The organism is Methanocaldococcus sp. FS406-22 (genome assembly GCF_000025525.1).
Classification (GTDB): Archaea; AGJL01; Methanococci; order Methanococcales; family Methanocaldococcaceae; genus Methanocaldococcus.
On record NC_013887.1, the window covers coordinates 1,324,330 to 1,381,696 of the forward strand.

The 57,367-nt window shown below is 30.4% G+C and carries 66 protein-coding genes (1 of these 66 cut by a window edge); 19 read left to right on the plus strand and 47 right to left on the minus strand.

What is annotated here, in order from left to right:
* The first annotated feature begins 197 nt into the window (after positions 1–197).
* The 11 genes from MFS40622_RS06710 to MFS40622_RS06760 all read left to right on the plus strand — a co-directional run bounded on the left by MFS40622_RS06710 (position 198) and on the right by MFS40622_RS06760 (position 11,558).
* Positions 198–1,877 carry an S-layer protein gene (locus MFS40622_RS06710; RefSeq protein ID WP_012980926.1) on the plus strand — a complete coding sequence of 560 codons (1,680 nt, stop codon included), beginning with the start codon at positions 198–200 and terminating at the stop codon, positions 1,875–1,877.
* A gap of 67 nt (positions 1,878–1,944) precedes the next feature.
* Entirely contained in the window at positions 1,945–3,075 is a 1,131-nt protein-coding gene (locus MFS40622_RS06715; RefSeq protein WP_012980927.1) for an ATP-binding protein, read from the plus strand.
* Between the two features lie 16 nt (positions 3,076–3,091).
* Entirely contained in the window at positions 3,092–4,105 is a 1,014-nt protein-coding gene (locus MFS40622_RS06720; protein ID WP_012980928.1) for an ATP-binding protein, read from the plus strand.
* A 69-nt stretch (positions 4,106–4,174) separates the two neighbouring features.
* Positions 4,175–4,783: an OB-fold nucleic acid binding domain-containing protein gene (locus MFS40622_RS06725; protein ID WP_012980929.1), complete on the plus strand. Its 609-nt coding sequence runs from the start codon at positions 4,175–4,177 to the stop codon at positions 4,781–4,783.
* Between the two features lie 57 nt (positions 4,784–4,840).
* Positions 4,841–5,461 (plus strand): archaetidylserine decarboxylase, encoded by a 621-nt coding sequence (locus MFS40622_RS06730; RefSeq protein ID WP_012980930.1) that lies wholly within the window; start codon positions 4,841–4,843, stop codon positions 5,459–5,461.
* Positions 5,418–6,311, plus strand: coding sequence for a hypothetical protein (locus tag MFS40622_RS06735; protein ID WP_012980931.1), 894 nt, complete (start codon positions 5,418–5,420; stop codon positions 6,309–6,311). Before MFS40622_RS06730 ends, MFS40622_RS06735 begins: the two co-directional genes overlap by 44 nt.
* Positions 6,312–6,456: 145 nt before the next feature.
* Complete coding sequence (gene mfnD / locus MFS40622_RS06740; RefSeq protein ID WP_012980932.1) at positions 6,457–7,332, plus strand: tyramine--L-glutamate ligase; 876 nt, start codon at positions 6,457–6,459, stop codon at positions 7,330–7,332.
* 8 nt (positions 7,333–7,340) lie between these two features.
* Positions 7,341–8,351, plus strand: coding sequence for a deoxyhypusine synthase (locus MFS40622_RS06745; protein ID WP_012980933.1), 1,011 nt, complete (start codon positions 7,341–7,343; stop codon positions 8,349–8,351).
* A 4-nt stretch (positions 8,352–8,355) separates the two neighbouring features.
* On the plus strand, positions 8,356–9,105 hold the full coding sequence (gene cobJ, locus MFS40622_RS06750) for a precorrin-3B C(17)-methyltransferase (RefSeq protein ID WP_012980934.1): 750 nt from the start codon (positions 8,356–8,358) through the stop codon (positions 9,103–9,105).
* Between the two features lie 8 nt (positions 9,106–9,113).
* Positions 9,114–10,235: an AAA family ATPase gene (locus MFS40622_RS06755; protein WP_012980935.1), complete on the plus strand. Its 1,122-nt coding sequence runs from the start codon at positions 9,114–9,116 to the stop codon at positions 10,233–10,235.
* 3 nt (positions 10,236–10,238) lie between these two features.
* Positions 10,239–11,558, plus strand: coding sequence for a VWA domain-containing protein (locus tag MFS40622_RS06760; RefSeq protein WP_012980936.1), 1,320 nt, complete (start codon positions 10,239–10,241; stop codon positions 11,556–11,558).
* On the opposite strand, the gene MFS40622_RS06765 is transcribed toward MFS40622_RS06760, so the two are convergent.
* From MFS40622_RS06765 to MFS40622_RS06775, 3 genes are all read right to left on the minus strand, one after another.
* Positions 11,555–12,160 (minus strand): TIGR00296 family protein, encoded by a 606-nt coding sequence (locus tag MFS40622_RS06765; protein ID WP_012980937.1) that lies wholly within the window; start codon positions 12,158–12,160, stop codon positions 11,555–11,557. The two genes, MFS40622_RS06760 and MFS40622_RS06765, sit on opposite strands and share 4 nt — an antisense overlap.
* 113 nt (positions 12,161–12,273) lie before the next feature.
* Positions 12,274–13,275 carry an AmmeMemoRadiSam system radical SAM enzyme gene (amrS, locus tag MFS40622_RS06770; RefSeq protein WP_012980938.1) on the minus strand — a complete coding sequence of 334 codons (1,002 nt, stop codon included), beginning with the start codon at positions 13,273–13,275 and terminating at the stop codon, positions 12,274–12,276.
* Positions 13,272–13,769 carry a chorismate pyruvate-lyase family protein gene (locus tag MFS40622_RS06775; protein ID WP_012980939.1) on the minus strand — a complete coding sequence of 166 codons (498 nt, stop codon included), beginning with the start codon at positions 13,767–13,769 and terminating at the stop codon, positions 13,272–13,274. Before MFS40622_RS06775 ends, amrS begins: the two co-directional genes overlap by 4 nt.
* Before the next feature lie 27 nt (positions 13,770–13,796).
* On the opposite strand from MFS40622_RS06775, the gene MFS40622_RS06780 reads away from it, so the two are divergent.
* Positions 13,797–14,816 (plus strand): Xaa-Pro peptidase family protein, encoded by a 1,020-nt coding sequence (locus tag MFS40622_RS06780; protein ID WP_012980940.1) that lies wholly within the window; start codon positions 13,797–13,799, stop codon positions 14,814–14,816.
* On the opposite strand, the gene MFS40622_RS06785 is transcribed toward MFS40622_RS06780, so the two are convergent.
* From MFS40622_RS06785 to MFS40622_RS06920, 28 genes are all read right to left on the minus strand, one after another.
* Complete coding sequence (locus MFS40622_RS06785) at positions 14,813–15,427, minus strand: DUF366 family protein (protein ID WP_012980941.1); 615 nt, start codon at positions 15,425–15,427, stop codon at positions 14,813–14,815. The two genes, MFS40622_RS06780 and MFS40622_RS06785, sit on opposite strands and share 4 nt — an antisense overlap.
* Positions 15,428–15,473: 46 nt before the next feature.
* Positions 15,474–15,707 (minus strand): DUF6516 family protein, encoded by a 234-nt coding sequence (locus tag MFS40622_RS09810; protein WP_369750793.1) that lies wholly within the window; start codon positions 15,705–15,707, stop codon positions 15,474–15,476.
* Entirely contained in the window at positions 15,634–15,822 is a 189-nt protein-coding gene (locus MFS40622_RS09605; protein ID WP_198003835.1) for a hypothetical protein, read from the minus strand. The genes MFS40622_RS09810 and MFS40622_RS09605 overlap by 74 nt, the downstream gene beginning before the upstream one ends.
* The gene (locus MFS40622_RS06795) at positions 15,797–16,066 is read right to left on the minus strand and encodes a hypothetical protein (protein ID WP_012980942.1); all 270 of its coding nucleotides are present in this window, start codon (positions 16,064–16,066) and stop codon (positions 15,797–15,799) included. Before MFS40622_RS06795 ends, MFS40622_RS09605 begins: the two co-directional genes overlap by 26 nt.
* 364 nt (positions 16,067–16,430) lie before the next feature.
* Positions 16,431–17,291 (minus strand): radical SAM protein, encoded by an 861-nt coding sequence (locus tag MFS40622_RS06800; protein WP_083771418.1) that lies wholly within the window; start codon positions 17,289–17,291, stop codon positions 16,431–16,433.
* Positions 17,292–17,319: 28 nt separating this feature from the next.
* Positions 17,320–17,886 (minus strand): methanogenesis marker 17 protein, encoded by a 567-nt coding sequence (locus MFS40622_RS06805; RefSeq protein WP_012980944.1) that lies wholly within the window; start codon positions 17,884–17,886, stop codon positions 17,320–17,322.
* 244 nt (positions 17,887–18,130) lie between these two features.
* Positions 18,131–19,234 carry an ATP-binding protein gene (locus MFS40622_RS06810; protein WP_012980945.1) on the minus strand — a complete coding sequence of 368 codons (1,104 nt, stop codon included), beginning with the start codon at positions 19,232–19,234 and terminating at the stop codon, positions 18,131–18,133.
* Positions 19,235–19,260: 26 nt separating this feature from the next.
* A complete protein-coding gene (locus MFS40622_RS06815; RefSeq protein WP_012980946.1) occupies positions 19,261–20,499 on the minus strand; it encodes a methanogenesis marker 15 protein in 1,239 nt (412 codons plus the stop codon).
* Positions 20,500–20,763: 264 nt separating this feature from the next.
* On the minus strand, positions 20,764–21,648 hold the full coding sequence (locus MFS40622_RS06820) for an AIR synthase related protein (RefSeq protein WP_012980947.1): 885 nt from the start codon (positions 21,646–21,648) through the stop codon (positions 20,764–20,766).
* Complete coding sequence (locus MFS40622_RS06825) at positions 21,635–22,645, minus strand: lipopolysaccharide assembly protein LapB (protein WP_012980948.1); 1,011 nt, start codon at positions 22,643–22,645, stop codon at positions 21,635–21,637. The genes MFS40622_RS06820 and MFS40622_RS06825 overlap by 14 nt, the downstream gene beginning before the upstream one ends.
* 18 nt (positions 22,646–22,663) lie before the next feature.
* Positions 22,664–23,767 carry an ABC transporter permease gene (locus MFS40622_RS06830; RefSeq protein WP_012980949.1) on the minus strand — a complete coding sequence of 368 codons (1,104 nt, stop codon included), beginning with the start codon at positions 23,765–23,767 and terminating at the stop codon, positions 22,664–22,666.
* Positions 23,768–23,779: 12 nt separating this feature from the next.
* Positions 23,780–24,184, minus strand: a complete 405-nt coding sequence (locus MFS40622_RS06835; protein ID WP_012980950.1) for a hypothetical protein — start codon at positions 24,182–24,184, stop codon at positions 23,780–23,782.
* Positions 24,181–24,867 (minus strand): ABC transporter ATP-binding protein, encoded by a 687-nt coding sequence (locus MFS40622_RS06840; RefSeq protein ID WP_012980951.1) that lies wholly within the window; start codon positions 24,865–24,867, stop codon positions 24,181–24,183. The genes MFS40622_RS06835 and MFS40622_RS06840 overlap by 4 nt, the downstream gene beginning before the upstream one ends.
* Positions 24,868–24,880: 13 nt before the next feature.
* On the minus strand, positions 24,881–25,393 hold the full coding sequence (locus tag MFS40622_RS06845; RefSeq protein WP_012980952.1) for a hypothetical protein: 513 nt from the start codon (positions 25,391–25,393) through the stop codon (positions 24,881–24,883).
* A complete protein-coding gene (locus tag MFS40622_RS06850; RefSeq protein WP_012980953.1) occupies positions 25,390–26,913 on the minus strand; it encodes a COG1361 S-layer family protein in 1,524 nt (507 codons plus the stop codon). Before MFS40622_RS06850 ends, MFS40622_RS06845 begins: the two co-directional genes overlap by 4 nt.
* Positions 26,914–26,926: 13 nt before the next feature.
* The gene (locus tag MFS40622_RS06855) at positions 26,927–27,580 is read right to left on the minus strand and encodes a Yip1 family protein (RefSeq protein ID WP_012980954.1); all 654 of its coding nucleotides are present in this window, start codon (positions 27,578–27,580) and stop codon (positions 26,927–26,929) included.
* 57 nt (positions 27,581–27,637) lie between these two features.
* Entirely contained in the window at positions 27,638–28,195 is a 558-nt protein-coding gene (locus MFS40622_RS06860; RefSeq protein WP_012980955.1) for a stage II sporulation protein M, read from the minus strand.
* A gap of 13 nt (positions 28,196–28,208) precedes the next feature.
* Complete coding sequence (locus MFS40622_RS06865) at positions 28,209–28,574, minus strand: hypothetical protein (protein ID WP_012980956.1); 366 nt, start codon at positions 28,572–28,574, stop codon at positions 28,209–28,211.
* Between the two features lie 54 nt (positions 28,575–28,628).
* Positions 28,629–28,946, minus strand: coding sequence for a hypothetical protein (locus MFS40622_RS06870; RefSeq protein WP_012980957.1), 318 nt, complete (start codon positions 28,944–28,946; stop codon positions 28,629–28,631).
* A 261-nt stretch (positions 28,947–29,207) separates the two neighbouring features.
* Positions 29,208–30,221, minus strand: coding sequence for an ATP-binding protein (locus MFS40622_RS06875; RefSeq protein ID WP_012980958.1), 1,014 nt, complete (start codon positions 30,219–30,221; stop codon positions 29,208–29,210).
* Positions 30,222–30,281: 60 nt separating this feature from the next.
* Positions 30,282–30,839 (minus strand): stage II sporulation protein M, encoded by a 558-nt coding sequence (locus tag MFS40622_RS06880; protein WP_012980959.1) that lies wholly within the window; start codon positions 30,837–30,839, stop codon positions 30,282–30,284.
* Positions 30,821–31,306 carry a hypothetical protein gene (locus tag MFS40622_RS06885; RefSeq protein WP_012980960.1) on the minus strand — a complete coding sequence of 162 codons (486 nt, stop codon included), beginning with the start codon at positions 31,304–31,306 and terminating at the stop codon, positions 30,821–30,823. Before MFS40622_RS06885 ends, MFS40622_RS06880 begins: the two co-directional genes overlap by 19 nt.
* 55 nt (positions 31,307–31,361) lie before the next feature.
* Positions 31,362–31,643: a hypothetical protein gene (locus MFS40622_RS06890; RefSeq protein WP_012980961.1), complete on the minus strand. Its 282-nt coding sequence runs from the start codon at positions 31,641–31,643 to the stop codon at positions 31,362–31,364.
* Between the two features lie 273 nt (positions 31,644–31,916).
* Positions 31,917–32,090, minus strand: coding sequence for a hypothetical protein (locus MFS40622_RS09610; RefSeq protein WP_012980962.1), 174 nt, complete (start codon positions 32,088–32,090; stop codon positions 31,917–31,919).
* Positions 32,091–32,627: 537 nt separating this feature from the next.
* Positions 32,628–33,089 carry a hypothetical protein gene (locus tag MFS40622_RS06905; protein ID WP_012980963.1) on the minus strand — a complete coding sequence of 154 codons (462 nt, stop codon included), beginning with the start codon at positions 33,087–33,089 and terminating at the stop codon, positions 32,628–32,630.
* Between the two features lie 226 nt (positions 33,090–33,315).
* On the minus strand, positions 33,316–34,065 hold the full coding sequence (locus MFS40622_RS06910; RefSeq protein WP_012980964.1) for a Bax inhibitor-1/YccA family protein: 750 nt from the start codon (positions 34,063–34,065) through the stop codon (positions 33,316–33,318).
* A 46-nt stretch (positions 34,066–34,111) separates the two neighbouring features.
* Positions 34,112–34,603, minus strand: a complete 492-nt coding sequence (locus MFS40622_RS06915; RefSeq protein WP_012980965.1) for a hypothetical protein — start codon at positions 34,601–34,603, stop codon at positions 34,112–34,114.
* Positions 34,604–35,005: 402 nt separating this feature from the next.
* Entirely contained in the window at positions 35,006–35,323 is a 318-nt protein-coding gene (locus MFS40622_RS06920; RefSeq protein WP_012980966.1) for a hypothetical protein, read from the minus strand.
* 161 nt (positions 35,324–35,484) lie between these two features.
* Here MFS40622_RS06920 and argH point away from each other — a divergent pair, with 161 nt between their 5' ends.
* Positions 35,485–36,939, plus strand: a complete 1,455-nt coding sequence (gene argH, locus MFS40622_RS06925) for an argininosuccinate lyase (RefSeq protein ID WP_012980967.1) — start codon at positions 35,485–35,487, stop codon at positions 36,937–36,939.
* A 35-nt stretch (positions 36,940–36,974) separates the two neighbouring features.
* On the opposite strand, the gene MFS40622_RS06930 is transcribed toward argH, so the two are convergent.
* The 9 genes from MFS40622_RS06930 to MFS40622_RS06970 all read right to left on the minus strand — a co-directional run bounded on the left by MFS40622_RS06930 (position 36,975) and on the right by MFS40622_RS06970 (position 44,078).
* Positions 36,975–37,655, minus strand: coding sequence for a metal-dependent hydrolase (locus tag MFS40622_RS06930; protein WP_012980968.1), 681 nt, complete (start codon positions 37,653–37,655; stop codon positions 36,975–36,977).
* A gap of 64 nt (positions 37,656–37,719) precedes the next feature.
* The gene (locus MFS40622_RS06935; protein WP_012980969.1) at positions 37,720–38,070 is read right to left on the minus strand and encodes a DUF2283 domain-containing protein; all 351 of its coding nucleotides are present in this window, start codon (positions 38,068–38,070) and stop codon (positions 37,720–37,722) included.
* Entirely contained in the window at positions 38,060–38,380 is a 321-nt protein-coding gene (locus tag MFS40622_RS06940) for a hypothetical protein (RefSeq protein ID WP_012980970.1), read from the minus strand. The genes MFS40622_RS06935 and MFS40622_RS06940 overlap by 11 nt, the downstream gene beginning before the upstream one ends.
* Positions 38,381–38,410: 30 nt before the next feature.
* Positions 38,411–39,928, minus strand: a complete 1,518-nt coding sequence (gene hmdC / locus MFS40622_RS06945; RefSeq protein ID WP_012980971.1) for a 5,10-methenyltetrahydromethanopterin hydrogenase cofactor biosynthesis protein HmdC — start codon at positions 39,926–39,928, stop codon at positions 38,411–38,413.
* The gene (locus MFS40622_RS06950; protein WP_012980972.1) at positions 39,900–40,463 is read right to left on the minus strand and encodes a hypothetical protein; all 564 of its coding nucleotides are present in this window, start codon (positions 40,461–40,463) and stop codon (positions 39,900–39,902) included. Before MFS40622_RS06950 ends, hmdC begins: the two co-directional genes overlap by 29 nt.
* On the minus strand, positions 40,435–40,995 hold the full coding sequence (locus MFS40622_RS06955) for a hypothetical protein (RefSeq protein ID WP_012980973.1): 561 nt from the start codon (positions 40,993–40,995) through the stop codon (positions 40,435–40,437). The genes MFS40622_RS06950 and MFS40622_RS06955 overlap by 29 nt, the downstream gene beginning before the upstream one ends.
* A 2-nt stretch (positions 40,996–40,997) precedes the next feature.
* The gene (hmdB, locus tag MFS40622_RS06960; RefSeq protein ID WP_012980974.1) at positions 40,998–42,068 is read right to left on the minus strand and encodes a 5,10-methenyltetrahydromethanopterin hydrogenase cofactor biosynthesis protein HmdB; all 1,071 of its coding nucleotides are present in this window, start codon (positions 42,066–42,068) and stop codon (positions 40,998–41,000) included.
* Positions 42,069–42,187: 119 nt separating this feature from the next.
* Complete coding sequence (gene hmd, locus MFS40622_RS06965; protein WP_012980975.1) at positions 42,188–43,219, minus strand: 5,10-methenyltetrahydromethanopterin hydrogenase; 1,032 nt, start codon at positions 43,217–43,219, stop codon at positions 42,188–42,190.
* A gap of 283 nt (positions 43,220–43,502) precedes the next feature.
* Positions 43,503–44,078 (minus strand): cyclase family protein, encoded by a 576-nt coding sequence (locus tag MFS40622_RS06970; RefSeq protein WP_012980976.1) that lies wholly within the window; start codon positions 44,076–44,078, stop codon positions 43,503–43,505.
* Between the two features lie 141 nt (positions 44,079–44,219).
* On the opposite strand from MFS40622_RS06970, the gene MFS40622_RS06975 reads away from it, so the two are divergent.
* The 5 genes from MFS40622_RS06975 (at position 44,220) to MFS40622_RS06995 (ending at position 49,660) form a co-directional block, all read left to right on the plus strand.
* Complete coding sequence (locus MFS40622_RS06975; protein WP_012980977.1) at positions 44,220–44,465, plus strand: Gar1/Naf1 family protein; 246 nt, start codon at positions 44,220–44,222, stop codon at positions 44,463–44,465.
* 17 nt (positions 44,466–44,482) lie between these two features.
* Positions 44,483–45,487 carry a transcription initiation factor IIB gene (locus MFS40622_RS06980; RefSeq protein ID WP_012980978.1) on the plus strand — a complete coding sequence of 335 codons (1,005 nt, stop codon included), beginning with the start codon at positions 44,483–44,485 and terminating at the stop codon, positions 45,485–45,487.
* Between the two features lie 105 nt (positions 45,488–45,592).
* Positions 45,593–47,689: an ATPase, T2SS/T4P/T4SS family gene (locus MFS40622_RS06985; RefSeq protein WP_012980979.1), complete on the plus strand. Its 2,097-nt coding sequence runs from the start codon at positions 45,593–45,595 to the stop codon at positions 47,687–47,689.
* A 36-nt stretch (positions 47,690–47,725) separates the two neighbouring features.
* A complete protein-coding gene (locus MFS40622_RS06990; protein WP_012980980.1) occupies positions 47,726–48,742 on the plus strand; it encodes a type II secretion system F family protein in 1,017 nt (338 codons plus the stop codon).
* An 18-nt stretch (positions 48,743–48,760) separates the two neighbouring features.
* Positions 48,761–49,660 (plus strand): type II secretion system F family protein, encoded by a 900-nt coding sequence (locus MFS40622_RS06995; protein ID WP_012980981.1) that lies wholly within the window; start codon positions 48,761–48,763, stop codon positions 49,658–49,660.
* A 5-nt stretch (positions 49,661–49,665) separates the two neighbouring features.
* Here the strand turns inward: MFS40622_RS06995 and MFS40622_RS07000 are convergent, their stop codons facing one another.
* From MFS40622_RS07000 to MFS40622_RS07020, 5 genes are all read right to left on the minus strand, one after another.
* A complete protein-coding gene (locus tag MFS40622_RS07000) occupies positions 49,666–50,175 on the minus strand; it encodes a TIGR00295 family protein (RefSeq protein ID WP_012980982.1) in 510 nt (169 codons plus the stop codon).
* 28 nt (positions 50,176–50,203) lie between these two features.
* Complete coding sequence (gene tfe, locus MFS40622_RS07005) at positions 50,204–50,761, minus strand: transcription factor E (RefSeq protein WP_012980983.1); 558 nt, start codon at positions 50,759–50,761, stop codon at positions 50,204–50,206.
* Positions 50,727–51,827: an ATP-grasp domain-containing protein gene (locus tag MFS40622_RS07010; RefSeq protein ID WP_012980984.1), complete on the minus strand. Its 1,101-nt coding sequence runs from the start codon at positions 51,825–51,827 to the stop codon at positions 50,727–50,729. The genes tfe and MFS40622_RS07010 overlap by 35 nt, the downstream gene beginning before the upstream one ends.
* Positions 51,828–51,928: 101 nt before the next feature.
* The gene (gene mptA / locus MFS40622_RS07015; protein WP_048197504.1) at positions 51,929–52,867 is read right to left on the minus strand and encodes a GTP cyclohydrolase MptA; all 939 of its coding nucleotides are present in this window, start codon (positions 52,865–52,867) and stop codon (positions 51,929–51,931) included.
* Positions 52,851–54,080, minus strand: coding sequence for an ArsR family transcriptional regulator (locus MFS40622_RS07020; protein WP_012980986.1), 1,230 nt, complete (start codon positions 54,078–54,080; stop codon positions 52,851–52,853). Before MFS40622_RS07020 ends, mptA begins: the two co-directional genes overlap by 17 nt.
* Before the next feature lie 689 nt (positions 54,081–54,769).
* Between MFS40622_RS07020 and MFS40622_RS07025 the strand changes: the two genes are divergently transcribed.
* Positions 54,770–55,297, plus strand: coding sequence for a hypothetical protein (locus tag MFS40622_RS07025; RefSeq protein ID WP_012980987.1), 528 nt, complete (start codon positions 54,770–54,772; stop codon positions 55,295–55,297).
* Positions 55,298–55,818: 521 nt separating this feature from the next.
* On the opposite strand, the gene MFS40622_RS07030 is transcribed toward MFS40622_RS07025, so the two are convergent.
* Both MFS40622_RS07030 and cobI read right to left on the minus strand, forming a co-directional pair.
* A complete protein-coding gene (locus tag MFS40622_RS07030; RefSeq protein WP_012980988.1) occupies positions 55,819–56,880 on the minus strand; it encodes a hypothetical protein in 1,062 nt (353 codons plus the stop codon).
* On the minus strand, positions 56,877–57,367 hold the 3' portion of the coding sequence (cobI, locus tag MFS40622_RS07035) for a precorrin-2 C(20)-methyltransferase (RefSeq protein WP_012980989.1). 202 nt of this gene lie beyond the right edge of the window; 491 of the gene's 693 nt are visible here — the last part of the coding sequence; its start codon lies off the right edge, out of view — the gene reads right to left on this strand; it ends in the stop codon at positions 56,877–56,879. Before cobI ends, MFS40622_RS07030 begins: the two co-directional genes overlap by 4 nt.

The following is a 57,367-nucleotide window of genomic DNA, read 5'->3' on the forward strand; positions in this document are numbered from 1 at the left end:
GTTGCAAATGTTTGTAACTTTTTTATTTTAGAATTTGTCAAAAATTATATGATAAATTTGAAATATCAAAGATATAATAGAAATTCATATCGTAAAACTATTGTTATAACCGTTTCATATCGTAAGCTTTATATAGTAGTTCGTCGAAGGTATATACCGTCAATCAAATAACAACATAAAAACTTAGGTGATAAGGTATGGCAATGAGCTTAAAGAAAATCGGTGCTATTGCAGTTGGAGGAGCAATGGTTGCTACAGCTTTAGCAAGTGGAGTTGCTGCTGAAGTAACAGTCATCGGAGAAGTTACAAAAGACTTATTCGTTAAAGATGGACAGCCAAACTGTTACGTTGTTGTAGGTGCTAATGCTCCATCAACAATGGACGTTGTTTCAGCTGCTGACATCGCTGCTAAAATAGGAAGCTTATGCTACAAAGAAGGAACAGCTGAAACAGGTAGTGCTGATTTAAATGTTCATGTTTCAGCTGATGCAAGTAAAGTATGGTTCAATACTTCTCAGTATGATAACTTTACATACATAGTTACTCCAGATGATGGTGACTACCCATTAGATAACGGTATTAAATATGCTAATGACCTGTACTATGCTAACCAAACTACTAATAATAGAATTACAAAAACATTATCAACATTGATGAAAATTGATGATGTAGATCCAAAAAATATCTATACAGTAAATGATGACGATGGAATCGAAATAGGATTCTTCGCATTAAAAAATGAATCCAACGAGATTGGTGTAGATTTAGTAGGTTACGCATCAGTTGTAACAGATGACGGAAAAATGGATACCAACAATACATATTTAGCACCAGGAGTTTTAATTCCATTCTTAGGACAACAATACATGTTCGTTAAAGCAGATGCTGATAACGATGATTTAATTATAGGTAAAATGGTATATAATGGAGTATTGGGCGAAGGAGAGACTTACGACTTAGGAAATGGATACCAAGCTAAAATAAAAGCAGTTTTAGAGGCTACAACTTCAGGAAGCCCTGCAAAAGTAGATGTTCAAATATTAAAAGATGGACAAGTTGTTGCAGAGAAATTTGATATAGCAAATACAACAAATCCATTGGTATTAACCTACGGACCAGTAGCAGCAATAGTTACAAACGCTTACAAAAACGTTGCAGCAACTACAGGATATGCTGATGTCTACTTAGTAAATGATGTAAAAAGATTACACTTAGGAGACAAATATGAAGGAAACTTCAAGATATATGCAGTAGTTCAAGATCCAACTACTGACCAGATAGATATAGTAAAAGATACCGATATAACCGACAGTGGAGTAAGTATAAAAGGAGAAGGAAAAGTTGATGGTAAAGTAATCTGTGGTATTGCGTTAGTAGATGATACCGACCCAACAAACGACGATAATAAACTTAGTGCTAAAGGAGACGAATTTGACGCAGTAGATGATTACTTCAAGTTAAAAGTTGATGACACACAAGGTGGAGATGACTACAAAATCTATGTCTGTTCAGATGTAACAAAAGATGCAGCAGTAGATGTAGGACAAACAGTTTCAGTATTGAATGCAGATATCACATTAAAAGATATAAAAGCTGAAACTGTTACACCAGTTTCATTAACAGCTCCAATCGCTAAGTTAGACACAGAAGTTAGCTTAGACACAGCTGACAAGAACTTAGTCTTAGTTGGAGGACCAGTTGCAAACAAATTAACAAAAGAGTTAGTTGATGAAGGTAAGTTAGTATTAAACAACAGCAGCCCAGCTACAATCGCTGTTATTCCAGGAGCAGCAAACGGACACGATGTTGTTGTAGTTGCAGGAGGAAACAGAGAAGAAACAAGAGCAGCTGCTTTAGAATTACTCAAAATGCTCTAAATCCTCTAAATCTTTTTTTATTTTTTTAGATGACTTAATTCATAGATTTAAATTATTTGGTGATAGAATGAGATTTTTTGATAGAGAAAAAGAAATTAAAGAAATTCTTTACATTATAGAAAGAGAACCACAAAGGATTAACTTTATCTACGGTCCCATAAACAGTGGGAAAACTGCTCTAATAAATGAGATAATTAGCAACAGATTAGACAAAAACAAGTATGTTGTTTTTTACATTGATTTGAGGGGGCATTTTTTATCAAAATATGATGATTTCGTTAGAGTTTTGTTTAATACTTACTCGCCAAAAAAATCGTTATTTGGTAGGTTGAGAGAGTATATAAAATCTTTAATAAATGACTCTCCAAATTCGGTTGATATTCCAATTTTACCAACTCTAACTTATGGAGTTTTAACAGGCATTCCAATACCTAAAAATCTATTAAATCAACTCTTAAAAGATAAAAATTCTGATGATGTTTTTGAGTATTTAACTGAGGTTTTTGAAAGTATCAATAAGGAAGGTAAAAAACCAATATTGATTATTGATGAATTGCAAAAAATAGGAGATATGAAAATTAATGGCTATCTTATATATGAACTATTCAATTATTTTGTCTCTTTAACTAAACATAAACATCTCTGCCATATTCTCTGCCTATCTTCTGATAGCCTATTTATTGAAAAGGTTTATAATGAAGCAATGTTAGAAGGAAGATGTAAATATTTATTAGTAGACGATTTTGATAAGGAAACATCTTTAAAATTCATTGATTTTCTATTAGAAGAAAATGATATAAAACTCTCTAATGAAGATAAAGAGTTAATTTACTCTTATGTCGGTGGAAAACCAATGGATATAAAATATGTAATTGAAGAGTGCAAATTTAAAGATTTAAAAGAGATTTTAGATTATATGCTTAAGGATGCTACTCAGAAGTTAGATATGTTTTTGGATATGCTAAATTACTCAAAACCCAAGGTAGAGATTGGAGATGAAGTCATTGAGATTAAAAAAGAGGATGTAATTGAGGCATTGAGATTGTTTAAGAAAAATTATGAACTTGATAAAAAAGATATTCCAGTGCCTGTTTATATTTATTTAGTTAAAAAGAATATATTGTTTTTAGACCCTATTAATGGAATTTTAAAACCTCAGAGTTTTTTAGTTTGGAATGCTATAAAGAGATTGTTATAAAATATTCGGTGATAGAATGAGATTTTTTGATAGAGAAAAAGAACTTAACTATCTAAAAACCTATGTCCAATTAGAACCAAACTCTATTTTATTCGTTTACGGCCCAAAATCATCTGGAAAAACTACAGTTATGTTAAGAGTTATTGAGGAGTTATCTAAGAGGGATGATTTAGTATTTTTCTATTATGATTTGAGGGAGTATGCTACACCAACAAAAGAGGAGTTCTTAGAAATATTTTTTGAGAAAGGAGATAAAAAGTATCTACTAAATAAATTTGAAATTAACTTAAAGATATTTAAGTTTGGAGTTGAGGAGAAGTTTGATTTTAACAGTATAAAATTAAATGATGTATTTGGCAAGATGAAAGAGAGTATTAAAGCAGTTATAGAAGATAATAAAAAACCAATTTTAATTATAGACGAATTGCAGAAGTTAAAGCATATTTATTTTAACGGAGGTAAGTCCCTATTAAATGAGTTATTTAATCTCTTTGTGCATTTGACTAAAGTAAGACATCTATGCCATGTTATTTATCTAACTTCTGATACCTTATTTATTGAAGAGATATATCAAAACTCTACTTTAGAAAATACTTCCGAATATTATCTAATTGATTGGTTAAGAAAAGGAGCCATAAAGGGGATTTTAAAAGAGGAGGGTTTTAATGAGGAAGAGATTAATTATGCCTTAAATTATCTATCCTTACCTTATGAAATCTCCCAATTAATAAATAATAAAAAATTAGGTTTATCTGTTGAAGAAACAATAAGACAATGGATAAATATCGAGAAGGATAAGATAAAATATTTAATTGATACAACCGATTTAGATGAAGAGGAAATTTATAAAGTTCTATCCAAATTTAAGGATAAAATAAAAATCTCTTATGATAAAGAAGTTAAAAAAGAAGAAATGAAGTATATAAAGTTCTTAATTGAGAATGAAATTTTGTTTTATGATGTGATAAATGGAATAATTAAGCCAACATCTATAAAGAAGTGGTATGCTATAAGAGAGGTTCTGAAATAAATTAAGATTAAAATGAAGTTTTAATTTTTAATAACATTATCTATTTAAAAAAGATTCTTAAGGGGTAGAATGAAACTAACTGAGAAAAACATTACATTATTTGCTCTAACTTGTTTTATAATCATCTCCACTGTTTGGCTATTTTTAAATCCAATTCAACCAAAAGAAAAACACATAGCTGAGATAAAAGAAGGAGATTATGTTATTATAAAAGGATATATCCAAGAGATGTATGTTAAAAGGGACAAATATAGACATGTTATTAATATTTCAAGGATAGTTATAAATGATGGTACTGGAAATTTGGATATTGTTGCCTTTGGTAAGCCAAGGGAAGATCTTTTAAATTATATATTAAGCTATTATCCAATGATTAAAGAAGGGGATTATGTTGAAGTTAAAGGAAGAATCTCAGTTTATCAAGGGAGATATCAAATAATTTTAAATGATATTGGAGATTTTAAGCTAATAGAAAAGAGAAACTTTGGGAGAGACATTTATCTATCCCCTACACCAACAAATATCTATGCCTCAAAGTATGGTAAAAAATACCACACATCAAAAAACTGCCCCTATGGAAAAAGATTAAAAGAAGAAAATATAATATATTTTTATTCTGAAGAAGATGCAAAGGCACTTGGCTATGAAAAATGTAAGTGGTGTGAAGAACATGGGTAGTTAATTATTAATTAATGTCCCAAAATCTAATTAAGCTAAGAAATACGGTGATTAATTATGGGTAAATATAAGAAATTCTTTGCCGTTGCTGTTTGTTCTTTACTATTATTTACTGTTTATTTCTATAGAGACCCGGATAGGCAAATAACAAGTGGAAATAATATAATTTTGTCTCCAGCTGATGGAACTGTTAAATATATAAAATTCTATGAAAATGGAAACCCAGAGGTTTTTAAAGATGGGAATTGCTATGTTATAAATGTTTCAAGATATTTCCCAAATGGATGCTATATTATAGGAATATTTATGTCTCCGTTGGATGTGCATGTCAATCGAGCCCCAATAAGTGGAGAGGTTGTGTATATAAAGCATATTGATGGTAGCTTTTATCCAGCATTCTTAGAGGGCGTAGAGAAAATAAATGAAAGAAATATAGTTATAATAAAAAATGATTCCGATTATATTGGAGTTGTTCAAATAGCTGGATTTATTGCAAGGAGATGCTGTTTGAGTATAAAAGAAGGAGATTATGTTGAGATGGGGCAGAGAATAGGAAAGATAAAGCTTGGTTCCCAAACAGCTGTAATAATTCCAGCTAACTACAATATAACAGTTAAAGTAGGAGAGAGGGTTTATGCTGGACAAACAATCATTGCAGTTAAAAGAACAGCTAATTGATGAGATTAAAGAGAGGGTTTTGAGAATTAGGGAGAGTTTAGGATTAGATAAAGCAGAGTTTGATATTGTAGATGTTGAAATGGATGATAAAACCTTAACTATATACACAAAAAACAGAACTGACAAATCCTCTATTATAGGGCCGGGAGGCTGGGTTGTTGGGAGACTAAGGGAGGAGATGAAAGATAGATTTGAAGTTATAAGGGTTGAAGACTACACTGACAAAGTTTTATTTGAAAAAAGAGTGGAGATAATTAAATCTCTATTTGATGATGAAGTTATCCAAGACATCTGCAACTATTTTTTATATAAAAAGATTCCCAAAGAGAAAAAGGATGTTATCTGCCTAATTCATTGCCAATACGATTTATATGTCTTAGATATTCTCTCAAATATTTTTAACGTTAAAGCAATAACTTATGACTTCCCAGCATTAGTTCCGGATAAAACCAAAAAGAAGATTATCAGCTTTTTAAATAAAAAAGATATAGAGCATGAGTTTTTAAAATTAAACCTTACAAAGGATGATATAAAAATCCTTATAAATTCATTTCCATGCGGATTTTTAAAAAATAAGATTATAGAAGATTTGAAAGGCTGTGTATTTACAAGCTGTTTGGATAATGCAGTTTTTAAATATGACAATGGAATAATTATAAACTTTTTTGAATTCTTCCCAATAAAAATTAAAAAGGACGAATATTATTTAAATTACTGCCCCCTATGCATTCAAAGTTGCAAAATTGATAAAAACAAAGAAAAACTTATAAAAAAGATTGTTAAAGAGGTTTATAAAGGATTTAAAGAACCAACAGATGCATCTGAAGAGATATTAACGGTGATAAAGTGATTCTCTTCTTCAAATGAACCTTTAAGAAAGTTGAACAAAACTCTTCGAGTTTTGTAGCTGGAAAGCAGAGCTTTCTGTTTCATCAAAACTAACACATCCTCGCTTACGCTCGGAGGTGTAAATTAAAAGATTCTACGGTGATAAGGTGATATTATTCTTCGAATATGCCCTTGCCTCTGGTTTTGAGGATAAAGCCATTTTAAAAGAAGGAAAGATGATGTTTGACACATTATTAAAGCAATTCTTAGAGATTGATGAGGTTGTATCTTTAATTTATAGAGATTTTGCTGATGACTATAAAGATTTTAAAAACCTTAAGATAGTTGAGATTAATAATGAAAATGAAATTGAAAAAACATTAAACAACATCTTAAAATCTGAAAAAATTGATTATGCATTAGTTATAGCTCCAGAGGATGAGGGAATTTTATACAATCTAACAAAAATCATTGAAAGCTATCCAGTAAAAAACCTTGGTTGTTCTTCTGAAGCAATAAAAATAGCTGGAAATAAATATCTAACCTACTTATCAATAAAAGATGCTGTAAAGACACCAAAAACCTTTCCACCAAAGAGATATGTTATAAAAAAGATAGACAGCTGTGGAGGAAAATTTAACTTAGTTGATGAGAATTTTTTAATCCAAGAGTTTGTTGAGGGGGAAAACTTATCTGTCTCTCTGATTGTTGGTAAAGAAATCTATCCAATATCTTTAAATAGGCAGTATATTGATGAGAGAGGTTTTGTTGGTGGTGAGGTAGCTATTGAGCATAATCTAAAAGATAAAATATTTAATGAGGTAATTAAAGCAATTAAATGTATAAATGGACTGAATGGATATGTAGGTGTTGATGTTATAGTTAATGAGGATATATACATCATAGAGATAAATCCAAGGATTACAACAACAATCTATGGCTTAAAAACAAGCCCAAGCTTAGCAGAGCTATTAATAAAGAATGCAAACAATGAAGAGCTGAAATTTAAAGTAAATGGTGAGAGATTTACAATAGACAAATAGGTGATTATATGAAAGACCCAAAGGACATTGTGCTTAAAGAAAGTGAGGATATTGAAGGCATAGCAATTGAAGGCCCTTGGTTAGAGGAGGATATAAGCTTAGAGGAGATAGTTAAAAACTACTACCTAAAAATTGGATTCCAAGCATCACACATTGGTAAGGCAATAAAAATCTGGAAACATATTGAAGAGAAGAGAAAAAAAGGAGATGAAATAACAGTATTCTTTGGATACACATCAAATATTGTATCATCTGGATTGAGGGAGATTATTGCCTATCTTGTAAAGCATAAAAAGGTTGATGTTATTGTTACAACAGCTGGAGGAGTTGAAGAGGACTTTATAAAATGCCTAAAGCCATTTATATTAGGAGATTGGAAGGTAGATGGAAAAATATTGAGAGAGAAAGGGATAAACAGAATTGGAAACATCTTTGTTCCAAACGATAGATACATTGCCTTTGAAGAGTATATGATGGAGTTTTTTGAAGAGATTTTAAATTTACAGAGAGAGACTGGAAAGATTATTACTGCAAGTGAATTCTGCTATAAATTAGGGGAATTTATGGATAAAAAATTGGGTAAAGAGAGGGAGAAATCAATCCTATACTGGGCATATAAAAACAATATCCCAATATTCTGCCCGGCAATAACTGATGGTTCGATTGGAGACATGCTGTATTTCTTTAAAAAGTATAATAAAGATGAAGAACTAAAGATAGATATTGCCAACGACATTGTAAAGCTGAATGATATAGCTATAAACTCTAAAGAAACTGCATGCATTGTTTTAGGTGGCTCTTTACCAAAGCATAGCATTATAAATGCCAATCTATTTAGAGAAGGGACTGACTATGCAATATATATAACCACAGCCCTACCTTGGGATGGCTCTCTAAGTGGAGCTCCACCAGAGGAAGGTATATCATGGGGAAAAATTGGGGCTGAGGCAGATTATGTTGAAATTTGGGGAGATGCAACAATAATATTCCCATTATTGGTTTATTGCGTGATGAAGTGATAGTATGCTTTATGTTGTAGGTATTGGTAGCGGTAATGAGAAACATTTCACAAAAGAGGCTGAAGAGATTTTAAATAAAGTAGATTTGATTGTGTGCTATAAAAACTACAAAAAGTTTGTTGAGAGGTTTAATAAGCCAATATACACAACTAGAATGACAAAGGAGATTGATAGAGTAGAATATGCTTTAAAAGAGGCTAAAAATAAAGATGTAGCCTTAGTTTCAAGTGGTGATGCAACAATCTATGGTTTAGCCTCTTTAGCCTATGAAATAAATGCAGTTAAAGGATATAATGTAGATATAAAGGTTATTCCGGGGATAACTGCATGTTCATTAGCTTCAGCAATCTTAGGCAGTCCATTAAACCATGACTTTGTTGTTATAAGCTTTAGTGATTTATTAACACCATTAGAGACAATATTAAAGAGATTTAGATGTGCATTGGAAGGAGACTTTGTTATCTGCATATACAACCCACTAAGTAGAAAGAGGATAGAGCCATTTTTAAAGGCAATGGATATTTTATCTGAATTTGCAAAAGATAGGAATTATGTGGTTGGAATAGTTAAAAATGCTGGTAGAGATAATGAGGAAGTTTTAATTACAAACTTCAAAGAGCTTTATAAAAACTTAGAAAACTATTTGGAGTTTATAGACATGAATACAATACTAATTGTTGGCAATTCTTCAACAAAAATTATCAATGGCAAGATGATTACACCAAGAGGTTATTTGGACAAATATAAAATTTAGGTGAAAATATGCTTGAAAAAATCAGAGAAGAGTTGAATGCTTATTTCTTAGAGAGGAGGGAGGAGATTGATATTGCTTTAACATCAATCTTAGCTAATGAGCATACTGTATTTTTGGGCAATCCGGGAGTTGCCAAATCACAATTAATTAGGGCTATAGCATCCCATATAAACGCTAATTACTTCGAAAAGCTTATTACAAGATTTACTACAGAGGATGAGTTATTCGGCCCTTTAAGCATTAAAGAGTTAAAGGATAATGATAGGTTTGTTAGGAAAACCTCTGGATACTTGCCAACAGCTGAAATTGCCTTCTTAGATGAGGTTTTTAAGGCAAATAGTTCAATATTAAATGCCTTATTATCAATAATCAATGAAAGGATTTATCATAATGGGGATAGGATTGAAAAAGTGCCTTTAATAAGCCTCTTCGGAGCCTCAAACGAACTACCAGAAGAAAATGAATTATTAGCATTCTATGATAGGTTTCTATTTAGAAAAGTTGTTAGAGGAATAAGAAGTTATGAAAATCTCTCAAAACTAATTGACTTAGATGAGGAATATAAGCCAAAAACAATTATTGATGTTGAAGATGTTAAAGAAATGCAGAAAGAAGCTTTAAAAGTTGATATATCAAACATAAAAGAGGATTTGATTAAGATAAAGCTATCTTTGGAGAGTGAGGGAATAAGAATATCTGATAGAAGGTTTAAAAAGTCAGTTAAGGCAGTTAAGTGCTTTGCATACTTAAATGGCAAAGAAAAAGCTGATGAGAATGATTTAGACATCTTAAGGCATATTTACTGGAATGAGCCAGATGAGTTCTTTAAGGTTTCAGTAGAGATTTTTAAGATTTCTAATCACTTTGCTGGCTTTGCTTTAGAGCAGAGAGAAATCTTAGACAGCTTAATGAATGAGATAAAGAAGATTAATAAAGATAGGATTAAATTGGGAGGAATAGAGTATAGAAAATGTCTTGAGATTTTAGGAAAGCTAAATAGCATGTCTATAACTTTAAAAGATGTTAAAAATAAAGCAATTGAGGCTAATAAACCTTATGAACTTGTTGAAGATGTTTTAAAAGAGGTAGAGGGCTTTAAAAAGTATGTTGAAGAATTGTTGAAGGGATAATTTATGAAAAACGTTATAAAACATGATGCCTATGACAAAAAGGCCTATGAGAGATTTTTAAAGAACAGCAAATATTTGCAAAAACTTCTTAGCTATTACTCTCAATTTCACCCAATCCATGAAAAATTAGCTGAAGATACTTTCTACGCATTCTTTAAGTATGTTGTTGAATTTAATGAGTATGTTGAGGAGAGATTTAAGATAAATAAAGCCATATTAGAAGGAGCTATAAAAAATATTGAGTATGAGAAGAGTAAGCTTTTAACTGAATTGGATGAAGTGAATGCTGGAACTGCAACCGTAATGTTCTGCGAAAAGTTCTTTGAAAATCTAAAACTTGCAAAACTAAATAAAGAGTTAAAAAAGTTTGCATCTGAAGGAAAAGGAGAAGGATTGGATGATAAATTAAAAGAGATAGCCAAAAATACTATGAAAGATATAGCAGATGAGGTTTCTGAAATTATACAGGGCTTTAATGCTGTTGAAAACTTTGGTAAAGGGGAGGGGGATAAAAAGCTACTATCTCCAGAGGAAAGAATAAAGTTAGCTGATAAAATCTTGCAGAATAAAAAGATTAGAGAGATTGTTAAAAAACTTGGTAAGTTGAGATTATTGGCTATAAGTGAATATAAATCAAAGATTAAACACTACTCTGGAGAGATATATTCAACAAAAATTGGTAGGGATTTAAAGCATCTATTACCAAAAGAGATTGTTAATCTTTCGGATGAGCTCTTATATTACGACTTTTTAAGAAGATTTGTTGATAAAAAGCTTTTAATCTATGATATTCAGAATAAGTTAGAGAAGCAAAAGGGCCCTATTATAATTTTATTAGACCACAGTGGTTCAATGTATGGAGATAGGGAGATTTGGGGGAAGGCTGTTGCTTTATCTATAATAGAGATTGCTAAGAGGGAGAGTAGGGATATATACTACATTGCCTTTGATGATGGTGTTAGATTTGAGAAGAGGATAAATCCTAAAACTATAACCTTTGATGAGATAATTGAACTCGCCTCCCTATACTTTGGTGGAGGAACAAACTTTATAATGCCATTGAATAGGGCTATGAGCATAATAAAGGAGCATGAGGCATTTAAAAATGCAGACATCTTGCTTATAACTGATGGTTATGCAGAAGTAAATGATGCGTTTTTAAAAGAGTTTGATAAGTTTAAAATTGAATATAATACTAAACTAATCTCTGTGTTTGTAGAGACCTTCCCAACTGAAACTTTAAAAATGATTTCTGATGAGGTAATAAAGGTTTATGATTTGGCAGATGAAGAGGCAAAGAAGATATATAGGGCGGTATCTTAAAGCAATTTTTTCTCAATGACTTCTCCTCTTGGCTCAACCTCTTCAAATATTTGAGCTTCAAACCTATAAATCTTAACCCCTTCAGCTAACCACATATCTGGTGGTAATCCGGCTTTTAAACATAAGTGGGCTAAATACTCTTCAACATCCCAGCCATACTCTACTGGCACTTGTGGCAATAAAAGCCCTCTGTAAAAGCCATATTCAATAATTAAACCGTCTCTACCAATCTTTATCTTCTCCAAATATTCCTTTGGATTTCTAACTCTAATAAGCTCTGGAGGAGTTAAGATGCTAACTTCAACCACTATGCTATCCATTTCCTCTAAAGTAACTGGAGGAAATCTTGGGTCTTTTGTTGCAGCACTTATTGCCGCCTCTTCTAAAGCCTCAATTAAGGGCATTATTGGCTCTGGAATCCCAATACATCCTCTAAGCTCTCTATCTGGATATGTATGGAGAGTGCAGAAACATCCTCTCTTCTCATTGAATATTTCTGGATAACTCTCTATAACTAATTTTTTACCAGCCAAATAATTTTCTATAACTGCCCTTGCATATTTTACTGCAAAAGTTCCCTCTTCTAAGGTTAGTAATCTCATAATTCCACCAAATAAAATATTATAAAAAATTATTATAAAAAATAGTAACGCTCAGTTGTCCCGAGCTTCATCACAGTTCAGTGAAGTCGGCACTCATCATCGCGTTAGATTCTTTATAATATGATGTCAATCTTCTCTCCACAAACCTTGCATCTTCTTGTCTCAACATCTAAATTAATTATCTTTGCATTGAATATATATCTTTCTATTAACAAAGCTCCGCAGTTTGGGCAGTAAGTGTTTTCTCCCTCATGCCCGGGGACATTTCCAATATAAACATACTTAAGCCCCTCTTCTATAGCTAAGTTTCTTGCCATCTCCAATGTCTCTATAGGTGTTGATGGAACATCAGTTAATTTATAGTCTGGATGAAACCTTGAAAAATGTAGAGGGGTCTCTTTCCCTAACTCATCCCTTACAAAGTGTATGATAAACAGTAAGTCATCTATATTATCATTATAGCCAGGGACAATTAGATTTGTTATCTCCACCCAGATTCCCAATTTCTTTGCTAATTTACATGTCTCTAAGACAGGTTCTAATGTGGCTTTACACACTTTTTTGTAAAACTGGGAGTTTCCTTTAATATCTATGTTCATTGCATCCATTGGAAGGGCTTTTAATGGTTCTTTCTCAATGTAGCCGTTGGTAATCATTACATTAAATAATCCATTCTCTCTTGCTATAACGGCCGTATCATACATGAATTCATAATATACAGTTGGTTCAGTGTAAGTGTAAGATATTCCGGGGCAGTTGTATCTTATAGCCACTTCAACAATCTCCTCTGGCGTCATCTCTCTGTAAGGAATTTCATCTGGTGGGTATTGGGAGATTGTCCAATTTTGGCAGTGCAAACATCTAAAGTTACATCCACCAATTGCCAAAGAAACCACTTGAGTTGTTGGATAGAAGTGGAACAGTGGCTTTTTTTCTATCGGGTCTATTGCCAATGAGCAAACTTTTCCATAACCAACAGCATATAAAACTCCATTAATATTCTCTTTATTCCAACAAAAGCCCCTCTCCCCCTCTTTTATAATGCAGTGCCTTGGACAGATGTTGCATCTAACCTTATTATCATCTAATTTTTCATAAAACATAGCTTCTCTCATAATTTCCCCCTAATAGCAAAGATTTCAGTTATTTCCATCAGTATCTTATTTTTGTATATTATGTTATATGTTCTTTTTGGTAATCTGCTATGGTTTGTTTTTAAGAGGGTTTTTAGATAATCATCAATCTCTGCAATGCCGATAGATTTAATCTCTCTTCGTGTTTCTAAGTTGTGTTTCCTTATTATTTTACCTATTGGAATATCAGCAGAGAGTAAATCCCTCTTTATCTCTTCTCTAAGTCCTTCTTCAATATTTTTAAATGGTGTTTTTGATACTGCATAAACTAAAGGCAAATCATTAACTTTAAGAATAACCTCCCTATAGTTTGTATTATCAACAATTTTTTGATTGATTGTCTCTACTCTACATTCTCCTTCAAATAAAATCTCTAAGATGTTAGTTACACTTCCATCAGTCCCTAAGAGTATTTTCTCCTCATTCAGCAGAGGAAATGTTTTATTTAACTTTGCTATCTCTCTATAGATTATCATGAACATCAACCTTATCTGGTGATATTAATGAACAATAGGATAGAGAGGTTTTTAAAGTATATGGAAGATGAGGGCATAAAAAAGGCAGTGGTTTTAAAGAAGGAGAATATAAATTACTTTTTAGGAAAATATTTTATGAGCTTTTCTGTCTTAGTTTTTGAAGAACAGCCTTATCTATATGTTGGAAGGCTTGACAAAGACTATGCTGAAGAGCTTTTTGACTTTTTAGAGATTAGGGAGTTCAAAGATTGGAAAGAGATATTTAAAGGATGTGAGGGAGTTGAGAAGGAGTTGCCAATTGGTTATTTAAAATATATTGATAAGGAGTATAAAATAATATCTGACAAAATTAAAGAGATGAGAATGATTAAAGACAAAGAAGAGATAAATCTCATCAAAAAAGCCGCAGAGATTAGTGATAAAGCTATAAACTGGGTTTTAGATAACTTAGATAATGTTAAAAATCTAAATGAATATGAGTTAGTTGCAGAGATAGAGTATATCATGAAAAAACATGGCTCAATAAAGCCGGCATTTGATTCTATAGTTGTTTCTGGTAAAAAAACTTCTTTTCCTCATGCATTGCCTACAAAAGATAAGATAGAGGATATTTTATTAATTGACATTGGAGCAGTTTATGAAGGCTACTGCTCAGACATAACGAGAACATTTTTATTAAAAGATGATGAGGAAATGAGAAAAATATATAACTTAGTTTATGAGGCAAAAAAAGTTGCTGAAGAGCATTTAAAAGAAGGAATTTCAGCTAAGCAGATTGATAACATAGTTAGAGAGTTCTTTGGAGATTATAAAGATTTATTTATCCACTCTTTAGGACATGGTGTTGGATTGGAGGTTCATGAAGAGCCGAGATTGTCTATAAAATTGAAGGATGATGAAAATATTGTATTAAAAGAGGGCATGGTTGTAACTATTGAACCGGGATTATATTTAAAGAATAAATTTGGTGTAAGGATAGAGGATTTATACTTAGTTAAAAAGAACGGATTTGAAAAATTAAGTAGAGCAGAGATTCCAGAATATTAAATTAATGGGAGAGTTTTTCTTAAATCTCTCTCAATCTTATCTATCTCTTTGGCATATCTAATAGCTATCTCTTTCATAACTTCATCTATATTGTTTATTCCTAAATCCTCCAAACCAATGATTTTAACGTGCTCTACCCCTTTTGATTTGACATTTATCCCTAAGTGGATTTTTGCTGATACAACCCCTTTACAAGCTATACAGACAGACAATTTTTTATCTTCAAAGTATAAATCATCTCCATCTCTTTTTAGCTTTATATTGTAGCTTTCAATGACTTCCTTTGCTATAAAAACTAATAGCCGTTGCCTTAAATATATCGTTTTTAAATCAACGGCATCAAAATGCTCCACAACAAAATTTATTGCATCCTCTGATTTTATAGGGATTTTTATATTTCTTTCTCTCTTAACATCTTTCAAGTCCTTCATATTCTCTGCAGTAACTTCCATCTTTCCTCTAAAAACAACTATACTATCTTTCTGCACATCAAAGGTTTTAAATGCCCATAATGGCTCTATCTCCTTCCCAGTATAATCCAATCTATCTTTAACAAAGATTATAGACATGTATTCAGTATCAAAAACTTCAAAATCTATTTCTTTTTTCATTTTTATCACCAAAATAGAAAATCTCCACTAATAAGAATATTTAAAACTAACATTTCTTTAAGTAATTTTCAATATATTTTAAAACATCTTCTAAGCAAACTTCATCTGATTCCTCAACACCATTTTTAGTATGTTTGTGATGAGGGAATGTTTTTATATTCTTATAATGTGGAGCATTATCCCATCTAATTATTAAATCTCCATTTTTATCTTGCCAGTGGGAAAGAATAAATATAATCTTCTTCAGAAACATGCTCTTTAATGTATAATTTACTATCATCAATTAGAGTAGCTTCAATTTTTAGATAGTAGAAGTTACTTCCTTCTTTAAAGTCTAATATTTTGTAATCTTTAACGACTCTGCTATTATTAAGCAATTTTAACTCTTTCAGCATTTTCTACCTCTTTTAATTTTCTCTCTAATTCTTTAAACTTCTTCTCATAACTTAGCCACTCAATATAATCATCCCATGCCTCAAAATCTTCTTCTGACTCTTCAAGCTTTTTCTTAAATTCTTCAATTGAGCAGTTATATTTTCTCTCAAACATTTTAATTCTTTCCCTAATTGGAGCTAATTCAGAGATGATTTTAAGCTTTTCAATGGTTATAATATCTTCTTTTGAGACAATAACATCCATAATATCACCAAAGATAGATTTAATTTGAAATTTCACTATTTTTAACCTCTCCAAGTGTCTTATCCACATCCTCCAAATTCAATCTCATCTATTAACTCAGCAAAGTTCTTTCTTTAATATAGATAAGAATTTTTATTTTTAGGCAGATTTATAGGTTTGTGAGTTTTCCATAAATTGCCTCAACAACTTTTGGCATGGTATCACCAAGAGTAGATTATGATAGTTAGATATATACTAAGAGGTTAGTAGAGTATTTTAGACACACTCGGTAAGTTCAAATGCTCATCTAATACCTTAGAATTTTAAGATTTTCTGTTATGTTCTGTTAGATTTTCATAGATTATAAAATTTAGGATTTATTAAATCACCATGGTATGGGCTTATAATCTCTCTTAATATCCGGAACTTCTGAAAATACATCATAAGTTATATTGTTTAATATAAAGCCGTCCATCTCTTTTAATTGCACTAATAGGCATCCTTTAATAGTAACATTAATTTTAGGAGCATTTTTTTGCATTTCATTAACTATTAGCAATAAATCTCTAACTCTTCCTAAATTACTCAAATCTATTCCAGCATTTTTTAATAGGTCTTCGTTCTCTTTGTATGAAATAAGTTGATGAACCATAATCTCATCGGCATAGCCGTTAAGTTCCTTAGCCAAATTTAAAAGCTCATTGTCATTAAATCCTGGAATATAAATTGCTCTAACGATTGTGTGCAAATACTTTGAGGCAGTTTTTATATTGTTTAAAACTATATCAAAATAGTCCTTTCCAGTCAATAATTTATATCTCTCACTACTAAAAGCACTCAAACTAATCATTATTAAATCTAAGCCCAAATCTTTAAGCTCTTTAATTATCTCTTCATTTAACAAAGTTCCATTTGTCTGTAAATCAACTCTAAGCCCCAAATCTTTACAAAACTCTATGGCTTTTTTAACTCCTTCTAAATCCAACAATGGCTCTCCGTATTGAGATATAGTAACTGCTTCTGCCTCTTCTAAGTTTCCATAAATCCCTCTCTCCACAGTTTTTAACCTTGAATAACAGTATATGCAGTTTAAATTGCACTTTTGGGTTAGTTCTATTGAAGGATGATGATGAGGATTCTCTATATCTAAGTTTATGCCCTCACAACCAATGCAATGCCTAACAAACTTTAAATTCTTAACTATATTTTCTAATTTATCGCAAATCTCATTTCTTAAAATTATCATATACATCACAAAAATTAAAATTTTAATTTTAGTAATAGCCGGCAATATTCATTGTCTCCAATTTTTCCTTTAATTTTAATGCCTCTTCTATCTCCTCATCTTTCAATGGCCTTTCTGAAGCAATGCAAACGATAGCTTTGTCTATATAGGTATTTTTAATTCTCATGCCCTCTGGAAATACCCTACCCATAAAGTCCATAACCTTATCTACAAAGTCCTTACTTGCATCATAAACCTCCATATCTAAGTCAATATCTGAGTCAGTAATAACCTCAAACCTTGACGGCTGGTCTATGACATGTATCTTTTTTAATAGATGTGGGAGATAGGTCTCATCAGTGATTTTTAGTTTGTATATTGTTTTGCCATCTTCTTTCTTTTGTTCTACAATTTCAGCAAAGTCCCTCAACTTAATGGCCCTTCTTGTAGGTTTTGGCAAAACTCCTAATATAAAATACGGCTCTTTCTCTTTGGCAATAAATTCAACCCTGATTATTGATTTTCCTAAGAGTAAGTCCTCTAACGCAGTTTGTATAACCTTTGTGTAAATCTCCTTCCCAGCTTTATCTTCACAATAAACAGCTATTTCAGCCATGGTATCACCAATTTATAACAATCTCTTTATAGGAAACTTTTAGTAAAAGTTAAACAAAATCTTTCAGATTTTGTAGCTGGAAAGCAAAGCTTTCCATTTCATCAAAACTCGTCCATTTAACCAATTATCAAAGTTTTTAATTGTTATAAGGCAGTTATGGAAGCTCCTTTGGAGCTTCCAATTTTTCATTAATAAATATTTTACCTTTTGATAATTGGTTATAAGTTGGGGCTTTCAGCCCCAATTAACGTCCATTCAATAATTTCTTTATTGCATTCCACACCAAATAACTTTGTGGCTTTAGAGTCCCTTCAATAGGATTTAGGAATAGGATATTTTCTTTAACTAAATAAACATAAATTGGCATAGGAATTTCTTTTTTTGGGATTTCATATTTATTTTTAAATAACTTCAATGCATTGATAATGTCTTCTTTTTTAAGTTCAATTACTTCATCTTTTATCTTTACTCTTGGTTTTGAATACTCTAAAAACTCCAAAAACATATCTAACTTAGAGACCTCTTCTTTAAGCATTGAATTTAAAATCTCTTTTAGCTCTTTATATCTCATCTCATCAATTACATTGTAGATGTATATTGGCTTTCCCCCAACATAAGAATAAATAAGCTCTTTCTCACCATCAGAGAGTTTTTTATTTAAAATCTCCTTAGCCAAAAAATCCATAAACTTTATTGCTGTATCTTTATCAAAATCATCAACTAAAATGTATTTGGCTCTTCCCTCCAATTCTCCAGTGTTATAGACATACTCAATAAACAAGCTATCAGAACTTAGACAAAAAACATGGCATAGATGTTGTTCTTTAGTTAGAGATACTAAGAATTGAAATAGTTCTTTTAATAAATATTTCTGCCCATTTAACACAACGTCTTTAATCATCTGCAGTTCATCAAATATTAAAATTGGCTTTTTCCCACTCTTTTTAACCGCTAACAATAAACTGTTTAAGTATTGGAAGGCATCGTTTATCTTCTCCTCAAATAGTTTACCAAATTCAATTTCAGGAATTGGAATACCAGTTAAAATCTTAGCTCCTTTAGTTATTAAGTTCAAAACCTCTGATTTATCCTTTATTTTTTCAAAGAAATCATCTTTTTTAGTGGTGAAAATAGCTTCAATAAACTCCCTCTTTTCTGATATTAAGTAGGTTCTGAAATTAATGTAGAAAACTTTGTAATTATCATTTAGTCTATTTTCTATGATATGTTTTATTAATGTAGTTTTACCAGAATTTATAGAGCCGTAGATAAAATAAATTAAATTTGGCTCTCCCTCTAAGATTGATAAAATTTCTTTGATTTCTTTCTCTCTATTGAAGAATTTCATTATTAATCACCAAAAAATTAAAGAAATTATACCTTTATCTTCTTGTATCTGTATCCAGATGATAGTAAAGCCGCTCCAACTGCTCCAATTAGCTGGGAATATCTTGGCACAATAATTTTTCTTCCTAAAACCTCTTCCATAGCTATAACTAAACCTTTCAACAAACTACTTCCACCAACCAATATAACTGGGTCCCTAACATCAACCTCTTGTAATTGTTGCTCAAACACTTGCTCAGCAACTGAATGAGCTGCTGCAGCCGCTACATCTTCAGCCTTAGCCCCTTCAGCCAATGCAGTAACCAAATCTTGGATACCAAACACTATACAGTAGCTGTTCATCTTTATCTTTCTCCAATCTCCCTTAGCCGCTAATTCCCCCAGCTCTTGGAGAGAAACTCCCAACCTCCTTGCAGTAATTTCAAAGAACCTACCACTTGCCCCTGCACAGATTCCTCCCATTGTGAAACCGTCTGGAATTGCATCGTATAAAGAGATAGCCTTGTTGTCCATCCCTCCTATATCTATGACTGTTGCCTCTCCTTCCTGCTTATCAGCTAAATATGCAGCTCCTTTTGAATTAACCGTTAGTTCCTCCTGTATTAAATCAGCTTTAAAGTATTCTCCAACAGTATATCTCCCATAACCAGTAGTTCCTATAGTTTCAACTTGGTCTAACGATATACCCGCCTCTTTTAATGCATTATTAACTGCCTCTTTGGCAGATTCAATAACATCCTTTGTATAAACCCATCCAGTCCCAGCAACGTCATCATCTATCATAATCACTGCTTTTGTTGTTGTAGAACCACTGTCAATACCTAAACTTATTCCTTCTTGTTTCTTTCTTGCTAATAAAGATTTTCTCTCAACAATTGTGGTTAATGCCTCCATTCTTGTTAATAATTCAGATGCCTTTGTTCTCTCTGTGAATGAATACATAACAACTGGTAGGTTTGTATTTTGTTGTATAAGCTTTCTTACTTCATTTCTTACCAAAGCCCCTTCAGCACATCTAAAGCATGTAGCTATAAATACTGCCTCAGCATCTGTATTTCCTTCAATAATTGACATTGCTCTTGCAAACATTAATTTTAGGTTGGCTGAACCAACTTTAAATCCTAATCTGTCTTCAACCTCATCTATGTATGATAAATCAACCTCTGGAAAAACAAGTTCTCCACCAACCTTTTGTGCTGCTTTTTCAATTTCGTGATAAACACCGCTCCACTCTGCTCCACATGTTAATAAGGCAATCTTTACCATTAACTTCACCCAAATTTGATATTTATATGGACAATGAAACTTTTAAGAATATATAAAGTTTCATCAAAAGATATTGTTATCTAATTTATTTTTTAACATTTATCTATAGTGTCTTTCAAAATTAATAAAATTTATTAAGGAATGTTGAACACCTTCCAAATGAAGGCGTTCATTTATACCTTAGTTATTCTAAGGGTTTGAAAGACACTATTATCCACACTCATACTTTATTTATAAATACCCCTTATATATTACCTCCAAACTCTAATATTTATATGGAAATTTTTTTATTAATTCTAACATTTTATTTTCAGATATATATTCCTTTGTGCCTATAATCAGCTTTGGTTTTTCTAATATTCTACCAAACAATACTACCGGACACTTATTTTTTAATGCGATATCCACTACTTTATTATATTCTTTCTCTGGAATTGCCAATATATAAGTTCCCAAATACCTTGTAGCTCTTGGATATGGAAGAGATTTTATCTCAGCCCCTTTCTTTGCCTTAATTAACATCTCTAATAGATTTCCTAACCACCCTCCCCTTGATGCATCCTTACATGCGTTTATTTTTATTTCATTCTCTAAGATTTCTAAATATGTATCAAATTTTTTCTTTGCTTTATAAATTCTTTCCCCAATATCTCCCTCTACTGGGTCTCCGAGCATAATTAATAAATCTCCTTCCTTAGCCCCTCCATCTCTTATTATCAAATTTTCATCAATCAACTCCCCAAAAACAGCTACTGAAATACATGATTTTAACTCTTCAACTGTTTGAGTGTTCCCTCCAATTATTGGAATTTCTAAACCTATGCTTTGTTTTCTTAAACCATCAACTGCCAATTTTATCTCATCTTCGTTCTTTGCTTGAATAGCATTTAATGCAAATTTTGGCTTAGCTCCCATTGCCACTACATCACATGCTGTATGAATTAAAGCAGTCTTAGCCCCCAATTTTAAGGGATACGGCCCCTCCATATTAATAACCATGTTTTTTACAACTACTGCATCATCCCCTGCTTTAATGCCACTCTTTAAACCATCAATTAAATCATCAAAGTACCAAAATGCCTTTCTTGGATAATTTGTTTCCAATATATGCTCTATAGCCATTTTTAGCTCATATTCAAAGTTTTCCATGCTTACACCAACTTTTATAAAATTCTTTAGCTTTTTCAATATTTCCAACTTCTTCATAAGTTAAGGCAATGATTTCATATATTTCATCATGATATGGATTTATCTCCTTTAACTTTTCAAAATACTCCATAGCTTTTTCGTCTTCCCCTAAATAAATATATATCCTCCCCATAAATTCAAAAATCTCTTCCAATTTAAACACATCTGGATTTAGTTTTAAAGCTTTTTTAAAGTATTTTAATGCTTCTTTATATTTTTTCAGTTCCATATAAGAATAAGCAATTTTTAAAATTAAGTTGATGTCGTCTGATTTCAATTCTAAAGCTTTTTTGTAATAATTTATTGCCCTTTCATAATCTTCCTCATAGTATATATCTCCTAAATATTCTAACGCTTCTTTATCGTCTGGATTTAATTCTAAAACTTTTTCGAAATATTTTATTGCATTTTCTTCGTCGTTTAAGTTATAATAAGCCTCTCCTAACCCAAAGAGTGCTTTATAATTATTTTTATCTTTTTCTAGTGCTATTTTAAAATATTCCATAGCTTTTTTTGGTTTATTAAGCTTTAATAAAGCATAGCCCTTTTTACATAAAAGTTCAAAATCTTCGGGATTAATTTCTAATGCCTTGTTGTAGCAAAATAATGCTTCATAATAAGCTTTGCAGAGATATGCCTTATCCCCAAGGTTTTTCCATAGTTTCCAGTTGTTAATGTCTTTGTTGCTCAAACTTAAAATGCAATCTATTTCATTCAATATTTTATTAATATCATCATAGAGAGTTGATAAATCATTATATATTAAACCTAAACCATACAAACTCGAATTATTTGGATTATTTTTTGAAATTTCTTCAGAAACTTCAATGGCAGTTTCTATTAACTCATCAATCTCATTAATAAGAATCTCTGTAAGTTCTTTCCCAATTATTTGGCTATTTTCTAAAACCTTATTTTTCAGTAAGTTTAGAGTTTCTAATGTGAATTTTTTATTCATTTTAATCCCAATTTTTGATTATTCATTTCTCAATGCCTTTATTGGGTCTAATTTTGATGCCTTATATGCAGGGTATAAAGCAGAGATTAAAGCAGTTAAAATTCCAAACATAATGCCAATTATCATATAAAATATTACATAATAGGATAGTGATGTTTTTAATAAATAATGAACAATCAAATAACCAAAGAATAAACTCAAAAATGCTCCAATTAAGGAGCCAATAACTCCCAAAATTAATGCTTCATATAAAAACATCATAATAATATCTTTTTTTGAAGCTCCAATACTCCTCATTACCCCAATTTCTTTAGTTCTTTCAACAACACTCATTAGCATAACATTTCCAATTCCAATACCAGCAACTAATAAAGAGATAGCCCCAATTCCCATTAAAAAGTAAGAAACCTTAGTTATAACTCCATTAATCGCCTCCAATATAGAGTTTAGCGAGATAATAATGCATTTTTTCTCCTTTCTATTTAGGATTTTATCAGTTTCATTTTTTATTTTGTCAATATCATTTATGTTTTTAACATATAGAATTATCCTTGAATAATTATAATTATTTTCGCCATAAAACCTTCTGTATGTTTTTGCAGTTAAAATTATTGAATTATCTGGAAATAAAAATGTGCTGTTATATATTCCACATATCCTTAGGGATATATTCTTTATTTCCAGTTGATCTCCAATATCAACATCATTTGCACTTGAAAAAAATGTATCAACAGCAGCAGAGGTATCAGAAACCTTTACTTTTAAATTAAGGTAGTTTATATCATTTTTATCAATGCCAAAGATATTCGTATAAGCTCTCCTGTTCTTTCCTTTTATATAAACAAAATCAGAAGTGGCATAAATGGGAATAACCTTACAATTTAAAACTCTCAGTTTATCAACATCCTTTTTATCAAATGAAGTGTATCCATTTTGATAATTTGGAAAAACTATTATGTAGTTAGATATACTCCCTAAATTTTCCATAATTCCTTGCTTTAGTCCTCCACCTAATATTCCCAATGAAGAGATTGCCGCAACCCCTATTATAATTCCCATCAATGCCAAAATACTCCTCAATAAATTTCTTCTTAGATTTCTCTTTGCCAATTCGAAATACATGTTTTCACATCTTTAATCTTTATTAAGTCTTTCAAAAACATTTAAAAGATAGAAAAAGAGTGCTAATGCTGTATATACTCCCATACTTGGAATATGTTTGGTAAAAAATGTCATTCCTAAAAATAAAGCAATCCCTAAAATAAAGAAAATGCCAAAGAATTTTAAAGAGAACTTTGCAAAGTCCTTAACTTTTCCTTTGGAACAATAATAGGTAGAAATTGATAATGATAAAAGAAACCCAATAATTGAAACAAAGTCGTTAAACCTTTGTAAATTTGCCATATCCGCTGGATAAACAATATATTTCCCAATAAAATGATAAACAACTTCGTTAATAACTACAACAATAAAAATATATAACCCTATTCCCAAAATAACTGCTTTCCCTTTATCAAAATTTGAAACACTGCTTATCATAATTTCTCCTCTTTCTCTATCTCCCCATCTTTTAAATAAATAATCCTATCTCCAAATTTAGCCACGTTTATGTCATGAGTTACAACAATAATGGTTTTTCCGTTTTCATTTAGTTTTTTTAGTAGTTTCATTATTTTTTCTCCAGTTTTGCTATCTAAGGCTCCTGTTGGTTCATCTGCCAATATAATTGGTGGATTGTTTGCTAAAGCCCTTGCTATAGCAACTCTTTGCTGTTGCCCTCCACTCAATTGATTTGGCTTGTGATTGGCAAACCTCTCATCCAACTCAGCCATTTTTAAACACTCCAAAGCCCTCTTTTTCCTTTCCTCTTCACTCATAGCACCTCTGTATTTAAAAATCAGTGGAAGTTCAACATTCTCCAAAGCAGTTAGTATTGGGATTAAATTAAATTGCTGAAAGACAAAACCAATTTTATTTCTTCTGATTTTTGTTAATTCATCATCATCTAAGTCATTTGTTTTTACATTATCAATATAAACCTCCCCCTCTGTTGGTTTGTCCAAGCAACCAATAATATTTAGAAGGGTAGATTTTCCACTTCCAGAAGGTCCCATGATAGAAACAAACTCCCCCTCTTTTATCTCTAAATCAACATTTTTTAAAGCATAAATAATCTCTTCTCCCATTTTATAGGTTTTTGTCACATTTTTAAGTTTAATCATAAATATCCCAAAATTAGATTATTTCATTTATCGTTATTTTCTTAGGAATGCCTTTAATTTTTAATATTGTAATGTTTTTATTCTCATCTACAACTTTTTCAATTTCTTCCCAACTGCAAAATGCCATGCCCTCAATCAATATTCCTTTTTCATAGATTTTTATATGCAACGTTCTATGTAGTTCTGAAATCACCAATCCAGTCGCCAATATTAAAAACATAAGATAATTAGCATACGGAACTCTAAAGAAATAAGCTACATAAGTAAAAATTAAAATTAACACTAAGCCAAATATAAAATAAATCCAACTTCCCATTTTTCCCTTAACTTCTTTTTTAAAGGTTCCTTTATCTACCTTTAACAGTTTTTTCTGGTTATGCATCAATATTAAGGTAATTACTAATAAACTTCCAAAAACTATTGAGATAGGCAAAAATATTGACTTAAATATTGTAATGGAAACTATTATAAAAATAATCAACGGGATTGGGACAATATAAAAGTAAAATGGATTTATCCCTCTCATGATTCCACCCTTTTCCTTGCAAACCCTCTATAAATCAAATATATTACTCCAATGCAGAATAAAACCCCTATTCCTACCACAATATAGTTAATACCCCCTTTATTGTTATTTTTTAAGGAAATAACTTCTCTGTCAATTTTTATTGTCTTATAAATGGCTATTAAATTGTTATTTTCATCTCTATAGGTTATTTTAATTGGAATTTCACTTACAGTTCCATTGATTTGGCAGTGTAATTCAAAACTTCCATAATCATCGGGATTTAACGTCCCTACAAAGTAGTTTTCATAAGGTTTTTTTGGAATGATATTTTTTGTTTTTATTACATATATTAAGACGCTCTTTGCCTTTCCAGTTCCGATATTGTCTATATCTCCAGTTATTTTAACATCATCAAACGAGCTTTCTACATCAATTCCACTTAAAACTAAATCTGCCTTTCCTACAACATTTATTGTTAGATTTTCCTCTATTTGGTTATTATCAAAATATACAGTTATAGGAATCCCTATTATTCCTTCTTTATCAACTTTTATTTTGAAAGTTACATTTTTTGTCTCTCCTTTTTTAATAAATACTATTTTTTGATTATCTCCTACAAAGTATTTGTTTATCTGAACTACAAAGAGAGAATCTTTATAATTATTTTTTATTGAAATTGTTAGATTTTCTATCTTTCCAACTGTAATCGTTGGATTTTTAATATTTATTGAAATTGAATTATATGGAAATACATTGAAGGTTAAGATTCCTGTCTCTTCAACTATATTTTTGTTTTGATAGGTTAGAGTTTCAGTTTTTGAGTCCCCATTTATTGTCTCTGATTTTTGAGTCAGTTCTAATAAGTCATAAGGATTTTTGTAGGTTATTTTATAATTTAGAGAGTAAATTCCTTCTTTTTTAGCAAATATTGTTAGTGGAACATAAGTGGAGGTTTCTGGATTTAAAGAAGGTATTATAAAAGTGTTATCCCCTAAAATTACTAAATTATCTGAATTTTGAAACTCTACTTTGATATTCTCAGCTACTCCAGTCCCTTTATTTGTCAGTAGTAAAAGAATTTTATTAGTTCCTACTTTTAAGATATTGTTATTGGACGTTATAATTAAATTTGCCTTTCCTCTCACTGGAAGGGTAAAGATTCTATTTTCAGAGTATTGTTGATTATCTTTTGTATAGTTACAATAAACAACCATTTCATAATCGTAATTTGTTGCATTAGGGCTAACTTTTATTATAAAGTGAGCTACTCCATATTCGTAAGGGAAAAGATGTCCAATCCATTGTTCTCCTTTAATAATTTTGATATTTTCTTTGGATATGGAATTATATGGTTTTATATATATGATAGTATTGTTAATTTCTTTATCTGATTCAATCGTTATGTATAAATCATAAGTTTTTGATGGTTCTAAGTATTGAGCTTTATAATCAATATTTTTGAATGTTATATAAGCAAAAGAGTTAGTTAAAAGAAATAAAAACAAAAAGATAATAAATAGGTTTTTCAATCCTTTCATCCTCTCCCTCAATTTATAAGAATTTTATTACACTGTATAGTTGATATAAACCAAATATTATTGTTGGAATTAGAGCTGTTATAAATGCCTTCTTTAAGTCCAAGTTTCTTGCATATTTAATTGCATAAGTCCATATATATAAATTCCATAGGGTAATACCAAAGCCAATTATTGTGTTGGTGTATATTAAAGTTTTAGGGATTATCTGCTTTATAGCCATTTGAACAATTACTGGATTTTGCATTTGAGCTATAGTTAATGGTTGAACATGAACTTGTGATAGAAAGTAATAAGCAATAGGAATTGTTATTAAAGCTCCAATTATATTTGGTAGAAATCCATATCCAGTGAAGGAAAGAGTTTTCTTAAAGCTTCCTTTTCCTTTAAAAGCCATTGATATAAGATACATAACCCCTGCTATAATCAACCATGAGACAATTCCTCCAACAAATGATGATATCAATCCAATAATTTTTACAAAAGCCATCATCTGTTGATATTGTGGTGGGAAGATTTTATATATTGCTGAAGTTGATATATAGGCAGAGATTGCTATTAGTATAGAGAAAATTAGAACAATTAAAAATGGCTCTTTTAGAGAAACTTCTTTTTGAGATAGTTTTTTAAAGAAAGCATCTGGATTTGTTAAAGCCTCTATTATCTGCATTAATATCACCCATTAGATTTTTCAATGTTTTATATCATTTTTCCCAATATTTAAATCTTATGTTAGTAGGTAGTTGGCTATCTTTGGAGTAATATAAACTTCTATAAAAGCGGCTATAACTATTAGAATTATTGATATTATTGCTAATTTTAAGAATTCTCTAATATCTTCATTAGCTATTGGTTTTTCTTTCTTATCTAAGAGATAAAGAACTATCTCATAAGGAATTTTAAAGCCTGCTACTGCTGATATCAATATGGCTGGAATTTCGAATATTCCATGTGGAAGTATTAAAGCTAAGATTAATTTTACAGGCATTCCGCTGTTATAGGTATCAGAAACCAATAAACCAAGATTAAATCCATTGTATATTAGGTTTATAAAAGTGGATAAACCGAAGGTTATTGCTCCAGCTAACATTAGGAAAATAACTTTTAAGTTGTTAGTTAGTATTAAAGTTAAAGGTGCTGGGGTAAATTTAGATAAAATTATACAATTTTCATCTTTTAGATTATTTTTATCACCATAGTTAATATTCATTATCAAAGCTGGAACTAATCCAAAAATAAATAGTAGAGCAGCTAAAATTAACAATATCACATCAAGTCTTTTCATAATAATTACCTAATCACAATGTATCTTGTATAGTTTTACCAATAAATTTATAGTATGTCCTATATCTAATCAAATATATTAAATACAGATATATAGCAGTTGAAATAACTAAAGCTAGTATATTGAATTTCGTATAATATACTAATACTATAACTGGTATGGCAAGAATTATATCCAATATCATAAATACTACAGTACTTCTATGACCAAGCATTTTCTCATGTTTATATTGAACAAAATTTGCCAATATGCTCATAATATTTTTGTTAGATAATCCCAGTTTATCCTTAAATTTTATATAGATAGCTAAATCAACTAGTAATGGAAATACAATCGCCATAAGAATTACATACAGTGACGTTGCATAATCCAAATTCATAATATCACCAAAAAATTAAAATAAAAATATTGAGAATGATTTTTAAAGTTTAAACTAAAATGCACCTACTGCAGCACCAATTATTGCACCTTCTGGCCCTGCCAGTGCTCCTATTTCAGCACCAATAGTCATTCCAGCTCTCCATCCAATTCTTCCACCTAAATATGAACCAACATGTCCTGCTCCTTTTATTACATATTCATTGTCAGATAATTTTTCACCAACATATGTCCCTGCTTTATCTCCTAACTTATGTCCTAAATACCATCCAACATCTCCCAAAGCCACTGGCTCAGCTACTAAGGCTCCTACCATGCTTACCAAAACTATTGCCCCAAAAATCTTATATACTCCCTTCTCTAAAAATTTCATATTGCCACCTCTGTATGGTGGTTCCACTACCCTTTATTGGCTCAGCTCCATATAGGAGCGTCATCGCCAACTATTTTTAATTTTTTTAAAGAGTATTTTAACACATCTTTTTAACGCCCTTATCATTTTCCACGTTTTTCGTAAATGTAATAATACAAATACTACTATATATACATATCGATTTAAATTAAATAGTAAAGTATAAATATGGAAATAGATTACCTACTAGAAAACTTAATAACTATAAAAAAGTAAAGTGATTTACTTTAAAATTTCTCTTATGGCATACCACTTTTTTACAGAAGTCGGCTTTACAATACCATTAATCACATCATAAAATAGAATCTCATTTTTAATTAAAAATTTAACCTCATTCATGAGATTGTTTTTTATAATTTCACTAATATCAATTTTTATTTTATCTTTAAATAATTTTAAGGTATTAACTAACCTCTTCATCTCAAACTCCTTTTGAGTAGATATTAAATATAAAATCTTATCCCTCTCAATATTAATCCACTGCTTTATAGTCTCTTCAACTGATAAACCCAATTTTTTATTATTTATTAATTGGGAGATTTCATAAGGTAAGGATAGATAATTTAAGGCATAATTAATCTCTTCCTCATTAAAACCCTCCTCTTTTAAAATCTCTCTTATAGTTCCTTTTCTTAACCAATCAATTAGATAATATTCGGAAGTATTTTCTAAAGTAGAGTTTTGATATATCTCTTCAATAAATAAGGTATCAGAAGTTATACAAATAACATGGCACAAATGCTCCATTTTAGTCAGAGAGACAAAGAGGTTAAATAGTTCATTTAATAAGGATTTTCCCCCATTAAAGTAGATATTTTTTAATTTCTGTAATTCATCAATTATTAAAACTGGCTTTTTTCCATCTTCAACAACAGCATTTATTGATTCATTTATCTCAGCAAATACATCATTCAAACTTAAGTTATTAAAATCAAAATTCTTCTCAATCCCAAACTTACAAACCCCTAAGTTGAGTTCTAATTTATTCAACAGATATTTCTTATCAGATTTTTCAAAAAACACTCTTAAAAACTCCTCCTTACTATAAGTAGCATATTTTCTTAGATTGTAATAGAAAAACACTATATCACTGTTTTCTAAATCTTTAATAACTCTTCTCATTACAGTTGATTTACCAGATGATTTTGGGCCGTAAACGAATAAAATAGAGTTTGGTTCTAATTGGCAATATGTTTTTAGATAGTTAAGTTCTTTTTCTCTATTGTAGAATTTCATTATAAATCACCACAAAAAATAGATTTTATCTTAATTATAAAGCATAATTGTATTTAAATCTTATGTTAGTAGGTAGTTGGCTATCTTTGGAGTAATATAAACTTCTATAAAAGCGGCTATAACTATTAGAATTATTGACATTATTGCTAATTTCAAGAATTCTCTAATATCTTCATTAGCTATTGGTTTTTCTTTCTTATCTAAGAGATAAAGAACTATCTCATAAGGAATTTTAAAGCCTGCTACTGCTGATATCAATATGGCTGGAATTTCGAATATTCCATGGGGAAGTATGGTTATTAGAATATATTTTAAATCTGCACCAATAAAAAATAGACCTTTAACTTCAAGACCAATAACAAAACCATTATAAAGCATATTAACAAAAGTGGTGAATCCAAACAAAACACTCCCAGATAAGTTTATTAATATAACTTTTAAGTTGTTTGTTAAAATACCTAAAAAAGTATGCGGAAATATTATGTTAATATCAATCTTTGGAAAGTTATTGGACGTTGGTATTTTTGTAAAGAATCCTATAATAAATGATATAGAAAATAAAAAAACTGGTAGAATGTAGTAGGATTTTAGTTTTTTGATTAGTTCTTTGAAGAGCATTGAGATTCACCAAATTTAACTCCTAATTCATTTATATTCTTTATAATTTTTAATATTGACAAGTATTCTCCAAATAATGCTCCAAATAAAACCCCTGGAATGTATATTGCCCAAAATACTATAATACTAAACGTTATAGTGTTAAATAGTAATATAGATGATAATATAGCAAGAATTAAAGAAATTAAGAATATCTTATTTAGTACGGCTTTAGAAAAATCTTTTATTATTTTAGAAATGGAATCCCCACTATCAATATATTTCAACTTATCTCTCCAATAATATATTCCATACCCAACTCCAATACAGAATGCAGTTATATACATGTGAACGGTAATTGGATTAAATTGGATATATACATTAAAAATTTTGCCCATATAAATAACTAAAAAGAACATAAATACTGCAAATATCGGACATAGGATTATCATATAATATGCATCTCTTTTATAGGAATTCAAATCCATAATAACACCCCAAAAAATAAAAAATGGATTTCTAAATAATATTTCCCAATACAAATTAAATGGCTACACCACAAGCTGCTGGTATAATACCCACAGGACCTGCACATAATCCTGCTCCTATTAATTCACAAGCTACACAACAATCGTAAGCAGTAAATGGGGCTAGTATTGCCATACTGGTATAATGATGCCCCTTATATTCTTCATAATTAATGTATGCTTCAGCAGCTAATTTACTATTCCCCAAAGCCACTGGCTCAGCTACTAAGGCACTTACCATGCTTACCAAAACTATTGCCCCAAAAACCTTATATACTCCCTTATCTAAAAATTTCATATTGCCCACCTTTTTAGTTGGTTGGCAATTCCGAATTGGCTCAGCTCCATATAGGAGCGTCATCGCCAACTATTTTTAATTTTTTTAAAGAGTATTTTAATAACCTATCTAATAGCCCTTATTATTTTTCATAAACATAATAATGTAAAACTCCTATATATATACATATCGATTTAAATTAAATAGTAAAATATAAATAGTAAATTTCCCTCCTGTTAAGAAATCTAATAAGTTAATTATAATAATTAAATTTATAAAATTAAATAGAATTTATTATTTATAGAATTTGTATATCAACATCATTATCTCGAATAAAGCCATAATAACCAATAATCCCATAATCCATGTTTTATAAGGTAGTTCTAAATTAAACATTAAAATAAGTAAAACCCCAAATAGGAAATACCAAATACTCCAATATAACCTATATTTTTTGTTGTTATTCATAATATCACCTTCTATATATTTAAAAAAATTAAAGCTAAATTTCCCAATAATGGCCCAATATAAGCCAGTGTAATAATAAATAGAGTTAGCTTTTTCCCAAATGTTTTGTACATTTTCAAATAACCTCTTTTATATATTGCAAAGAATCCTAAACCTAAATATATAATAAAAATATTGATAATAGATAATGGTTTTGTTTTAAGATAATATAAATTTAGAGCTATTAAAAACACTCAGTAAGCATTACCAATATTGCCATAAATTTTTCTTAGTTTTACATTATTCATTATTTCCCCATTGTTTGATTATTTTCTCGTGATTTGCAATTTAATATCCATAAGGTATCAACTATTATCACAAAAATCAGAAATAATATATTTAAATATACGCTTTTAAAATTATATGACAAAAGAAGAGTTATAATTATGGTATTTATTGTTAGAAATTGAAAGTATTTTTTACGTTTCTCATTACATTTTTGTTCACTCATTGTCTTCACCTAAAAATAAATTATGTTATTGGAATATAGGCAAAAATTCATCCTACGATGTTATTTGATTTTTTGAGTATGTTGTAACCTATAGAAAAACAAATGCCGCCTCCATAGCTTAATATGGATAAGATAATCACGCTTTCTATTTGAGTGGATGATATTGGCACCAATATAAGATATTTAATTAATACTGCTGAGAATATAACGACTAATGGAAATGAAAATAAAAATATTTTAAAAAATTTTTCAATCCTATTTTTTTCAAATATGACATACTTTCCAATATCTCCATTCAATAGAATTTTTGATAAATAAAACCCAATTAATATGCCAATTGCAAATAAAACCACTGAAACATTAAATATATTTTTTAATAAGCCCCAACCATAATTTAAATAAAAATTAGAAACCAATATTGGAATAACCCATAATAATATACCCTCAACCATTAAGCTTATTCCAACAGTAATTGGACTATTCATCCATGAATAAGCAATATCTCCCATAATATCCCATTTAATGATTACTTAATGCCCCCTATTATTTTTCACATTTTTTATAAATTAAAATAATACAAAATCCTTATATATGCATATCGATTTGAATTAAATAGCTAAGTATAAAAAGGAAATAACCTTCCTGATAAAAAACTTAACTATATAAAAAAGTAAGCTATTATTTAATTTTTGATAAATCGATAGGAATTTTTCATGGTTTCACTTAAGTTATATCTTAATAATCGATATTATCCCTAATTTTTTTAATGAAACTTAGCATTTCAACGTAAATCCATATAAGTGTCACTAACAAAGAAAATGCACAATACCATTCAAAATCTTTTGGAAATTGGTTTTTAATCATCGTTTCAATCATATCAAAATCCAATAATAGATTTAATGATGCAACTGTCCCTACAAATAAACTAAAACCAATTCCTACCGCACCACTTTTAAATGTTGGCAAGTAAATGCCCGAAATCGCCAATATAAAAGATATAAAGTAAAATATCGCAATTCCAAGAGTTGTAGAAATGATCACTACTTTAAATTTACTGGTAACCTCAATAATCCTATATTTGTATATAAGAAACATTATTAAAAAGATACCAAATGTCATGAACAATGCTTGAGACACTATTCCCTCATATGATGATTCAAAAATTTGTGAGATTACTCCAATGCTTAACCCCTCAACAATTGCATATATTGGAGATAAATATTTCACAAGTTTAGGATTATTATATTCAAAATATGCCCAAACAAATAAAATTAACATAATAATTGCTCCCATAGCTCCAGTTAAAACCATAAGTAGTGGTGAGTGAATATAATAAAATGAAAATATTGCTGATGCTAATGTAATCAAAATTAGAATCAATGATTTATTTATAGTACCATTTACTGTCATAAATTCTTTATTATTTGTTTTGAAAATATCTATATTATTTAAGTCTAATACACGTTTTAATAATAAGTTAGACATTTATACCCTCCTTTCTATGATTGGTATTATTATTGATTTTTCATCCCTAATAAACGATAACAATGACATGTTTTCCGTTCTTTTCTATATTTTTAATGTATTCTTTTAATCCTTTTAAATTGTGTATTATTTTTTTGAATGTTATTTTTTCAACTGGGCTAAATATAATCTTTGCAAATTTATCTGCAATATTCTTTTTCTTAAGCACAAACCTTAATATCGCATCTATTGGCAGCAATAACACAACCAATAACGAAAAAATAAGGATTAGTAACATATCACTATATTTACAATTATCCATACATTCGGATGCTTCGCTATCTTCAACATTATAATAACTGATTTCTATTCTATGGTTTTTAAGTGTTTCTTCTATTTCTTTAAGCATTTCTTCCAATCCAGATTCTTTAAATAAATTGGGATCTGGACAATAACCGAATTCCACTAAAATTACTTTTGAATTCTTTTGTTTAGCTAATTCGCTGATAATTTTATCCATTTTCTCATAAAAATCAACTATAGGCAAATACTCAGCCATTTTCATCCCCATGTTAATTTAAAGAGTTATCTTTTTTAATGTAGCTATTGCCACACATGTGCTCATTGTGATTATGAACAATACCACGAAAGTCATGTATGTAAAAAATCTCCAATTATACACTACAGTCAAGAATATACCAACTATTAAATATATCTTAACCAAAATCCATAAAAAAACTATATTCAATAAGTTAGATTTTTTGTATTTTTTCCATTGCATAGAGTAATATTTTTATAGCATGCCCCATAAAGACACCAATAGATATTTATTCTAACCAATTTTTATTGAAGTCGTTTTTATAATTAAGAATGATGCCAACATCTTCTAAATTCAATAAAAGTTGATTACTTTAAAATAATTACATTATAATCCTCTTAGTTACGTATAGAAATTAATTATTTATTCTTTATTTTTAAAGATTTTTATAATTATGTTTAAGCTTAAATGATATATTGCTAAAAATATAGCCACGATTGTTGCACCTAAGAAATATAAGATTAAAGAATTTGGACTAAAACCCTCACTTGCAATAAAATCACTGCTATATTTCATTACAATAAATGAAAGCCCTATAGGTATTACAAATCGGTAAATAACTTCAAAATCACTTAATTTTATATGGCTGTTTTTATTTAATTTTTTCATTAATGAATTATATAGTAAAACACTAACTAATACTGAAACTATGATTACAATCATTGCAAATATATTTTCCATAATCCCTCCTTATAACTTATTAATAATTTAGTAAAGTATAAACCAAATATTTGCACTATTTTATATATACTTTAATATTCAAATTAAATAGAAAAATATTTATACAAATTATTACCCCATTAGGAAATTTAATTAAACATTTAAATGAATTTGGTGAAAACATGAACATCTTGAGGAGAGGAAGATTAGGAAATTCAATAAAAGAAGATGTAGCAAAATACACAACAAGCTTAAGCTTTGATAAAGAAATTTTTGAAGCAGATATTTTATGCGATATTGCCCATGTGATAATGCTTTATGAGCAAGGAATAATAAAAAAGGATGACGCAAAAAAGATTATTGAAGGTTTAAAAGAGATTTATAAAAAAGGCATGGAAAATCTTAACTTAGACCCTTCTTTGGATGATATACACATGGTTATTGAGAATGAGTTGATTAAAAAACTTGGTGAGGATGTAGCTGGAAGGATGCACACTGGAAGAAGTAGAAATGATGAGGTAGCAACAGATTTAAGAATTGCTCTAAGGGAGAAGGTTTTAATGATAGCTAAATCATTAATTGAGATGCTAAAAGATATTTTAGAATTGGCTGAAGAGCATAAGGAGACATTAACTGTTGGCTACACTCATTTACAGCATGCTCAACCAACAACATTTGCTCACCACTTATTAAGCTATGTTTCAGCAATTGAGAGGGATATTTTAAGGTTGTTAGATGCCTATAAGAGGATTAATATCTCTCCATTAGGCTGTGGGGCAATGGCTACAACCGGATTTAAGATAAATAGAGATAGAACTAAAGAACTCCTTGGGTTTGATGCTTTAATAGAGAACTCAATGGATGGTGTTTCAGCAAGAGATTTTATAGTAGAGACAATGGCAGATTTAGCAATATTGGGAACAAATCTATCAAAGATTTGTGAAGAACTGATTTTATTCTCAACTTATGAGTTTGGAACTGTTGAAATTGCTAATGAGTTTTGTTCAACATCTTCAATAATGCCTCAAAAGAAAAATCCTGATGTGGCAGAGATAGCAAGGGCTAAGCTATCTAAATTAAATGGGAATTTGGTTACTGCTTTAACTATTTTAAAAGCTTTACCAAATACTTACAATAGAGATTTGCAAGAAATAAGCCCACATTTATGGGATAGTGTTTATACAACAATAGATACAATAAAAATGGTTCATGGAATGCTAAAAACTATAAAAGTAAATAAAGAGAGAATGAAAGAACTTGCTAATGCAAATTACTCAACAGCAACAGAATTAGCAGATACTTTGGTTAGAGAGACTGGCATTCCATTTAGAACAGCACACGGCATCGTTGGAGAGGTTGTTAGAAGAAGTATAGAGGAAAAAAAGGACATGATTGAAATTATATATGAAGTTTTAGAAAAATACAATTTGAAAGTTGGTGATGAAAAGATAAAGAAGGCTTTAGACCCTTACGAGAATGTTAAGATGAGAGATGTTATAGGGGGACCTGCTCCAAAAGAGGTTGAAAGAAGAATAAAGGCATTTAAAGAGAGATTAGACAAATATGAAAAAGAAGTTAATGAAAAAATGCAAAAGATAAACAAAGTTAAGGAAACTCTGCTATCTTATGAGATTTAATACTTCTTGTTTTTTATAACTTTTATTTAAAAAATTTAAAAAATCAGATCTTTCCAAATATAAACTGCCATTATTATCCATATTGCTATTAATACAATACTTTCTTTTTTTCTTAATTTATAGTTAGATATTGGATAAAAAGCCCTAACTCCAGCTGGAGTCATTGAATCTCCAACTAAATGAGATAAATATCCGGCAATTATTGGTAATATGTAATGCAAAGTTCCATCAATTCCTGGATTTAATTTTATAATATCCAAAATAGCCCATGCAAACACAGCAAAAATCATCACTCTACCGAGTAAAACCTCATTAGTAACCATTAATAAAGATATCAACCCAGCAAAAACTGATGAGATAAATGAGAGTTTATAAGCCAAATAACCCAATATAAAGGATACAAATAGTAGAGACCAAAACGTATGAGTTAAGCCCCTATGGTCTGAAAAATATGGAATTAGATATATTAGAAGAACTGAAACTCCCAAAATAAACAAATCAACATTAAACAGTTGTCTATCAAAAAAATACAGCAAAATATTTATAAGAACAATCCCTCCGGATATCAAAAGCCCTCTTTTAACAATATCTTCCTTAACATCATGGTCTAAATCTGGATACAAAGCCCCAGCTAAAGCCAAAAATATCTGCTCTGGTGAGGAAATAAATGGCAATCCAAAGATTATACCCAATATTGTATGTCCCTTCCAATTCATGAAAATCACTGACTAAATCTTAAATTACATCTAACTTTGCAGATTAAATCATCTATCTTCATAATTACCCCATAACAACTTCTCCCTCTTTTATTCCAATAGTATTTAAACCTTTAACAGTTGATTCTTTAACAATTTCCTTTTTCTTCCTTAATATCCACAATTTTAGTTCTAAAGTTATCAAATCCTTTGTAATTTTGCCAATTGCTTCAAATTTAACTAAATTTTTAAGTAAATCAAACTTATCAACGTTAAATAATTTTGAAGCATTGAGCATTTCAATTCCTACAACATCTCCATTCTCATCAAAATCAATTAAAATATCATCCAAATCTAATGTTTTTTTAGATTTTCTTCCATCTTTATAAACTAATAAACTATCATTTTCATAATCGTAGTCAATTTTAACTTTCATTATTTCTCCCTCCTTTTTCTATATCCTGTGGAAATATAGTAATTAAATTTATTTGCAATGGTTCAACTGACTTTATACTTATCACTACAACAATATCATGCTCCTCATCAAACTCATAATACACTTTAAATTTATCATCTTTCTGCTTTAATATTCCAACTGGTTTATTTTTAGTTAGAATTTCAAATAATCCTTCTTCAGTTGGTAGGTTATCTTTTCTAAGTCCCATTCTAATTTCAAAATGCTCCGTTTTCTTAAAATTTTCTTTTGTAGTATTGGATAAACATTTAAGGACTTCATCAATATCCATTAATTCCACCACATATATTAAAATAAAAATTTAAATCAAAAGCTCAACTTTATCATCTCTAAGCTTATTCAATATTCTCAAGGCAATATTTGGGATGAAGGTTGTTATATACGCTTTTTCTGAACTCTCTACAGCTTTTTTATCATCTCCATTGCATGGATAGGCGTTGATTCCTGCCTCATTTAAAATCTTAATAGTGGCCTTCTCTACCCAACTATCTGTATCTGAAATATAAACCTCCTCCGCCTTTTCAGCAATTGCCCAACTTATATACCTCCCCCCAATCAATCCAACTTTTTCAGCAGAGATGTCATCAATTGTCTTATTTACCCTCAATTTTCTACATAGATTGCTCTCTTTTATAGCCGCCCAGTGTGCATCTCCTAAATAAAACCCTCCAATGTTGTAAGGATAAACATTACCTTTCAAAAACCTATTTCCTAAGGCAATTGCTTTAACCATGTCTTTATCTATGAACGTTGCATTGACATTTCCAGCCTTTATCTCCTCCTTAATTATCCTTACAACCCTCCTTAAACCAAAATTCCCTCTCTTTGCAGTTCCTGGGCTATAGCCACACATATATCCATGATGATTTAATGGAAAACCAGTTAATATAGTGTTTAATCCACTTCTTAAACCAACTCTGCATTCATCCTCATAAGCCCCATTTGTTGCTACAACTCCCCCTTTAACTAATATTCTCGATACTGCCACAGCTTTAGCAAAGGCTTTTAATCTATCCTTAGCCCTGTTAAATGGGGCTCCTTCAACAACAAACACATCAACATCTAAATCAATACATGCCTTTAATCCAGTTATTAAATCATCGTATCCATCTCCAATATGGAAAATGCCTTCCAAACCCTTACCATACTTTTTAGCTGTCTTTGCAACAATTGCCATCTCCTCTAATGGGGCGGCATGCTCCTCCCCACCCTGCTCCTCAACAACATTTATACATACTGTTGATGCCAACTTTATCCATTCTTCAAACTCATCTGCATGCTCCTTCTCCTTCTCAATTAGCCTTTTATGGATTCTATTTCTTGGACATCCCTTAAATGGAGGACCTTTGAAATAGCAATCTCCATAGCAGTGAGTTATCTCCTTAGGAAACCTCATTGCCCCATACATTCCAAAGTGGTCTATATCTATCGGCACATCTACCTCATTTAAAATCATTTTTAAGACATCTATGGGCTTTAATCCCTCTCTTTCAGCAATATCTGCAACTGCATAAGAGCAAATATGAATTGGGAATCCCATAAAGTCCGTTAAGATGCAGTTTTCAATGAGTTGAGTTAATGTTAGTGAGGATGAGCACGGGCCTACAGCAATCTCTACCAAATCACATCCCATTGGAAATGTTCTTAAATTGCTTCCTAATTTTTGAATCTCTTCTAAAGATAAATCATCAACTGCATCAACAATCTCAACTATATCACTTTCTTTTAGCTTTTTCTCATTTAATTTTTCTATAATTAATTTTCTTAGCTCTAATGCTGAATCTAAGCTATTAACTGCTTCTTTTATCAAATCTCTCATAAAAATCCCTCAATTTATTTATAATCTGCAAATATCTATCCTCAATCCTCTTAACCAATCCTAAATTATAGTTGTGTGTCTTTAAGATTATAACGTTTTCTATACTATTTCCATCAAACAAATAATCTGGAATTATTAAAATACCATCATCAGAAATTTCTAAGCCCAAATCTTCAACAACCTTTTTAACAAACTCTGTTTTTGGATTAACTTTTATGTTTAAACCTTTGGCTAATTCTTTTAGCTCTCTTTCTTTATTTTTTAAAAATTTGATTGAGTTATTTATCTTCTCTTCATTACCAATGCCTAATTTTTTTAATTCCTCTAAATTTTCAATTAAATCTCTAAAGGTTGCTGATTTAATCTCAAAAATCTCTGCCTCTGGGTTTAGATTTTTAACCCTCTCTTTATAACCCTTAGATATAATCAAAAAATCACAATCAACTTTGCTGTTGTAGGGATTAACTATCTCAAAATTTTCCAAACCAATTAAATCAGCAATCTCTTTATACATCTTTGTTATACCAATTTTCATAATCCCACTTATCAGATGTTTTATCCAAAGCTATCTCTTTCGGGATGCCTTTTATTTTTAATATTAGCTTATTGTTTGATTCTTTTTTCTCAATCTCCTTCCAATCATAAAATGCAAGTCCATCAATAACAACTCCATTTTCATAAATAGAGATGTAGTGTGTTTGCTTAAGATTTGCTATTAAAAAACCAAAAAACAAAATAAATGAAGCTAATATAACAGATGCCATTCCTCCTTCAGTGAAATAATAAACAATTAAAAATCCCACAAAGATAAAAATCAATCCTAATACAATATGATGCCAACATCCAATCTTTACTACTCCTCTATAAATAAGCCTTCCAGTGTTTATTTTTCTAAGTTTTGAAGATGTATATTGCATTAGAGCAAAATAAACAATAAATAATCCAAAAATTATCCCAATTAAATGTATAGGGCTTAATTTCCTAACAATTGTTAATAGAAAGAACATCACTGCCAATAAAAAGCTACTTCCAACTGCATATAGGTAGTAGGGGTTTATTCCTTTCATAATTATCTACCATAAACCTCTAAGTATCTTCTATACTTCTCCCAGTCCAACTTTGGTTTTAGTCCCAAATCCATAATCATCTTAACAACTTCCTCCAAATTCCCTGTTTTTGGATTTCCAACTCCTTTTACATTCATTGGGTGGTTCTTAGGAATAACTGTTGCTACATTGCTTGCCCCTCCAAATAAGGCAAACTGCACTAACTCAGCCCCTATCGTTGGTGTTGGTGAAGTTATCCTTATATTTGGAAATATCAACCTTGTTATAGCTATTGTCTTTGCCTGCTCTAAGGCAGAACATTTTGGATGATTCTCCATAGGCGTTCCTTTGTAAGGGTTGAAGCCCATTATTGGAACTTCTCCAACAATCAACTCATTCTTTAAATAAAATAAATGCTCCACCCTATCCTCATAACTCTCCCCAATACCAATTAATAAGCCAGTGGATAACTCAATACCATACTTATTAACCAATTTGCAGACCCTTATCCTATCCTCCAACTCCTCTCCCGGCTTAACCTTCTTAAATAGCTCTTCATTTATTGTCTCTAAGTTACAGCAGATTGTGTCGATGCCATATTTTTTAAGCTCTTTAATGGATTCTTCTGTTAAATCAGCACCAGCATTGACTAAAACCTCTAAGTTTGTATATTTTTTAACTATCTTTAAAGCTCTTACTACCTCTCTACCTTGATAACCATGTGCAGAGGAACAGCTAACTCTCCTTATCCCACTCTCTTCAATTGCTATAGCTGATCTTTTTATTTCCTCATCAGTTAATCTAAAGGGCTTATAATAGCCTTCTTTTGAAGTTCCAGCGGCAAAACCGCAGTATAGGCATTTAGGGTTTATATGGCATACATTCGTTATGTGGATTGTTGAGGTAATCTCAATCTCTTTTTTGAAAAAGTCCCTAACCTTCGAGGCAATGTTAAACAGCTTTAAATAATCTCCCCAATTGTCTATTTTAAATAGTTTTAATGCCTCATCCTCATCAATAAGCCCATTTTTTATAAATTCTTCGTTCCCTTCCTTTAACTCTTTAAAATTCTCCTCTATCTTCTCAAATATCATTACACCACCAATTACTATGATTAAAAATATCTTACAACTAAAAAAGATTAAAAAGTTTTCGATTTTCTGTAAATTGAATTCAAATAAAAATAAAACAAAAAAGTTTAAAGAAAATCTATTTACTCTTTCTTATATTTCTCTAAGACCTTTAAAGCTGTTGGTAAGATATCTGCTAATGGACCAAAGCACATACTGTCTGCAGTTCCTAATAATGCAGCTGGGTCCAATGCCTCTTCCATGTTTGCTATTCCCTTCTCTTTCATTAAGTTGTGTAATTGTGTTAATGCCTCATCAGCCATCATCTGAGCGAAGTCAGCTGGAGCACCTAAGATTTTTGTAACAGCGTCTCTGTAAGCTAACAAACCAGCATAGACTGTTGCTGTAACTGCTGAACACATGTCACAAACTGGACCAATTAAGTTAGCTGGCATCTTGAATGCATTTCCTCTTGCAATCTTAGCAATCTCATATAACTTGTTGATTGCCTCTTCACTTGCGTAACCTTCAGCAATATAAATTTGCCCCTTCATCTCTGGAACTGCCCCTGGGTGGTAGGAGGTTATGTTTAAATCATCTCTTCCTAAGTCTTTAAAGATTTTTGCGAACTTTGTTGTTGGGATTGTACATGCGTGGGTTACAATAGCTCCTTCTGGAATTGCGTCTGCAAATTTCTTAATGATGTCTGGTTGTTTGTTTCCTTTTGGTAACCATGTTATAACAATTTCTGCATCTGCAACAGCCTCTCTGTCATCAGCAGTAACCTTTAAACCAACATCCTCTGGGTGAACTAAGTGGATGCAAGCCTTTGGTGGTTTTGGTAACTCTTTTGCCTTTGCCTTAACAACTTCTCTAATCTTTGGCATTATACTTTCTGGGTTTCCACTTAAATGAGCTTCCATAACTTCTTTTGGGTCAAATTCATCAATAACAACTAACCCTGGATCTTCAGCAAAGCATGGATCTGAAACAATAACTTCTTTAACATCAGGAACTAAGTGTAAAAGCTCTGCTCCCATTGTAATTGTTGAGTGTGTTAAAGCAATTTCTGGCTTTCCAACTTGGTTAGCAACTTCACAAGCTCTCATGAAGTTTGTTATCCCTGCAGCTGCGTGTGTTCTGTAACAACCTGCTCCCAAGATTGCTATTTTCATCCTCTCACCTTTTGTTAATATTGTAAATAATTCGGGTAATATTATTGTTATATTTGGTAATATATAAAATTATCTATTTGGTTCTAAGTAGTAAATAGCCATAAATAAGTATTATCTGTGATATCATATTTTCTAATAGCCAATATTAAAAATTAAATAAGGATTATAAGGAATAATCTATAGTGTCTTTCAAAACTCTTTGGAATAACTAAGGCACTAATGAATGCCTTCCAAAGGAAGGCATTTAAATCTTCCTTAATAAATTTTATTAATTTGAAAGACACTATAAAATAGCTACACACCTCGCTGGAGATGCATCAATATCAAATATCTTTAACGGCAATCCTAAAAAATAGAAACTCTTTCCAATCAAATTTTTCAAATTTTCATTTAGATTTTCAATAATTAAAATATTGTTTGATAAAAGCTTTTTATGCTCTTCTAACCCACCAATTGTGCATGCATCTATGCCAACACATTTTATATTGCTTTTAATAATATTATCAACCGATATATCTGGAATTTTATCAAAATACTCTCTTTTATTCCAATATTTAGAAAATCCAGTATAAATTAACAAAATATCACATGTAAATAATAATTTATCATGTTTACCACTATTCTTTTCAAAATCCTCTAAAGATATACAATATCCTCTCCCTTTAATAATCCCATCCTTGAATAAAATTTCATTTTTCAACCCAACATGTTTTGGATAATCTATATGAGTGGAGAGATGAGACCCCATAACTATTTCTGATACTATGAACCCATCTATCCTTTTTTCAGTAATTTTTAGCTCTGGATCTCCTGGATAAGGAAAATTAATTAAGGGCTGTGTTAAATCTAAAACTTTCATATTTTCACTTTAGTTTTTATATATTTGAGTATATTTTCATTAAGTATATATACTTCTTCAATTCACATATATATAAAGTTTTCGAAAACTATATATAGTAGTTGTGAATAAAGATAAATCAGCATATATAGAGGGAGCAATTTGAAAGTAGAAATACTTCACAAAACGCCAAAGGGTTTCTTGATAGGTAGGGGAAAGAGAGAGATAAAGATTGGTTCGGTTGTTATTTTTAAAAATAAGAAAATTGGTAAGGTAGTGGATATTTTCGGCCCAGTTGCTAAACCGTATATAAAAATACTCCCTGTTGATAAAGGCATAGAAGTTTCTGGGACTGTGTATATAAAAAACGATAAATCTAAATATAAAAATTCTAAGAAGAAAAATTAAATTTAATGGTGTAGCTTATGGAAGCTCTCAAAACAAAAGAAAATGAAAAAACAAAAGAAAAGAAAATTATAACAAAAGCCGAAACTTCCGAAAAAAAAGAAGAAAATGTTAGGGAAGAAGAAATTGTTTGTCCAATTTGTGGTAGTAAAGAAGTTGTTAAAGATTATGAAAGAGCTGAAATTGTCTGTGCAAAATGTGGATGTGTCATTAAAGAGAAGTTATTTGATATTGGGCCAGAGTGGAGAGCATTTGACCATGAACAGAAAATTAAGAGATGTAGAGTTGGGGCTCCTATGACGTACACTATCCACGACAAAGGATTATCAACAGTTATTGATTGGAGAAATAAAGATAGCTATGGAAAAGATTTATCTGCAAATAAAAGAGCTCAACTTTACAGATTAAGAAAGTGGCAGAGGAGAATTAGAGTTAGTGACGCTGCAGAAAGGAATTTAGCATTTGCTTTATCAGAATTAGATAGAATTACATCAAAACTTGGATTGCCAAGACATGTTAGGGAGAATGCCGCTATAATTTACAGAGGAGCAGTTGATAAAGGATTAATAAGAGGAAGAAGTATTGAGGGGGTTGTTGCTGCTGCTATTTATGCAGCTTGTAGAAGGTGTAGAGTGCCAAGAACTTTAGATGAGATTGCCGAGGCTTCAAGAGTAGATAGGAAAGAAATTGGAAGAACTTACAGATTTTTAGCAAGAGAATTAAATATAAAGCTAACTCCAACAAATCCAATCGATTATGTGCCAAGATTTGCTTCTGAACTTGGATTACCTGGAGAGGTTGAGTCCAAAGCTATACAGATATTACAGCAAGCGGCTGAAAAGGGATTAACAAGCGGTAGAGGCCCTACTGGTGTTGCTGCTGCAGCAATATATATAGCAAGCGTTCTCCTTGGATGTAGGAGAACTCAGAGGGAAGTTGCTGAAGTTGCTGGTGTAACAGAGGTAACTATAAGAAATAGATATAAGGAGCTAACAGAACACTTAGATATTGATGTAACTTTGTAAGATTTGGATAAGACAACTTATGAGTTAAATTTAAAAATTATAAGTAGACATATCTTTTTTTATTTTAATTATTTTTGTATATTAGATAAATTTTGGTGATTTGTAATGGGGATATTAGATAAAATACATAAAAAATCTGAAAAAAGTGAAAAAGAAAAAAAATCCGAAACTACAATTTCAAATAACGTTAAGATTAAACCTGTAGAACCCTACCCAACTGTTGATAAAAAGACATTGGTTGGAAATAACGAAACCTTATTGGATACTTACACTATAAAAATTGATGAAATAGAAATGGAAGTAGTGATTAAAAGAGAAAAAGGTTATATTTATTACACAATCCCTGAAATTGAAAAGATTAATGCATCCCTTTCAAAACTTACAAAAGACCATATAAATCATATAAAATCCCAAATTAGTGATTTAGGTCTGATAGAATATCAACAGATAAAAGAGTATTTAACAAATTTCTCTATGAGGTATAATTTAGCTATTCCTTATATTGACTCATTAGCAAAATTCTTTTATTTAGTAATTGGAAGACTCGGACTATTAGAAGTTCCGCTAAATGATGATAGATTAGAAGAAGTTATGGTTAATGGTTACAATGTTCCAGTTTTTGTATTTCATAGAAAACATCAGATGTGTGAAACAAATATTGTGTTAGATAGAAATGAAGTTGATAGGATTATTGAAAGTATTGCAAATTTAGTTAATAGACCGATAGATTCAAGAGTTCCAATGCTCGACGCATTTCTACCCGATGGAAGTAGAGTGAATGCTACCACAGCCGATATAACCATGAACGGAGCTACATTAACAATAAGAAAATTCTCAAAAAATCCATTAACTGTTATCGATTTAATAAACTTCGGAACTTTAGATATAGATACCGCCGCTTTTTTATGGCAAGCTGTTGAAGGTTACTTTGGAGCAAAACCAGCAAACACCTTAATAGTTGGTGGAACTGGTTCTGGAAAAACAACATTGTTGAATGTTTTATCATTATTCTCAATGTACAACGAAAGAATCATAACTATCGAAGATACCCCAGAGTTACAGATTCCTCATAAACATGTCATAAAGATGGTTACAAGGCCTGCAAGGCCTGGAATGCCAGAGTATGAAGTTACAATGGATGATTTGATTAAAAACGCTCTAAGGATGAGGCCAGATAGAATATTTGTTGGAGAAGTTAGAGGGGAAGAAGCTCATTCGTTGTTAGTTGCTATGAACACCGGGCACGATGGGGCTTTAGCTTATGACGAGCTAATTTATTTATCAGATGGAAATATAACAAAGATTGGAGAGTTTGTAGATAAATTCTTTAAAAAATACGAAAACAGCATAAAAAAAGAAGATAATGGATTTGAATGGGCAGATATTAAAAACGAAAATATATATATCAAAAGTTTCAATAAATTGTCACTAATTATTGAAGATAAAAGAATATTAAGAGTTTGGCGAAAAAAATATTCTGGAAAATTAATTAAAATAACAACTAAAGGAAAAAGAGAAATTACTCTAACTCATGACCATCCTGTATATGTATTAAAGGAAAAAATTTTTGAAATAAATGCAGAAATGGTAAAGGTTGGAGACCTCATATATATTCCAAAAAACAAAAATATGGACTTAGACAAAGTAACTAAAATAGAAACCATTGATTATAACGGATACATATATGACCTAACAGTCGAAGATAACCATACCTATATCGCTGGAAAAAATGGAGGTTTTGCTGTTTCAAACTGCTCTGGAACATTACATGCGAATAGTGCTGATGAAGCTATTTTAAGATTAACAAGCCCACCAATGAATGTCCCGAGGATTATGCTAACAGCATTAAATTTCATTATAAACCAGCAGAGGATTAGAAGGGCTGGAAAAACAATTAGGAGAATTCTTGAAATCGTGGAGATTGTGAAAGGTGGTGGTGAAGGTCACGAATTTGCCAAAACCTCCCTTTACGAATATAATGGATTAAAAGACCACTTAGAAAGAAGAGGAATTTGTATGTGGGAAGAAGAGGTTTGTGAAATAGCAGGAATTACTAAAGAGGAATTATTAAGAGACAGAGAAAATAGGAAAAAGGTTTTAAGTTACTTGTACAAAAATAATATTAAAAAACTTGAAGATGTTTCTAAATACATAATGGGATATCAGGCAGATCCTGAAAAACTTATGAGATTGATAAGATGATAAAACATTAAACATTATGTCTAATTGGTGAATTAAATGGGTGAATATTCTAAAAAACTAAATATAAAGAAAAAAATTGATTTGTTATTATATAAGTTAGGACTAAAACCTCTCAGTATAGAAACTTTAAAGGAGTTAAAAGAATCCAAAAAAGAGGAAGAAACTCCTGAATTCTATGACGTTTATTTTGAACCTGAAGAAGAATTCACTGATATAGAAAAGTACGAATTTATACTATATGAAGAAGATATTGTTGGTAAGACAGCAAAGTCACTGTCAAAAATATTTAAAGGTAACTTATTTCCATCAAGAAATGAACTTAGGTATATGGGAATTAGAGATGAAGTAGCCTATTTTAAAAAGGTAATAACCTATATGATTATAACTTTTTTGGTATTACTCTTTATGGGAATTTTAGATAATGATCCACTTCAAGGATTAGCCAATGGATTATTAGGAGCTGGAATTATATTAGCATTGTCATTATTTTACCCAAAAATCAGACTAATATTATTTAAAGGGGAAATAAAACTTCAAATCTTATTTACATTGATATATATGGTATCAATCCTTAGGGCAGGAGGGTCTCTACCAGAAGTTTTAGATAATATTTCAAAAAGTAGAGAGTACGGAGTCGTAGCATTTGAGGCAAGGTCTATAATTAGAGACGTTAATATAGGAGGTTACAACTTAGTAGAAGCACTTGAAAGAGCTAAGATGAGGACAAAAATCCCCCTATTAAAAAAATTATACGACCAGATGATTATAGGTTACAATAAAGGTAATCTACCCCTACTTTTAGAGAAATTATACGAGGATATTGTTAGAGAGTCCATGATTAAATTGGATTCATCGAAATTTATGATACAAAACTTAGGAAACTTAGCATTTGGGGTTGGGTTAATACTTCCATTTACTGGGATGATATTATCGACTATGATAAGTAATCAGGGGTTTTCAGGAATATTAAGCACTATAAACCTACTGCTATTGAAAATTGGTCCATTATTAACACTAATATTTGGAATTTTTGTTAAACTAAAAATAGAATAAAATGCTTAATGTGATAACATGCCCAAATACTTAACAACCCTATATAAAAGAACTATAAAAAGGAATGTCATACTCTTTAAAAAACTTGGTAAGGAGTTTGATGAAAAAAAGTTTGTATTGTTGTTAATTATTATAGCTGCGATACCAATTCTAATATCTTATTATCTAAACCTAACCTTGAAAAGTATGATTATATTCGTAGTTATATATGTGGGAGCTGCATTGTTCATCCCCTCTATTTTATACGAAAATAAAATAGAAACTCTTGAAAATAACATTCCACAAGCTCTTTATATTATGATATTAGCCCTCGAATCTGGAAGGTCCATAAACGAAGCATTACTTGAAGTTGTTAAAAGCAATATAAAAGAAGTTAGTGATATATTTAGAAAAGTTCTATATCTAATGGAAAATCAAAAATTAAGTTTTGAAGAGTCTATGACAATTGTGTCTAATTTATATGACTCTAAAGTATTAAGGATGTTAGCAAGAATTATGATTGAAAATAGGAAATACGGTGGAGATTTGGCAGATTCTCTAAAAATATTGGCTAAAACTCTTGAAGACTTTAAAATGTATAAAAAGCAGTTGTTAAGTGTTACAGCAAGTGGTTTAGCTATTGGTTTTATTATATTGTGTGGGGTCATTCCAGCTGTTGCTGCACTGTTGGGAGCTTATTTAATAGCTGTTTCAGGTATGTTAAGTGGTGTTGCTCCAATACCTCCAGTTAAACCAGAAGACATATCAAAAAGATTAGAGATTGTTCAAATGGGAACGGCAATTATAGGAGCTTTGTTTGCAATTCCAATATTTGGGTTAAAAATAGGGAGGATGTTTGTAATTTCTGCTATAACCATGACAGTTGGAGTTTTAGCATATTATACAATCTTAAAAATTGCTCCAGGGTTATTTTCATAAAATTTTTATTTTAAAAGATTGTTTATCTCATCATTTAGTAAAATAATTCTCTTAATTGAAGGGTGATTTCTACCCAATCTTTTTTCAAATTTTTTTATTACCTCATTTATTTCAACTCTCTTCGTCCCAAATATTAAGTTATCAGCATGAGCTACAATCTTTTCTTCCAATGTTATTGGTAAATAATCTTTTGGTGGAAGACCAAGCTCTATAGCCTCTTCTTTTGTTATTCCTGCCCCAATATGCCTCTCAGCTATTAATGCAAGTTTCTCATCAAAACCCAACTCCCTTAAAATTTCAGCCCCTACAACTCCATGATCTATACCATGGGTTTTACTCCTACCAATATCGTGCAACAAACCTCCCAATCTAACAAGCTCAATATCAACATTATGGCCGTTGTTTTTTATAGCTAAAGCTAATTCATAAGCATATTCCGAAACTGCTATACAATGCTCTACCACATTCTCAGGGCATAAGTTTTTTAAAATAGATAGGGCTTTTTCAAATTCCATAATCTCACATTCATTAAATTATTTACATTTATTTCAAAAAAGGATTGTTTTTTAATTCCCCCTTTAAAAATTTTATTTGCTCCTCTAAATCCCTAATCAATTCATTGTTATCAAACTCTTGCAACATGTTTCCACAGCCGGGGCATGCAAATCCATAATCCATCGCCTCTTCAAATGTAAATCTTACATTGCAATTTGGACAGAAGAAAAACATGTTGTTTTTCTCAAACTCTAACTTCTCCTCAAGGTCTTTGATTAGCTCATTTATCTTCTTTTTTACCATATAAGGCAGTTTTTCAAGTGTTGGTAGCCATGTATAGGAATACCAATTAGTATCTTCATCTTTCCATCTCTTGTAATCAACCAATCTTGCATCATACAACTTATAAAGCAGTTTTCTAACTACATTAAGCTTTACTCCAAGCTCTTTGGCTATTTCCTCCTCTGTTGTCTCGCCCTTCTCTAAAAGAACGTCAATAACCTCAAACCCTTTCTCGTCTCCTTCAAATATATTAAAAAGAACTTCCTGAACCAAAGGGTCGTTTAGCATCTCATATATTCTCTCTATTTTCTTTTCTTTCCTCATACTCTGCACACTCCCTATATACATCGTTTATTATTGATTTAATGTTTTCTTTTGCAATTACTGTAGCTATAGGCTCTCCTCTCTCTATGACTGCATTCTTCTTTGGAATGTCATAAACAAAGTCCCTTTTTGATATATTGGCAATAATTTTTTCTTTAGCGAACAATATTCTTTTTATATACATTTCTTTTGGTTTAAAATCCTTAGCATAATTGTTATTTAACAAAACCCTCGCCAAATTTTGAGATGCACTCATCTCTATTGTCTCATAAGTCCCTAAAATGCGAGGATTTATATCGACAATATACGGTTCATTATATTTAATCAAAAAATCAATGCCATTCATTCCTTTTAATTCAAAAGATTCTATAGCCTCACTAAATATTTTAATAAACTTCTTTGGCAAATTAATATAAGGAGTTAAATTCCCAGCATACATTCCCTTAATTATAATTTGTTTGTTAAAGGTTATAAATGTATTGCCTATAAAGTTGGCACTGAAACTTTTCCCTCCAATATATTCCTGAGCAATAATTGGGAACTTAATTTCATTAATTATCTTATCAATATAAAAATCATTTGACTCAAGTTTTATAATTCCTCCTCCACTTCCATAAATGGGTTTTAAAATACAGGACTTAAATTCCTCTAAAAATCCATATAATTGAGTTTTATTATTAATTTTCTTTGTTTCTGGTATATTAAAACCAAGGTTTTGTAATTTTTTATATGTCTTATATTTGTTACTGATTTCATTTATCTTTTTTGGCTCATTACCTACAATATTATCCCATCTTGGAATTTTCGAATTTTCGAATTCAAAAACACCTGAGGTTATGAAGATATAATCAACTTCATCAGCTAAGTTATCAGCTATCTCAATTAATTTGTTTTCATCATAGTTTTCTCTCAATCTCCCATGAGATAGAGGATTTATTAAATAATATTTTTTATCAGCATTTAAATCTTCTGGGGCATAGTAAGAGACGGAATATACATAAAACCCCAATTTTTTTAGAGAATTAACTACTGGTCTTGTGTTTATACCTAAAACCAAAGCTTTCAAATTTCTCCCCCGTTATAATTAGTTAAAAAATGTTCTATTGCATATTGATATCCTTAGATGACTATAGTTTTTTAGCAAAGTTATTAAAAATAGAGGAAGTTTTAAATCAACTCAAGTTCTTTTCTCAACTCTCCCAATGTAGCAACTTTTTCAGCAAATGCATCATGCCTATGAATACTCTCCATATTTATCTGCCTAATTGAAACCTTTGTCTCATCTGGCAAGTGTTTAAATTTCTCCACTACCCTTTTAGCCATCTCCCTTACACAATCTTCAACAAACTTAGGATTTCTATGGCTTTGCTCAACAACATAAGCTTCATCAGCCCTCTTCAATATACCATGAATTTCAGCACTCATAGATTTTTTAATTATGTCTATAATTTCCATAATCTCAATCTCATAGCCAGTAGGAACTTCCAAAATAATTCTGCCAATTCCCCTCTGATTGTGAGTAGCAAAGATAACTGAATCTAATATTTTATCAATATCATCATCAGAAAAGCCCTTTTCCTTTAAATTTTTAATGCACATCTCTTTTATCAAATTTTGAGCACATGGACATGCAGTTATGCCAACAACCTCAGCTCCAACAATTTTTGTTAATTCAATTTTATCATCCTTCTTTATTCCCTTAGCTCCACCCATAATTTTGTGTATCTCCTGAGAATATTTTCCAGATATTGGGCTTTTCTCTTTAGTCATGAAATCACTAACCATAAAAACCTCTGCCTCTGTGGCATATTCATGCTTCTCAAACAACCTCTTAACTATCTCCTCACAAATTGTCTCCATCTCATAACTCTCCAACTCTAATGCCTCATCTATTATTCCCTCTATAACCTCTGGATTTCTTGACATGTGAATACCTTTTTGTGAGCTTGGCAAATTAACAAAAACCTCAAAGGTAGATAATAAAATTATAGGTCTTTTGTTTGTTCTCTTTAATCTGACAAGCTTTTTTAGATTTGTTACTCCAACTCTTGTTAAAGATATCTTAACATCCGGCTCAAAGTTTTGAACATCACATCTCCAATTCATCATCTTCACCTATCAGCACATCCCTAAGCTCTCTTGATAGCTTATAATATACGTTGTTTCCATCCCTTTCTTTATAAATATATCCCATCTCATAGATGTCAGATAAGTGTGTTCCAATAGTGCTTGGTGATTTTTTTAGGTATTCAGCTAATTGGGTTACTGTTGCAGAACCTCCAAGCTTTGCCATTGCCCTAACAATATCTGACTGTGCTGGAGTTAAATGATTTAGAATTTGATGCCCAACACTAATGCCGAGGGAATGCATTGCCTCTTTAACAATACTCTCATCTATCTTGGTTAAACCCTTTCTTATAGCTATTGATATTGATTCTGAGCATGTCATTATTATCTTTCTTGGAATACCATCACATTCTTCAACAATTTTGTGGATAGCATCTTCAGTAAACGGCTCAAACTCCTCAGCTCCATCTATATGGGCATCTTCCAATCTCCTCCTAATTAGATCATAGGACTCATCCTTTGATAAAGGGGGCATATTTATTATTTTAGGGATTCTATCTTTAATTGGTGGAGATATCTTTGTTAAATCATCCATTAATGTTGGTGAACCAGCCATAAACGTTAAGATCCCCTCTTCATATAAAAATGAATGGAAAAACTGCAATAAAGATAAACAACTCTTCTTTGCAAACTGGTCAGCCTCATCAATTAAGATTATGCATAACTTATCCGGGCTTTTAACCTCATTTATTAAATACTCTAAATCCCTCTCAATTCTCTCCCTTGGATAGTGGATAGGAACTTTATCTCCATAGTTGTTTAACTTCCTATACATATCTAAGATTCTGCTTGAATGCTCCATATAATCAGATTTTATAGTTCCACTCATGGTTATGAGATTTTCTGTCAATATGTTGTATAAAAGTTGAATTAAAAACTGTCTTGGTGTTATTTGAGAGGCCGTTAGCTCAACAACCCAGTGTCCTTGCTTTTTTGTAGCGTAGTAAATGATATTGAGCATAGAACTCTTCCCTATACCCTTAGTACCAACTATTGCGGCATTTGCTACACTACCATGTAAGGCAGAGCCCAAAATCTCCCCAATCTCTCTTAATTCACTAACTCTACCTACAAAAAACTTTGTATTTCCTCTTATTGGTTTTTCAGAGAATGGGTTGTATTTTAATTTTAATTTATGCATGGTACTTGCTATAGAGCTTGCAGATTTTTGTATAAACTCTATAGGGTCCATGTTTCCACCATAATAATAAATTAATAATTTAAATCTTTAAATTAATTGTCCATATTTTTCCCATTGATTTCGAACTTTTGTTTTAGGAACGTTATATAGGTTTCGAAAAATCGAAAGATAGATTGAATCAACTATTCTTAAATTTTAATACTTTGTTGTAAGTTTATGACCAAATTTTAAAAAATATTGTGAATCAAACAATAAAATTAAAAAATATTATGAATCAAATAATATCTTGTATAAAATAAGAACCTATCATTTTCAGAAATAAACTTGAATAAAAATAAACATAGTATATATACTATTCTAATGAAATAAAGTTAATTTTAATTTTTCTCATGAGAATTATTAAAACACATTAAAAATAAAATATCATGAATCAAAACTTATAATTAGTAAAAAACTATGAATCAAAAATTTTTATTTAATTAACATTATATAAAAACTACCCAACATTAATAAAGAAAAACAATTAACAATTATTAAAGAGAAATAAATAAATAAATGTTCCATCAAAACATACGTAATGACAAAAATCCTCAAAATGTTAGTAATACTGCAACTAAAAATTAAGGGATAAATCTATCTCATGAATCAAAAGGTTTATAAATGATTAAAATAAATATAACTGAGTATGCATAAAACAAACATTATAAAAATAACAACCTCTAATCAAAAAGGTGTGAAAGATGGAAAGATTGCCTTATGAAATAGTATCTACCATATTTAGAAAGGCAATTTTACATTATGTGTTAATACGTGGCACAACCTATCCTCAATCACTCGCAGAAAATTTAAATATATCAAAAGGATTAGCAAGCTCTTTTTTAAGGCTATGCTCAGCTTTAAATGTAATGAAAAGAGAAAGGGCAGGGCATAAGGTGTTATATTCTTTTACATCAAAAGGATTAGCGGTATTAAAAAGATTAGCCCCAGAAATATTCGATTTGAGTTTTTCGAGTGTTTTCGAACAATTACCTAAAAAGAAAATTGCCACTAAGTATTACCCAGTGGATAGAATAGGGTTCGAAATAAGATGGAGAGAAGATAAATTGGGAGGAATGATATTTTCGTTCTTTGATTCTAATGGAGAACATTTAGGAGACGTTTTTAGAAGCAATAAAGGGCAGTGGTGGTGTGTTATCTGTCAAAGTGATACATGCAAACACATCGATTATCTGAAACGGTTGTATAAAACATTGAAAAATCAAGATTAACAAATTTCGAGTTTTCGAGTTGCATGTATGTATATGGTCAATAATTGAGACAGATTTTTCTGAAGAACTAATTATCGCAAAATTAAGATAGTGGGAATTATATCTTATTTTGTATAACAAACTGTTAATATTAGAGTTTTAGCGTTAATTGTGGTTTTTTTATTTTTATTTTTAAAAATAACAGTTTTTTAACATTATTTTTTAAAAATATTTTATAATATATTATATTAAAATATAAACAAAAGAATTTTTATTATTTTAACTTATATTGAGAAAAAAAATATAATAATATAATGGTTGTGCTTGTGATAATCACAACCATTTTTTGAATTGGATAAATTTTTTTCACATATACATACATGCAACTCGAAAACTCGAAAACCTTTTAAGAGATTGATATTTAAGTTGGATTTCTTAAAATATTAACTATATGTCAAAAAAGAAAACAAGGTTTTGTCATAACTTTGCACAACTAATAAATGTTAATACTATCCTCAAGTTGAGTGGGATTAATCTTAGCTTTATATACTCCTCGAAAACTCGAAAATCCGCATATCCCAAGGTATGCTATCTAACAAGAAAATAGAAAACCAGTGTGGATAATTGTTTTTAGATTTCTTGAGGAGATTTAAGAGTATGCTTCTGTTTAATCTTATTTTAAATCTTACCTTGCCTCTATGTTTTATTTTTGTTAATATTCCTAACTCTACCAATTCATCTAAGTATCTGTATAGGGTTGATAACTTGTAATTAACTTTATAGGTTACATCTTCAACTTTGAACTTCCTTAACTCCACTATAACCTCAACCAACTTTCGATATTTCGAATCAACTATATATGGGAGAATCTTAAGCCAAGGAATTTTCAGCTCTCTAAGGTTCTTTATGTCTCTTTTTGAGTGTTTTAGTATTAAATATATTGTTTCTAAGTTTCCATTAGTTATGTTTAGGAGATATTCTGCAACCTTATTTCCTATATAATAGCCATGAATCTTTGCGAAGTATTTTATTGTTGCCTTTACATTTAAAATGCCTTCTGGAAAAATCTTTCTGATTAATTCATGACATTCAATTGGATACCTTAACACAATACTTATGTTATTTTCCCTCAATATTTTAATAAACCTTATAAAGCTTTTATTATAATGCCATTTCCTAACATCATGAATATCAAAAACAACTATTGGATTTAAAACTTTTAGTAATGAGGTGGTTTTTCCAATAACTTTTTTAAAGTCCCATTTTCTTATATTCCCAAATAAGTCCCCAATCCCTCTATACCATGCCTTCTTAGCTCTGTAGTATTTATCAAACTCAATTTTTTTGTTCATATATTCCAAGAGATTTTTTAGCCAATTGGCGTTTTCATACTCTCTAAATAAATAATAGCTATCTTTAATTTGATAAACAATCTTTGCTATCGTCTTTTTTAAATTTGGTGTTGCTAAGACCCTAATTATTGGTATATTATTGGCTATCTCAAAACTTCCATTTTCATCCAACTCTAACAAATTCCCTCTATCTGTTGGAATTAAATACAATCCATTTAAAAACTCTTCTGGAACTGCCTTTATAATTTTCATTTCTTAACCCTCTTTATTATAGCTAATGAGAGATAATCATTAAATTCATCAAAATCTATCTCATTTAATTTACCAATAGCTATCTTTTCATCTTCAAAAGTGGCTCTCTTTACTAAACCAATTATATAATCATCTCTGTCCCTAATAGTTACTAACTTCTCCTTTAAATTCTTTGTCTTCATTATAATTATGGTATCAAATTCATCAATGTATTTCTCTAAATCCTTTCCTTGAGGAAGAATGCAGAGCTTTTCATCTCCCTCAACTAATGGCACGTTTAAAGCAGCTGCAGAGGCAAATATTGATGAAATGCCATTGATTATTTCTACCTCAACTCCATTCTCTTTTAAAAGCTTCCAAACATAGGAGAATGTGCTATACAACGTTGGGTCCCCAATGGTTATTATAGCAACTTCTCCATCTTCTTTCAAAACTTTTTCTAAGGCAGTTTCCCAGTATTTTTTTAACTTCTCTTTATCTTTAATCA

Excerpts from the sequence above, each read along its gene's own strand:
- MFS40622_RS06710 (WP_012980926.1), top strand. The coding sequence starts at position 198 with ATGGCAATGAGCTTAAAGAAAATCGGTGCTATTGCAGTTGGAGGAGCA.
- MFS40622_RS06715 (WP_012980927.1), top strand. The coding sequence starts at position 1,945 with ATGAGATTTTTTGATAGAGAAAAAGAAATTAAAGAAATTCTTTACATT.
- MFS40622_RS06720 (WP_012980928.1), top strand. The coding sequence starts at position 3,092 with ATGAGATTTTTTGATAGAGAAAAAGAACTTAACTATCTAAAAACCTAT.
- MFS40622_RS06725 (WP_012980929.1), top strand. The coding sequence starts at position 4,175 with ATGAAACTAACTGAGAAAAACATTACATTATTTGCTCTAACTTGTTTT.
- MFS40622_RS06730 (WP_012980930.1), top strand. The coding sequence starts at position 4,841 with ATGGGTAAATATAAGAAATTCTTTGCCGTTGCTGTTTGTTCTTTACTA.
- MFS40622_RS06735 (WP_012980931.1), top strand. The coding sequence starts at position 5,418 with ATGCTGGACAAACAATCATTGCAGTTAAAAGAACAGCTAATTGATGAG.
- MFS40622_RS06745 (WP_012980933.1), top strand. The coding sequence starts at position 7,341 with ATGAAAGACCCAAAGGACATTGTGCTTAAAGAAAGTGAGGATATTGAA.
- cobJ (WP_012980934.1), top strand. The coding sequence starts at position 8,356 with ATGCTTTATGTTGTAGGTATTGGTAGCGGTAATGAGAAACATTTCACA.
- MFS40622_RS06755 (WP_012980935.1), top strand. The coding sequence starts at position 9,114 with ATGCTTGAAAAAATCAGAGAAGAGTTGAATGCTTATTTCTTAGAGAGG.
- MFS40622_RS06760 (WP_012980936.1), top strand. The coding sequence starts at position 10,239 with ATGAAAAACGTTATAAAACATGATGCCTATGACAAAAAGGCCTATGAG.
- MFS40622_RS06765 (WP_012980937.1), bottom strand. The coding sequence starts at position 12,160 with ATGAGATTACTAACCTTAGAAGAGGGAACTTTTGCAGTAAAATATGCA.
- amrS (WP_012980938.1), bottom strand. The coding sequence starts at position 13,275 with ATGAGAGAAGCTATGTTTTATGAAAAATTAGATGATAATAAGGTTAGA.
- MFS40622_RS06775 (WP_012980939.1), bottom strand. The coding sequence starts at position 13,769 with ATGATAATCTATAGAGAGATAGCAAAGTTAAATAAAACATTTCCTCTG.
- MFS40622_RS06780 (WP_012980940.1), top strand. The coding sequence starts at position 13,797 with ATGAACAATAGGATAGAGAGGTTTTTAAAGTATATGGAAGATGAGGGC.
- MFS40622_RS06785 (WP_012980941.1), bottom strand. The coding sequence starts at position 15,427 with ATGAAAAAAGAAATAGATTTTGAAGTTTTTGATACTGAATACATGTCT.
- MFS40622_RS09810 (WP_369750793.1), bottom strand. The coding sequence starts at position 15,707 with ATGATAGTAAATTATACATTAAAGAGCATGTTTCTGAAGAAGATTATA.
- MFS40622_RS09605 (WP_198003835.1), bottom strand. The coding sequence starts at position 15,822 with ATGCTGAAAGAGTTAAAATTGCTTAATAATAGCAGAGTCGTTAAAGAT.
- MFS40622_RS06795 (WP_012980942.1), bottom strand. The coding sequence starts at position 16,066 with ATGGATGTTATTGTCTCAAAAGAAGATATTATAACCATTGAAAAGCTT.
- MFS40622_RS06800 (WP_083771418.1), bottom strand. The coding sequence starts at position 17,291 with ATGATAATTTTAAGAAATGAGATTTGCGATAAATTAGAAAATATAGTT.
- MFS40622_RS06805 (WP_012980944.1), bottom strand. The coding sequence starts at position 17,886 with ATGGCTGAAATAGCTGTTTATTGTGAAGATAAAGCTGGGAAGGAGATT.
- MFS40622_RS06810 (WP_012980945.1), bottom strand. The coding sequence starts at position 19,234 with ATGAAATTCTTCAATAGAGAGAAAGAAATCAAAGAAATTTTATCAATC.
- MFS40622_RS06815 (WP_012980946.1), bottom strand. The coding sequence starts at position 20,499 with ATGGTAAAGATTGCCTTATTAACATGTGGAGCAGAGTGGAGCGGTGTT.
- MFS40622_RS06820 (WP_012980947.1), bottom strand. The coding sequence starts at position 21,648 with ATGGAAAACTTTGAATATGAGCTAAAAATGGCTATAGAGCATATATTG.
- MFS40622_RS06825 (WP_012980948.1), bottom strand. The coding sequence starts at position 22,645 with ATGAATAAAAAATTCACATTAGAAACTCTAAACTTACTGAAAAATAAG.
- MFS40622_RS06830 (WP_012980949.1), bottom strand. The coding sequence starts at position 23,767 with ATGTATTTCGAATTGGCAAAGAGAAATCTAAGAAGAAATTTATTGAGG.
- MFS40622_RS06835 (WP_012980950.1), bottom strand. The coding sequence starts at position 24,184 with ATGATAAGCAGTGTTTCAAATTTTGATAAAGGGAAAGCAGTTATTTTG.
- MFS40622_RS06840 (WP_012980951.1), bottom strand. The coding sequence starts at position 24,867 with ATGATTAAACTTAAAAATGTGACAAAAACCTATAAAATGGGAGAAGAG.
- MFS40622_RS06845 (WP_012980952.1), bottom strand. The coding sequence starts at position 25,393 with ATGAGAGGGATAAATCCATTTTACTTTTATATTGTCCCAATCCCGTTG.
- MFS40622_RS06850 (WP_012980953.1), bottom strand. The coding sequence starts at position 26,913 with ATGAAAGGATTGAAAAACCTATTTATTATCTTTTTGTTTTTATTTCTT.
- MFS40622_RS06855 (WP_012980954.1), bottom strand. The coding sequence starts at position 27,580 with ATGCAGATAATAGAGGCTTTAACAAATCCAGATGCTTTCTTTAAAAAA.
- MFS40622_RS06860 (WP_012980955.1), bottom strand. The coding sequence starts at position 28,195 with ATGAAAAGACTTGATGTGATATTGTTAATTTTAGCTGCTCTACTATTT.
- MFS40622_RS06865 (WP_012980956.1), bottom strand. The coding sequence starts at position 28,574 with ATGAATTTGGATTATGCAACGTCACTGTATGTAATTCTTATGGCGATT.
- MFS40622_RS06870 (WP_012980957.1), bottom strand. The coding sequence starts at position 28,946 with ATGAAATTTTTAGAGAAGGGAGTATATAAGATTTTTGGGGCAATAGTT.
- MFS40622_RS06875 (WP_012980958.1), bottom strand. The coding sequence starts at position 30,221 with ATGAAATTCTACAATAGAGAAAAAGAACTTAACTATCTAAAAACATAT.
- MFS40622_RS06880 (WP_012980959.1), bottom strand. The coding sequence starts at position 30,839 with ATGCTCTTCAAAGAACTAATCAAAAAACTAAAATCCTACTACATTCTA.
- MFS40622_RS06885 (WP_012980960.1), bottom strand. The coding sequence starts at position 31,306 with ATGGATTTGAATTCCTATAAAAGAGATGCATATTATATGATAATCCTA.
- MFS40622_RS06890 (WP_012980961.1), bottom strand. The coding sequence starts at position 31,643 with ATGAAATTTTTAGATAAGGGAGTATATAAGGTTTTTGGGGCAATAGTT.
- MFS40622_RS09610 (WP_012980962.1), bottom strand. The coding sequence starts at position 32,090 with ATGAATAACAACAAAAAATATAGGTTATATTGGAGTATTTGGTATTTC.
- MFS40622_RS06905 (WP_012980963.1), bottom strand. The coding sequence starts at position 33,089 with ATGGGAGATATTGCTTATTCATGGATGAATAGTCCAATTACTGTTGGA.
- MFS40622_RS06910 (WP_012980964.1), bottom strand. The coding sequence starts at position 34,065 with ATGTCTAACTTATTATTAAAACGTGTATTAGACTTAAATAATATAGAT.
- MFS40622_RS06915 (WP_012980965.1), bottom strand. The coding sequence starts at position 34,603 with ATGGCTGAGTATTTGCCTATAGTTGATTTTTATGAGAAAATGGATAAA.
- MFS40622_RS06920 (WP_012980966.1), bottom strand. The coding sequence starts at position 35,323 with ATGGAAAATATATTTGCAATGATTGTAATCATAGTTTCAGTATTAGTT.
- argH (WP_012980967.1), top strand. The coding sequence starts at position 35,485 with ATGAACATCTTGAGGAGAGGAAGATTAGGAAATTCAATAAAAGAAGAT.
- MFS40622_RS06930 (WP_012980968.1), bottom strand. The coding sequence starts at position 37,655 with ATGAATTGGAAGGGACATACAATATTGGGTATAATCTTTGGATTGCCA.
- MFS40622_RS06935 (WP_012980969.1), bottom strand. The coding sequence starts at position 38,070 with ATGAAAGTTAAAATTGACTACGATTATGAAAATGATAGTTTATTAGTT.
- MFS40622_RS06940 (WP_012980970.1), bottom strand. The coding sequence starts at position 38,380 with ATGGATATTGATGAAGTCCTTAAATGTTTATCCAATACTACAAAAGAA.
- hmdC (WP_012980971.1), bottom strand. The coding sequence starts at position 39,928 with ATGAGAGATTTGATAAAAGAAGCAGTTAATAGCTTAGATTCAGCATTA.
- MFS40622_RS06950 (WP_012980972.1), bottom strand. The coding sequence starts at position 40,463 with ATGAAAATTGGTATAACAAAGATGTATAAAGAGATTGCTGATTTAATT.
- MFS40622_RS06955 (WP_012980973.1), bottom strand. The coding sequence starts at position 40,995 with ATGAAAGGAATAAACCCCTACTACCTATATGCAGTTGGAAGTAGCTTT.
- hmdB (WP_012980974.1), bottom strand. The coding sequence starts at position 42,068 with ATGATATTTGAGAAGATAGAGGAGAATTTTAAAGAGTTAAAGGAAGGG.
- hmd (WP_012980975.1), bottom strand. The coding sequence starts at position 43,219 with ATGAAAATAGCAATCTTGGGAGCAGGTTGTTACAGAACACACGCAGCT.
- MFS40622_RS06970 (WP_012980976.1), bottom strand. The coding sequence starts at position 44,078 with ATGAAAGTTTTAGATTTAACACAGCCCTTAATTAATTTTCCTTATCCA.
- MFS40622_RS06980 (WP_012980978.1), top strand. The coding sequence starts at position 44,483 with ATGGAAGCTCTCAAAACAAAAGAAAATGAAAAAACAAAAGAAAAGAAA.
- MFS40622_RS06985 (WP_012980979.1), top strand. The coding sequence starts at position 45,593 with ATGGGGATATTAGATAAAATACATAAAAAATCTGAAAAAAGTGAAAAA.
- MFS40622_RS06990 (WP_012980980.1), top strand. The coding sequence starts at position 47,726 with ATGGGTGAATATTCTAAAAAACTAAATATAAAGAAAAAAATTGATTTG.
- MFS40622_RS06995 (WP_012980981.1), top strand. The coding sequence starts at position 48,761 with ATGCCCAAATACTTAACAACCCTATATAAAAGAACTATAAAAAGGAAT.
- MFS40622_RS07000 (WP_012980982.1), bottom strand. The coding sequence starts at position 50,175 with ATGGAATTTGAAAAAGCCCTATCTATTTTAAAAAACTTATGCCCTGAG.
- tfe (WP_012980983.1), bottom strand. The coding sequence starts at position 50,761 with ATGAGGAAAGAAAAGAAAATAGAGAGAATATATGAGATGCTAAACGAC.
- mptA (WP_048197504.1), bottom strand. The coding sequence starts at position 52,867 with ATGAATTGGAGATGTGATGTTCAAAACTTTGAGCCGGATGTTAAGATA.
- MFS40622_RS07020 (WP_012980986.1), bottom strand. The coding sequence starts at position 54,080 with ATGGACCCTATAGAGTTTATACAAAAATCTGCAAGCTCTATAGCAAGT.
- MFS40622_RS07025 (WP_012980987.1), top strand. The coding sequence starts at position 54,770 with ATGGAAAGATTGCCTTATGAAATAGTATCTACCATATTTAGAAAGGCA.
- MFS40622_RS07030 (WP_012980988.1), bottom strand. The coding sequence starts at position 56,880 with ATGAAAATTATAAAGGCAGTTCCAGAAGAGTTTTTAAATGGATTGTAT.